Source organism: Nostoc sp. (assembly GCF_036917435.1).
Lineage (GTDB): Bacteria > Cyanobacteriota > Cyanobacteriia > Cyanobacteriales > Nostocaceae > Nostoc.
The window spans coordinates 115344-173014 of record NZ_JBALDM010000001.1; the positions used below are offsets into that span (position 1 = coordinate 115344).

Here is a 57671-nt window from a genome sequence, read left to right on the forward strand (position 1 = left end):
GATTCTCAGCGTCAAAAAGCTCTCTTAACAGCCCAAAAGCGAGATGAAGCCACTTTTCAGCTAGCATTAGTACATCGGGCACAAAATCAGCCAGAATTAGCTGTGCCATTGTTGGTTCAAATAATTAAGAGTCAAAACCCGACACGAGATTTAGGCAAGAAAGCCTATAAACAGTTGTTTGAGTTGGGTTTTGTTGATTCTCCCTATCCTAGAGAAGGTGGTAGTCCATCTTCCTCATCCCCAAAAAAATAAATTAAATTGGCGTTAGGTGTTTTTCTTGATATCCCAGCCATTTCAAATCCTTCTCAAGGAGAGCAGCACCTTGGAACGCCCCAGTGCTAGGATGTGATTATCTGCCGTAGCTTTGACCCAAGCTTCTCAAAAATCTACCTCAAAGGCGTATTTGTCTCCAGTCTTGCCAAACATCTGAAGTTGGCACAGGCTTTTGCTCTATATCTGTTAATAATAGAAAAGTAAGTTTTTTCAGGAATAGCGATGATTAGTCCGCAGCAGGTTGAGGCAATGATCAAGGCGGAACTGCCAGACGCACAAGTTCAAGTGCAAGACTTGACTGGTGGCGGCGACCACTATCAAGTAACAGTAGTTTCATCGCACTTTGCAGGTAAAGGACTAGTGCAACAGCACCAGTTAGTGTATGGTGCGTTGGGTCAAGCTATGTCAACTGAAGCGATTCATGCCTTGGCAGTAAAAACATACACTCCCGAAACTTGGCAAGCAACAGCAAGTTCCTAAGAGACGCGGTGAATCGCGTCTGTACAGGAGATCCGATAATCGCGTCTGTTAAAAATTTCTAATTCTTCACTCGTCATCGTTGGATGTAACATAGGAAACACAAATACCATGACACCAGAACTCAAAGAGAAAATTGATAATTTGCTACAAGAGAACAAAATTGTAGTTTTCATGAAGGGAAACAAGTTAATGCCCCAGTGTGGTTTCTCCAACAACGTTGTGCAGATTCTCAACACCTTGGGAGTTCCTTTTGAGACGGTTGATGTTCTATCAGACTCTGAAATCCGTCAAGGAATTAAAGAATACTCTAACTGGCCAACAATTCCCCAAGTCTATATCAATGGTGAATTTCTTGGCGGTTCTGACATCTTGATTGAACTGTACCAAAAAGGTGAATTGCAGCAAAAGGTAGAAGTAGCACTAGCTTCCTAATCTCTCTTTACGCAATCAAGGCAATATGCCGTTTTAATGTCCTTGAAAGGGGAGAGAAATAATATCTCCTCTTTCAAGGTTTTTTAATAGGCTGCTGACAAAAATAAAAATACTTTATCTATGGTTGGCTTAATTTCATACCTAATCAACAATCCCCTCAGTCGTATTGAGAAAACCAATATAAGACTGAGGGGATGCGTTTAATCAATACAATATCTCCAAAATCTCACACCACGGAAAAGTATTGACCAATACAGATAATATGCTAAGATTGTCTGCGTTAATCAACGATAATCGGGTTGTGGCTGTGGTTGCGGCACTGCAAAATTTGATCCATCGTACAAGTAGCGGCTGGCTTCCTCTTCTAGGCGATGAATCAGATAAGGTTCAATGACGTTGCTATGTCGCAGTGCGGCTAGGTATCCATCCAAATACATCCGCATATCATCCGTGCGATAACCGCGATTCCATAACTCGACGAAGGCGTCGGTGAGTCTTTGGTAATAGCGGATGGTTTGTGTGTCTTGGAGCATAACTGCTGTATTAATCTCTTGGAATGAGAATTGTAAATGATTCACGCTCAAATGTGAAGTGTAATTTCACTTTGGCATTAACTCAAAGTCAACACATCTACTTTGGGTAGTACCCTCATAGCAGCTACAAGCTACTTTAATCCTATTCCAGAAAACATTGATTCTGGTTTTTTGGTAAATTATTTTTCTGATTTTCATAGTTAATAGCCTAATTGTATTGGTGTTATGTTCTTGGATATAGGCACTAATTTTTGCGGAAAAATCTACTCCCATCAGGTTAAAAAGCTGTTGCATTAACTCTTAGCTGATTGAATTTTAGATGTTTGCCGTATTACACCATGTAGAAGCAGAATGTTAAGCCAGAAGAATTTTTGATAAGTATAACAACACTGCAGATAAATTTAATAAAAATTTAATAATATTTCTAATTGCCTTTCGGGAAGGCATAAATTAAAGATATTGCTACGCTTTTTATGAGGAAATGTAAAGCTAATAGCAATTGAAGTAACAAAGGCTACAAAACCTTAGTGACGGGCTTGTTACTTTGAAAGTCATCAGACGCTAAGGGGTCTTGCCGCTGTGGGTTCGGTTTGTATAGAAATCATTGAGGGGAATCCCCATCTGAGGTCGTTGTTGGGTTGGCACTTGCAACAGCTAGAATACCGCGTGCATCAAGCTGCTAGTATTTATCAAGCAAGGGAAGTATTTTTAAGCCATCAACCAACACTGGTAGTATTAGATGCAGACTTGCCTGATGGCGATGGCATTGAATTTTGTCGTTGGTTGCATCGTCAGGAGCAGCCTCTAATCTTAATGCTATCTGCCGGTAATAGTGAAGGTGATATTGTCGCAGGTTTAAAGGCGGGTGCAGATGATTACCTGAGCAAACCTTTTGGTATGCAAGAGTTTTTAGCACGGGTAGAGGCGCTGATTCGTCGGAAACGCACACCTACTGCACCAGCTTATTTGGATTATGGCACTTTGCAAATCGACTTAGTTCAGCGCCGTGTCCGCTTCCAGGGTGAGTTTATCGATTTAACTCCTCAAGAATTCAGTTTGTTGTACGTTTTGGCACAAGCTGGGGGAGTACCTCTGAGTAGGTCGGAATTGCTGCGTCGTGCTTGGCCTGATGCTATCGATAACCCTCGTACCATTGATACTCACGTTTTGTCGTTGCGGAAAAAGGTTGAACTTGACCCTCGTCAACCGAACTTGATTCAAACTATCCGCAATGTAGGATACCGTTTTAACATGGAAATTTTGAATACTAATATTTCACAATCACAAACAACAAAGTTAGCTAGAGAAAGATTTAGTAATCAACGTTCGACACTTACTAGTCAAGTTTGATTGGGCATTGGGCATTGGGCATTGAGCATTGGGCATTGGGCATTGGGGATTGGGCATTGGGGATTGGGCATTGGGCATTGGGAAGTAAGATAAGAACTCTTTACTTCTATCTCCTGACCAGTTCAAAATCTAAAATCCAAAATCTAAAATCTAAAATCGTCTTGAGTTTCTGCTTGAATTAGGCTTTCTCGTAATTCAAGCCAGTTTATTTGAGAGACTGTTTGATTTGCGGATAAATGACCTTGTTGTAGGTGTAATAACTTAGTACAAAACATTTGAGCAAGTTCCAGTTGGTGATTTACCATCAGAATTGTGGTTTGATGAGTTTGACTCAACTGGATTAAGACTTGCATGAGATGAGATGCTGTACCTGCATCAAGGGCAGAGGTTGGCTCGTCTAATAATAATATTTTAGGCTGGATGAGTAAGGCACGAGCGATCGCTATTAGTTGTCGTTGTCCCGCAGAAAGTTGTACCTCTGTTCGCCCTAACCATTCATTGGGAATGTGCAGTTGTTCTATCCAATAACTGATTCGTTGCTGAATTGTCTCCTTGGGCAAGCCACGCAAAACTAAAGGATAAGCCAAGGTTTGCTGAACTGTCATCCCTAACAGCTTTGACTCTTGCAATACAAGTGTCACTGTCTGGCGTAGCTGGATGACAGGTATTTGGCGATATTCTTGATTTTCTAGATAGATTTTGCCACTGCTGGGTTCAATTAGGCGGTTGATGAGGCGTAATAACGAAGTTTTACCTGCGCCTACTGGCCCTACAATGGCAATGCGATCGCTCTGAAATACCTCCAAGTCAATATCCTGCAATATGGGATATCCTTGCTGATTGCCTGGGAGTTGAGTTTTCAGCTTTGTAAATAGATTAACTTGCTCTAGCCTGAGTGTTACCTTATTCAAGGGGAATGGGGAGATGAGGGAGATGGGGGAGATGAGGGAGATGAGGGAGATGGGGGGGGAAATAACCAATGCCCAATGCCCAATGCCCCATTCCCAATTTTAAGTTAATTGTGTAGTAGTTAAGGCTGTAGCGATCGCCCAGCCATCGACCAATAGTAGCAGCAGTGTGAATCCTAGTAAAATCAGGTACATCCACGGCTGTGCTAAAGGGCGAACATCTGTAGTATCAATGCCTGTCTTGGCTTGGACAATTTGCACGAAACGGGCAAATCCAGATACACGCATGGGTAGTAAATAAGCTTTCCCATCCTGGCTGAGGAAGTAATAAACTAACCCTCCTTGACCAGTGGTGCGGGGTTTTAACTCTTTTACCTCTGACCAAGGTAAAAACCAGCCTTTACGAAAAAAGCGAGGTACCCAGGCGGGGTAAGTAACCTGAATTCCCTGGTCATCTACGATTACTTGTTCAGTTAAGACGGCGTATAAGGCAATTAAGCCGATGCCAATCGCTATCCACAAAAATTCTGGAGGTACGGGTGCGGCTGTTACCTGCGATAAAAAGGGTAATGGAACTGTGAGTGCTATGTATAGACTCAGCAAAGTTATCCGAATCAAAGGAGACAAACGAAAGATAGAAGCTGATATATTGGCTGAATTTGCTGTCACGGCTCAATTACAATGCTTTTCTTCATTGTAAGGTAGGTCTATGTCTTAGCTTGGTTGTTGCACACAATAACAATTCGTAATTCGTAATTAACGCCGTGTGCAACTTTCTCTCAGACCTAACCCCCAACCCCTTCCCTTGTAGGGAAGGGGAGCAAGAATCAAAGCCTCTCTCCCTGTGGGGGAGAGGAATGGAAGTGGGGTTCTAAGGATAAGTTGTACATCGCGTTAATTTTTTAGGGTAAATACTTTTGCACTACAATCCAACCAGTCAGTGACACCCAGGCAAATCCTATAAACAAAATAATATTCACGCCGATGTGTAAGGGTCTAGCCCAAGGTCGTCCGGCACTAATTTGGGTGGCACTGAAAGCAGAGAGCAAAACTAATGCTACTACAATCAATCCAGCTAGCAAGTGTGACGAGTGACCTAAAGAACCAAAGTGCCCTAAAGTGCCAACAATACCGATAGCTAGCAATAGTAGCACTAAACTTACCATGCTGATGCCCATTAAGTAGTGGAGCGATCGCACCTCCCTATTTCCGCCCAGAAATGGCGTAAAAGGAAATTGCTGCGAAGTTCTCGCTCGAAACATCCAAACGCCGGTAATTGCTAACATCAGATATGCCAGCAAGGACAACCCCATCGACCAGGCCGCTATTTTCCACAACCAAAGAAACGAAGGCAGATTCATAAGAATGATTGTAGATGAGAGTGGGGAGACGCGGGAGAATGCCAATGACAAATGACCAATAAAAAGGGCTGCCGAATTCAGCAACCCTTAAATTTAGCTAAATTTTTTTAATCAATCAACAGATGCTAAACCAGCCATTTGTAAAGGTTTTGTAGTATCTCCGGTTTTTGTATTAATTTGCTGCACCAATGACTTGGTATTAATAGGGTCTTTGCCAAATGATGAGTCTGTATCGAACTCATCGGTACTAGTTTCGTCGAGCATTAGGCGATCGCACGGAATCTTATCTGATAAAATTGCACTTGCCATCATCCCTGTATGAATCTCCACTTGGCCTTTTCGCGGAGCTTCAAAAACTAAACGTTGTCCAGGGAAAACAACCCTTTCAAAGTACCAGTTGGGAATATTACAGATGCGAGCTACCTGTATTTTGCTCGTGGCATTAATGTAGCAGCAGAGAATTTTTCCCGATTGCTCAGGTGGTAGAGGATCTAATATTTGAGCCATAACTGCTGAGGAGCTTTACGCCACAATTTTACATTACACTAGCCAAGCCTAGCATTCACTGATCCCCAGTTGCTGTAACTGTGAATACCAACTGAGTCCTTGTAGGTTATTTATGTCTAAAGATATATTCTTAGTTGTGAAAACTTTGTAATTTTTTATGCCTTTTTCGGAATTATACACTACACCTAAAATATTTTGATATTTTTTCCTCATATTAAAGCTTGAATTCTCTTAAGGTAGATAAGACGACGATCCCTTTGCTTTTGGCCTAGCGAGGAAGTGAATTTTGCCGTTTTATCTATCCCAGAATTAATAGACTGGGATCATCGCTTAATGAATAAAGTCAATGTTATGGTAAAGCTATATGAAAAATATCTTCATAAAGCCTATCTATAAGATTCTATGTATGTTTTATGCATAGAAATTTTAGCGTTTCCTGCAATTGCTAACATTAGTTTTTCAATACCAGCAATTAAATGAAATGTCAAGTGCGATTTTGATAAGTAAAACCAAATAAGACAAACACACACTTTAAAACTGGATGTTTTTCTCGCTTTCTCCAAAGATTGGCAAGATGGAAGTCAAAACACAGATAATGGAAAATCGAATTCTTTACGTTCGCCTTCCTTGTAACCCTATCTTTCCTATTGGGGTTGTCTACCTGAGCGATCATGTCCATAAGCAGTTTCCTAATATTGAACAGCGCATCTTTGATTTAGGAACAGTGCCACCCTTAGATTACAATTCGGCTTTGGATCGCTGTATTGATGAATTTAAACCGACACTGCTAGTATTTTCTTGGCGGGATATTCAAATTTATGCCCCAGTTGGTGGACGTGGTGGCAACCCTCTGCAAAACGCCTTTGAATTTTACTACGCCAAGAATCCTCTATTAAAACTACGTGGAGGGTTCGGCGGGTTACGAATTTTCATCGCTTACTATGTAGAGTTATGGCGAAATCAGGGCTTAATCAAACGCGGTTTAAAGCGTGCCCAAAAATATAATTCTAATGCCCGCGTAGTTGTAGGTGGCGGTGCAGTTAGCGTATTTTACGAACAATTGGGTAAAAGTTTACCCAAAGGGACAATTATTTCTGTTGGTGAGGGTGAAACCCTGCTGGAAAAACTTTTAAATGGCAAAGATTTTCGAGATGAACGCTGTTATGTTGCGGGAGAAACTCAACCACGGGAACGGCTAATTCACGAACAACCTACCCCACTAGAAAAAACAGCTTGTAACTACGACTATATCGAAACCATCTGGCCGGAATTTAACTTTTACCTGCAAGAGGAAGACTTTTATATAGGTGTACAAACTAAACGTGGTTGTCCCCATAACTGTTGTTATTGCGTGTATACGGTTGTTGAAGGTAAACAAGTACGCATCAACCCAGCAGATGAAGTAGTTGCTGAGATTCGCCAATTATACGATCGCGGCATTCGCAATTTCTGGTTTACCGATGCCCAATTCATCCCAGCCCGAAAATTTATCGACGATGCCATAGAACTATTGCAAAAAATCGTCGATTCTGGTATGACAGATATCCACTGGGCAGCATATATCAGAGCCGACAATTTGACACCAGAGTTGTGCGACTTGATGGCGAAAACCGGGATGAACTACTTTGAAATCGGCATTACCAGTGGTTCTCAAGAACTCGTGCGGAAAATGCGGATGGGGTACAACCTGCGAACCGTCTTGCAAAACTGCCGTGACTTAAAAGCAGCTGGTTTCAACGACTTAGTTTCCGTCAACTACTCCTTTAACGTCATTGACGAACGTCCCGAAACCATCCGCCAAACCATCGCTTACCACCGCGAACTAGAACGAATTTTCGGTGCTGATAAAGTTGAACCTGCTATCTTCTTTATTGGACTGCAACCCCATACACATTTAGAAGAATACGCTTTCAAAGAAGGCATCCTTAAACCAGGATACGATCCGATGAGTTTGATGCCGTGGACAGCCAAAAAACTCCTTTGGAATCCCGAACCCCTTGGTTCATTCTTCGGCGAAGTCTGCTTGCAAGCTTGGCAACAAAACCCCAACGATTTCGGACGCGAAGTCATGAAAATATTAGAAGAAAAACTAGGTTGTGCCGACTTAGAAGCAGCACTTTCCGCACCAATAGAGACGAAAGAAAAACAGTTAGCGGGTATATCCTAAAAAACTGAATTTCTCCTCCTCTCCTCCTCTGTGTCCTCTGCGCCTCTGCGGTTATTTTTCCCAAATCCCATGTTAGAAGGTTCAATCTTACAACAGCTAGAAACAGCCCATCGCCATACCACCAGGCCAATTCGATTCGGTGTTTACTATAAAAATACCCTAGTTGCCCTGTGCCACGCTCTAGAAGACCATATCTTAACCGACGACGGTAAACCCTTAGTAATCACAGCCTTTCAACAGGGGAAATGGTATCTCCAAGAAGCTGAACGATATGCAGACATCGCCCAGCACAGTCGCCAAATTGCCATCATGGCCGCCTCTGAATCCGGCTTTGATGAACATCCTACCAGTCAGCTACCCAATGTAGACTTAGTAGCATTAGATCCAGTCGATGCAGTAGCGCAGGAGTGGCACTTAATTATTTTATCGACCAAATACACAGCAATGGTAATTTGTCAAGAATTATCAGAAGCTGATTATGGTAGCACTGGCGTACCGACATCAGACTTAGAGCGGAAATTTTATGGTTTGTGGACATTTGAGCCGGAGTTAGTGCAAGAGACAGCAGAAATAGCGATCGCTCACATCAAAAAATACAACCCAGAACTGGCAGAAAAACTCACAGCCGATAAGCAGCAAATTGTACCGTCAATGGACAGATCCCAAAATTTAGGTGCAGTTGTCTCCCGTGTAGTAGATTACCTCCAGACTGGACAAGATAATTTATCCATCCCAATAGCGCTTCAGAAACAAACCTTAGATCGCAACTTGGTTTCTAATGAAATCCAAGCCTTTTTGCGAATGGCGCAACTGATGGATATGGCAGATGTCAACAATCCAATGGCGGCTGCGGAGGTAGTAGTTCTTGCCGAAGCGATCGCCCAGCTTTTGGATCTTCCCGCATGGCAAATTAAGAGATTGCGGCTAGCGGCTTTGTTACATCGCATAGATCCATTACAAAATGCCGAAAGTGTCCTGACTTCTGATAATATACCGACACGTTACCAAGAAGATGCTCCTAGTTGTCCTTTAATACCAGGGGCGCAAGTATTGCGAACCATGCCACGACTGCGAGCAGTTGCCCAAATTATCACTCACCAAACCGAGTGGTGGAATGGTTTAGGAGAACCAGCAGGTTTAGCTGGAGATGAAATTCCCCTAGAGTCGAGAATTTTGGCATTATTGGCAGACTTTCAGTGGCGAGTCAATCAGCGAAAATTGTCAAATCAGAGTCGCCAAGAAATATTTACTCAATCTTTAGACGAGTGCAAACAGCAAGAATCTATCCGTTTTGACCCTAAACTTGTAGATACCCTAGCTTTATTAGTTATGGGTTTACAACAGGGACTCGACTTGCCCTTGATGACACCCAAATTCAGCGCCGGCGTTTGGCTACTTGATTCCCAATGGGACAGTCACAGCAAGATAAGTGAGCAGATTGGTAGTTACTTTACTTGACATTCTCACCGGGCTGAAGCCACGGTGATTCCTAAAACCTCACGATTTAGGTTTCTGTTTCCTTCCCTTTCGGGTATTTTGCAACTGCCCTTTAGACTTATGTCCATCAGGTCTTATGTTCGCTCCACAGACTGCAACGGTGTGTCCCACCGCCAAAATGTTACGACTAGCGTTGATGTCCCGGTCGTGGTGTACCCCACAGTTAGGGCAATCCCACTCTCGTACACTCAATGGCAACTTATCAAGGATATGTCCACAGTTTCCACAACGCTTAGAGCTAGGAAACCATCGGTCAATCTTGACCAAATTTCGACCATACCACTTAGCTTTATACTCCAGTTGTCTCACCAACTCGCCCCAACTAGCATCACTGATAGCACGGGCAAGTTTGTGATTTTTGACCATGTTCAAAACTTGCAAATCTTCGACAGCAATCGTTTGGTTTTCACGTACCAGTCGGGTTGTCAGCTTGTGCAAATGGTCTTTTCGAGAATCAGAAATCCTAGCTTGAATCTGAGCAACTTTGAGCCGAGCTTTATCTCTATTGCGAGAGGCTTTTTGCTTACGGCTCAAAGTCTTCTGTGCTTTCCTCAGTTTTTGATAATGCTTATCAAACGCTTTGGGGTTGGCAATCTTTTCACCTGTACTCAGGGTTACAAGGCTGCTGATTCCTACATCCAAGCCCACAGAATTATCAATTGGTTGCAGTTTTTCGTCGGTCGGAGCATCAAGGCGCAAACTGACAAACCAGCGTCCAGATGGGTCAACTTTAACTGTGATAGTTGTAGGTTCACACCCGATAGGAAGTTGTCTAGACCATTTAATTGGCAAGCTTTGAGAACACTTTGCCAAGTAGACTTGTCTATCCTTCCATTTGAAAGCAGATTTGGTAAATTCTGCGCCGCCACCGTTACGCTTCTTCTTAAAATTAGGGTATTTCGCCTTACTTGCAAAGAAGTTAGTAAACGCAGTTTGCAGATGTCTCAATCCTTGCTGCAATGGCACACAACTTACCTCATTCAAAAATTGGAGGTCTTCAAGTTTTTTCCATTGCGTCAACATGGCGCTTGTTTGAACGTAATCAACTCGCTCTTGCCTCTCATACCAAGCCTCGGTTCTTGCAGCCAATGCTCGGTTAAACACCAACCGCACACAACCAATTGTTCGACGCAATAGGGATTCTTGTTCGGCAGTTGGGTAAAAACGGTAGCGGTAGGCTTTTTCCATATCTCACATTTTAACACATTCCCTGTAAAGCCGTGCTAGAAGCACGGGGTTTCTACCCACAAATTTCGATGAATATTGAAGCCATTAAATTAGGAAAACTCAAACAACTTCCAGGAGCAAATTTAGAAGACGAGGAACTCTCTCGACTAGATTTAAGCCGGATTAATCTTGCTGGTGCTAACCTTGTCGGCACTAATTTTGCTGCTTCCAAACTCCAAGGTGGGCATTTGGAAGGGGCGAATTTAATGGGGGCGAACCTCCAAGAAACTGACTTGCGGGCGAATTTGATGGGAGCAAACCTGATGCAAGCGGATTTAACCGGCGCTGACTTGCGGGGTAGCAATTTGCGTGGCGCTAACTTGATGGGAGCAAGACTCAGTGATGTATCATTGGTGGGTGCTTTCTTGAGTGGTGCCAATTTGATGAATGTGAACTTGCAAGGCGTAGACTTGCGCGGTGCTGACTTGCGTGGTGCAAACCTAACTGGGGCAAATCTCAAAGGTGCAGATTTGAGTCGCGCCGATTTGCAAGGGGCTTTGTTGAGTGAAGCAAACCTGGAAGAAGCTGACTTGCGGGGGGCGAATTTGGCGGGAGCGAATTTTTCAGGAGCGAATTTACTCTGTGCAGAGTTAGAAGGTGCAAATTTGAGCGGTGTTAATTTGAATAAGGCGTGTTTGGTGGGTACTGTGGTTGAAACCCTTGCGTAAAGATTAGCTATTGTTAAAATTTTCGCAGATGAAGCAGGTGAAAATTTGTGAGCCTAAAAGAAGTTCTCAGACTAGCAAAGCAACTTTTAACCGTGGACAAGGTACGTTTGATCCAGCAAATTGCTGCTGATATAGAATGCGAGTTAACAGATCAATCATCTATCGTTAAGAGCAAATCATTGTGGGGACTGTGTGCGGATTTGGGAAAAGTACCTTCCGCAGTGGAAATTGATACAGCCCGTAGTGAAGAGTGGGCTAGTTTTCCACGGGAGGATATTTGATGCTGCGTGCTGTAGCTGACACCCATGCAGTCATCTGGTACATTTTTGGCGATTCCCGATTATCTACAACTGCCCAGAATACCATAGCTCAAATAGCATCTTCTGGAGATCAAGTTGCTTTCTCTTCCATTAGTCAGTAATCTTATCGATGCGTTTGTTGGGGTTGCCTAGATTGTCTCAATAACCGAACCAGTAGTTTTCCTGTAATAATTGCATTTACAAAACCAAAAATAATCCCAAAAACAGGCAATGGAAGACCAAACATAAAGCTTGCTTCAGATGATGTTATAATACCGAAAAAAGAACCTATTGCATTAAAAATAGGAGAGCCTATACATACTACAGTCCAACCTAGACTCCAACTTATAGACCAACTTACAGTACTAGTGATTATCCACAAGTAATTTACAGAAAAATTCTTTCTAATTAAAAGATGTTGAATTATTCCAGTAATAATTCCTCCTACAGCACCTCCAATCGCACCTCCTATACTGCCTATTAAAAATCCCTGTGTTAGTTCATGAGTACCTTGTAAAAAATTAATAATAAATAGTAGAGTAAAACTACAAGCTACAAATGTAGAGATGAAACCTAAATACAATCCGGGTACATTCGATAGTATCCATAACCAACTTATCATGGGAATCTTTTTTAGAAGTAGTAACCACTGTGATAGTCCAATTACAACACCAGGGGAAAAAAAACTAATAAGATATATAGTATTCTTTAACCAATAGTCTAAATCTGGTTTAACATTATCCCTCACTAATCCTACAATTAACCAGATTAAAAAAGATAAAAAACAACTAACGGTATTTGTAATTATCCATTGGATTTGGAACTTTTCATGATTTTGTCTATTCAACATCTGATTTACTAGGATCAAAGTATTGTAGATATAAAAAAACAATAATAATATCGCTGCTGTTTAATTGTGTTGGATTGTGTCATTATTTTTATTCTTAAAAAATTCAGTTTCTAAATATACTTTATTGGCTTCACGAGGGCAATCTACTAAACCATTTGTATAGTATGGTCGATGGTTTAAGGGTGCATATCCTGGCCCAGTACTTTTACATACGATACTTACCACTTTTATTTCTTTAGTATCAATAATAGGAACGACAAAAACACCACCAACATAAGAACTCAAATCTATGCCCCAATTGCCACCACATGCTTCCTGTCTTGCATAAATATAAATACCGTTTACAGTTGATTTACCATTAATTTCAGGAATAGTTTTAGTGTAGTAACCATAACATTTTTCAGCTTTGAAAAAAGATGAATTTGATTTTAATGGTTTATCAAGTGGTTTCAGGAAAGTTTTATGGGTTGAAAAATAGTTTTTTTGATTCTGAATCATAGATATAATATTATCTTCTGCAATTTTCTCATATTGTGGTTCATCACCTGGTGAATATATCTCAGCACATCCAGCGACAAGCAACTTAATTAAAATAATATTAAAAAATAAAAAATTATTAAAAAGGAGAAAGCCTTCGCGTAACTTTATCACTTGGCTCATGTTACTGATCTATTGTTGTGCTTGATAATTTTAATTAAAAACACTCCTGTAATAACTCCGTTAAGCATACCAAATAATAATCCATAAGCAAGTAATCCTATAACAAAATAGACAGTAAAAAGAGTTTTGAATAATGTGATACTACCTATTAAACCACCCAAACTCCAGCCGAGAGTGTTAGCTAATATCCAACTTGTCCGCAGATGAGATAAAGAAACATATCTTCTTAACAAGAACCACTGCTGCACTCCAGTGATAAATCCCCCGAAAAATCCACTGATGGAGTAAGACAATACTGCACACATATTAGAACTATGTGTGTTGAGATAATAACACAAATCACTAAAGCTACCGTAAATTTGTAGTTTTCCACCCATGAATCCATATATGATAATACCAATAACATTAGTTAATATCCACCATCTGCTGAGTCCACTAATTTGCTTTCTTAACATTAACCATTGGGCTAGACCCGGCACTAATGAAGTAAAAAAATTAAATGGAAAAATAAATGGAAAGTAAAGAAGACCTACACAGAAGCTAATAGCATTTGCTAATACCCACTGCATCCAGAAATCACTATCTGTTTGCTGATTTCTCATAAAAAAATAGCTGATACGATTAATATTTTGATTTTCATATATGACGCGATCGCTCAGTTCGCCCTCGTATCCCCAAAGCTAGTACACTCATTAACAACACCCCCATTACTCCTTGCAGGGGATTATTATTCACACCAGTTACCCAATCAGGAACTTCACCAGAATATTTCACTAATTTACCTACATTAATAATGTAGTAACCCCAAACTAAACCACCATGCAAACCAATTGGTAAACCCAAGCGTCCCCTCCGCCAACGCTTTCCCCATACCTGCGTTAACCCCAGCAGTACTAAAGCTGGAAATTGTGGCAGTGTATGAATAATTGCCTCCAAGGGTTTAATAAAGTGCAATGTAGCAAACGCAATTGCATCTGTCCACAGTGCCACACGCGGACTGTAATCTCGTTGTAATTCATCTAGCAACCAGCCTCGGAATAACAATTCCTCAGCAAATCCAACACCTAAGCCAACAAGTGAACCCTCTAAAACAACTTTCAGCAAAAAAACTTTCGGTTGTTGCCACACCAACCAACCCAATAAACTTTCTACCCCAAAAAGTATCAGAATATTAATTACCCCTATAGCCAAGCCACGCAACAAATCGACACCATTTTGTCGAGTGAATTCTAAGCCATAATGTTGCAGAATTTGGGGCTGCTGGTAGACATATTTACCCCATAGTCTCAGGAGAAAAATAAATATCGCATATAACAATACCAATGTCAATATACTTTCTAAGTTTGAATCATGTACTAGTAAGTATATTGGTGCAGCCAATGGCAACCATAGCAGCGCTAAATTCAAAATAAAACAACCCAGCCTAATGGGGGCAGGGCGTTCAGCTAGACGGACAAGGTTTTTTTTCATATTAAATTAGGTCAATAATCAGTAGTCAATACTCCAGATTATGACTCTTGATTATTGACCAATCACTATTCGTCAGGTTCAATCGTGCTACTTAAACCGTGACTTATCAATGTTTCGCAATAGAATTCAGCGTGTTCCAGGGCGCAAGTGATGACTAAAGCTAGCCCGTTAGTATGGGCTTCCATCATGATGCTCACAGCTTGGGGTTGGGTAAGGCTAGGTACAGTGGCTATTAGTGACTGTACAACATGCTCCATCGAGTTGTACTCGTCGTTATGGAGCAAAACGCGATACCGAGGCGCTAGCTTACGGGTTGTGGAAGGCTTTTGAATAGTTTCAACTGACACGGCTCTTTGCTCTTTTCTTGTTGATTCACTACTACAAAGTGTCTGTGTAGCGATCGCTTAACAGTTATTTACCTATTCTATAGTATTTCTGTTCAGATACTATGGTAGAAAAACTGCTCTACTTAGTTTGTATAGCTACTTCTGAGGCAGATGTCTAAGATATCGTTGCCATGAGAGTGCTACTCTAATATTACATAAGCTTCCTTAAACGTAGCGCATTTTCATTTTTAAAATTAAGGAAGCTGCAAAACAATCCTTGCCCCTGCCCAAACTGCATAATAATGAACATTAGCCTAGATTTTCTTCAACCAGGACAAATTGTGTCTTTAGAGCATGGCGACAAAAATCTGTATGCAGAAGTCATTCAATTTGTAGTTTCCCGTCAGTTGTGCTGGGTGCGTCCTTTATTAATGGTTACTTTGATTCAAGAATCGCCGCTAATTACCGATTTGCGAGATGCGTCTGACTTGCTTTGGCCTGCTAATTTATTTCGGCCAGCATTAGACACAGAAGTAATTACCTTCTTGAGCCAAGTTTTAGCAAAAGAACCAAAAACTGAACCTGACTCAGCTGCAAAGCAGCAACTCAATCAATTTATTCACCAACTTTGGCAAGCGTATCAAGATCGTGCTGAGTAATGAGTGAGTGTTCAATAGTGAGTAATTGCAAGTGCTGAATTTTTTTGACTCAGTACTCAGTATTTACAATTCAGCACCAGCAGAATTTTTTCTAGGCGTTTAGCGAACTGATGGCAATTTACTAAGAATGCACAATGTAGAGGGTCTTCAGCACAGTTTACGCCACCTTAAGTTATTTAAATAATCAACCTCATGGAAAAATACAAAAAATAATATCGTCCTTGTTATCCCACCTGCCTTTACTCAAACTTGTTTTACCCACTTGAAATTTTGATGACTTCAGTATTAATCAAATTCACTTGATATACCTCTATGCACAAGCATTTAGGAATATCCGAAGCTAGGAACCAACTTAATTCTACCAGCATCCATCTCCGACATTAATAATTCCAGAGCTTCGTAGTCAACGTCAGAAATGTAACCCAGTTCTGTCAGTTCTGAGTTGATTTCATTTTCGATCTCAGGAGTTAGTTTTTTAATGTCAAGAGCTTTTTCTACCAATTTACGAATAGCGTACTTAGTTCTCATAAGTAATAATCCAACTGTAAGATGATACTAATTATCCCAGATACATCTAAGTATAAAAAGCGATCTAAATACTAACTTACTTGTGATATAGATCACATTTAATTAGTTAAATAGATAATTTGCTATAACTCTGGCGTATGCCATCAGCAACGCTAAAGTGGGAGATTTAACTTACCGTTAAGACTTGGCTAAATTAGCTTGAGTTATAGACTAAGCAAGTTTTATCAGCATAGTTACTGATGATTGGTTTGCTCTATGGCTGTCTATGTTGATTGTTTTTGAACTGAGATAAAAAAAAAGTATACATAAACACATTTTAACCTGGAATTATAACAATCTTTAAACAGAGATACTAAAGAAATAAAGATTTAGCAAAGAGAGCTAAGACATAAGGTCGATGTAACAGAATAGAGTTTATGTTCAAATAATCCTTAGCTTGACGCTTCAATAATTCTCAATAGGATATAACTATGCAAGCAGTGCTTAATTATCCCAAGATTGTAGTCATTCGTCCCCAAGGCTGTTTGAATGCTACAAACGCCTTGGAATTTGAACGAGATATGACTACAGCGTTGGCACAAAATGGTATTTCCATCTTGGTAGTAGACCTCACAGCAGTAGAATCGTTAGACAGTGCTGGGTTGATGGCATTGTTATCTATACACAAGCTGGCTCTTAGTTTAGGAAGGGGTTTCCAACTTTGCGCTGTTGCTCCGTCAATTAGAATTATTTTTGAACTCACGCAACTCGATAGAGTATTTGAAATATTGGATGCTGAAGTTGAGTTAACTCCAACATAAGTTTATGTAAAAATACAAAGGTTCAGGTAACGAATGGATTTTATGTAAAGGAGTTATAAGTTACAACGATAAATTATGTTATAAGACCTAATTTAATGCTAAGGTTAAGTCTGGGTAGCTGTAATTAAGGTAGCTAGAAGATAGCACAGTGGCTGTTGCAGTTGAAAAATTAATAACATCGGATATCTTAAAACCAGGGCGTTACCTTGGTAATGAGCGTTTAGCAGTACATAAAGATTGGGATAAGGCAGCAATACGCTGGGTCTTAACCTACCCGGAAGTATATGAAGTCGGTGCATCCAATTTAGGGCACATTATCCTATACAACATCTTGAACGCCCAACCGCGTCAGTTGTGCGATCGCGCCTACCTCCCAGGCAAAGACCTGGCAGCCAAACTACGCGAAACTAATACGCCATTGTTTGCGGTAGAGTCAAAGCGATCGCTCACAGAATTCGATATTTTAGGTTTTAGCCTCAGTTACGAACTGGGTGCAACTAATATCCTAGAAATGTTGGATTTGGCTGGAATTCCCTTGACGTGGAGAGAACGCCAACAAACAGGGGGAGAATTTACGAATCTCCAGTCTCAGTTTCCATTAATTTTTGCTGGTGGGCAAACAGCAACATCGAATCCTGAGCCTTACGCTGACTTTTTCGACTTTATCGCCCTTGGAGATGGAGAAGAACTGCTGCCAGAAATTGGTTTGGTGTTGGAAGAAGGCAAACAAACAGGATTAAGTCGGCAAGATATATTACTGGATTTGGCACAGATACCAGGCGTATATGTTCCCCAGTTTTACGACATGGCAGAGGATGGCTCAGTTCACCCTTGTCGCCCTGACGTACCAAAACGAATTCTGCGACGGGTTGCAACTCCCATACCAGCATATTCCATTGGCTTAGTTCCCTACGTAGAAACGGTGCATGACCGTTTGACTATTGAGATTCGGCGTGGTTGCACTCGTGGCTGTCGCTTCTGTCAACCAGGAATGCTGACTCGGCCAGCACGGGATGTAGAACCCGATAAAGTTGTAGAAGCAATTGAACAGGGAATGCGGGCAACTGGTTACAATGAGTTTTCCCTACTATCTCTGAGTTGTTCTGATTATTTGTCCCTACCAGCAGTGGGGATGGAAATCAAAAATCGCTTAAAAAACGAAAATATTTCTCTGACTCTACCAAGCCAACGGGTAGACAGATTTGATGAGAATATTGCCAACATCCTGGGAGGTACGCGGCAAGGTGGGCTGACTTTTGCTCCAGAAGCTGGAACTCAGCGGATGCGAGACATCGTAAATAAAGGTTTGACTAATGAAGAATTGTTGCGGGGAGTAAAAACCGCTTGGGAGCAAGGCTGGGATAAAATCAAGTTGTATTTTATGATTGGCTTGCCAGGTGAGACGGATGTTGATGTTTTGGGCATAGCGGAAACAGTTAGCTGGCTACAACGAGAATGTCGGGGCAAAAGCAGAAAACCTCTGAACTTTAACCTGACGATTTCCAACTTTACGCCCAAGCCCCATACACCATTCCAGTGGCACTCAGTCTCTACCACTGAATTTAAGCGCAAACAAAACCTGTTGCGGCAAGAATTCCGCCGAATGAAGGGAATGAAGGTAAATTTTACCGATGTCCGCATTTCGGCAATGGAAGATTTTGTGGGACGAGGCGATCGCAATTTGAGCAAAGTAGTCCGTCGCGCCTGGGAATTGGGCGCAGGAATGGATTCCTGGTATGAAAATTTAGATCGAGCTTTTAGCGCTTGGGGAGATGCGATCGCCGGGGCCGATCTAGACTGGAAATACCGCCAAGTAGAAAATGGCGAATGGAATTTGTTTCACGCACAAGAGCAGAACAGATCGGAAGATGCGGAAAATAGCCAATTCCTCACTCCCCACTCCCCACTCCCAACTCCCCACTCCCTAGACATTCCCCTACCTTGGGATCATATTGATACCGGGATTGATAAAAAGTGGCTCAAAGAAGACTTGCAACGCGCCTTAGAAGCGGCAATTGTCCCCGACTGCTCTTTTGAAGGTTGTTCTCACTGTGGCGTATGTGGAACCGATTTTGGCCATAACGTCGTGATTGAATCACCTGCTATCCCCCAATTTGCTGGTGAGTTTGTCCCCAACACAACTAAGGCGCAAAGACTAAGAGTTTGGTTTGGAAAACAGGGTAATATGGCTTTGGTAAGCCACTTAGATTTAATCCGTCTGTTTGATCGAGTTGTGCGACGAGCAGGTTTACCAATTGCTTTTACTGGTGGGTTTCATCCAATGCCGCGAATTTGTGTAGCAACGGCTTTGGCTCTAGGGGCTACTAGTAGTGGTGAAATTGCGGATTTTGAGTTAACTGTACCACTAGACATCGATAGTTTTCGAGAAAAATTGGTTCGGGAAATGCCCACAGACATACCCATATATAATGTGGAGCAGATAGATTTGAAAACTCCGGCAGCTACTCAACTGCTAGAAACCGCAGAATATTTAATTACTGTAGCAGCACTTGAAGAAACAACACCCGTACAATGGCAAGACTGGATTGACACCATCAAAGCAAAAGACGAACTTTGGTACGAGCATACAACAAAGTCAGGCAAGAGCCAGTTAATAAATCTGCGCGATCGCTTATTTGAACTGGAATTAGTAGAAACCCCCAACAGCATTGCAGAATCTATATCTGTTATCCGTTATGTAGGTAGCTATCGCCAAGATGGTTTTCTATTGCGTCCTGAACAAATCATGTTTATGCTAGGGACAGTGGCTGGTGGAGAATTTCAACTCCTGCACATCCACCGCAATCGGCTAATTTTAACGGTATAATCCCTGTAGGTCAGCTTGCTAGTAGTTGTCCTAACATGGCACATCGTCAGAATTGATTTTTAGCAAGGTTGCGTTAGAATGGGGTGAAGAGAAATTTTCTGGCGCTGCATTGAATTAGCTGGTTCACTACCCTGGTGTTCAGGGGGCGAAAGCAAAGATATTAGAGTGAAACTTCTAGGATTTTATCCCAGACAAACTGAGGCAGATTAAAGAACACACACTCTCTCTATAGCTACCTTGTGAATCAATAACTAACAGCAGGCTCGGTTAGCTTCTCTCAATCCATGCTTTTCAAACAACTGCTGAATGTCTAATTACAGTAGTGCCCAAGAACTAAGTGCATTACTCTTGTAGAGTTTTTCGCCCTTGGTGTTACCGCAGGGTAATTAACTTCTGTCGGTTACAGCAGTTTGCAGACGTTCACGAGACGCGCAAATCGGGATAAATCTGGGGATTGGAAAATAGAAATAGTTTCTTTTTTTTAACGACTTCAGTAGGTTACTCTCAAAAAAAGCTTCCTGAGTTAAAAACTCACTCAGGATTCAGAACTTTCAACTCAGAACTCTCTTTATTGAGAGTATTGCATTGCAAATCAACCACAGACGGTTGATTTAATTGCCTAAACATGCAGACGTTCTGGAATAATCCGCCGTGAAAACGCTCTTAAGAGCGCCAATAGCTATTTAACTTAGAACATCAGGTTTGCGATTTTTATCATCAGTAGCGCCTTTAGAGGGTTGCAAGGGCAACAAAGGGATAACAAACCTCCAGACCTATTGGTGCTGCCAATTTTTGAGGAAATTGAATGCCAAAACAAATTATTATCGCGGAGCAGCATCAGATTGCTGCTGTCTTTTCTGAAGATCAAATACAGGAACTCGTTGTTGCTACAGGTCATCACCAAATAGGTGATATCTACTTAGGAGTAGTAGAAAACGTATTACCTGGGATAGATGCGGCTTTTGTGAATATTGGCGACCCAGAGCGCAACGGTTTTATTCACGTCACCGACTTGGGGCCATTGAAGCTAAAGCGTACCGCCGCAGCCATTACAGAACTATTAGCACCACAGCAGAAAGTTTTGGTGCAAGTAATGAAAGAGCCAACGGGGACGAAAGGGCCCAGGCTCACAGGTAATATCACCTTACCCGGACGCTATGTAGTACTGATGCCTTATGGTAGGGGCGTAAATCTATCCCGACGAATTAAAAGTGAAAGTGAGCGTAACCGCTTGCGGGCACTAGCGATTTTGGTCAAACCGGCGGGAATGGGTTTGCTCGTGCGTACAGAAGCCGAAGGTAAACCAGAAGAAGCGATTATGGAAGATTTGGAGTTGCTGCAAAAGCAATGGGAGGCGATCCAACAGGAAGCGCATTCTACCCGTGCCCCAGCACTGCTCAACCGAGACGATGATTTCATTCAGCGCGTATTGCGGGATATGTACGGCGCGGATGTCAATCGGATTGTCGTAGATTCTAGTACTGGTTTAAAGCGCGTAAAGCAGTACTTGCAGAATTGGAGTGGAGGTCAAACACCGCAAGGATTGTTGATTGACCATCACCGCGATCGCTCCCCAATTTTAGAGTATTTCCGCATCAGTGCTGCCATTCGAGAAGCCCTGAAACCAAGAGTAGACCTACCTTCGGGAGGTTATATCGTCATCGAGCCAACGGAGGCATTAACCGTAATTGATGTTAACTCAGGTTCCTTCACGCGATCGGCAACAGCTAGAGAAACAGTATTGTGGACAAACTGCGAAGCTGCAACAGAAATTGCTCGCCAGTTGCGTCTGCGGAATATCGCCGGGGTGATCGTCGTTGATTTTATTGATATGGAATCACGACGCGACCAACTGCAAGTTCTCGAACACTTTAATAAAGGACTCAAAGCAGACAAAGCTCGTCCTCAGATTGCTCAACTTACCGAACTGGGTTTAGTAGAACTGACCCGCAAACGTCAGGGTCAAAATATTTATGAATTGTTTGGTGAAACTTGTCCCACCTGTGGCGGTTTAGGACATACTGTGCGTCTGCCTGGAGAAATCGAAAACCGATTACCAATACCAGCAGAAACACCAGAGCGTGAGCGTTTTGTATCCTTACCTCACCGAGGAGAACCCCGTCAGCCATCTGCCCGCGTCCCGGAACCACGAGAAACTTATGATGGATTTGGGGAAGCATTTGACGGCGACTCAGAATCGAGTAACTTAAATCTGCTCAATCATCCTAGTTATCAAGAACTTAATGATAATAAGCGTCGTACCCGCACTCGCCGCAGTAAAATTGGCATCAATGGGTTAAACGGGAAAGATGAATCTCGGGTTATTGCCAATCCACTAGCTTTTGCTAACGAGCCAGATTTAGACCTTGATATAGAACCAGAACTAGGAGTTGCACCAGAAATTCCCTCACCCACCCTTGGTAAACCAGGTTGGAATGAAAGAGTAGAGCGCACTGTAATAGAGCGCACTAGAGTTATCAAGGCAGACCCAGTTAAACCAGTGGTAGAACCACCGGAAATTAGAACTGTAGAAATGAGCCTCCAAGAACAAGATATGTTTGCCTTGATGGGAATATCTCCTTTGGTGAAGCTAGATCAAGAGGTAAAAAATACCAAGTCTGTGATTATTAACGTGATTCAGCCTGGTCAAGTACGAACGACTCCAACTGAATCCATTTCAGAATCACCTATTGCCCAAAAAGTAACACCTGAAGTAATTGCAACCAAGTTACCAATACCAAAAGTTATTGAGCCAGAACAAAAATCTTTGATAGAAGAGACAACTGAACCATCTGAGTTGACTGCCAATCCTTCGGAAATCTTGTCTGTGAAAGCTTCCGTCAACGCGATCGCAGATGAAACTGATGCCAACAGTGCCACCAATGCGATCGCAGATGAAACGGATGCAAGCAGTGCTACCAATGCGATCGCAGATGAAACTGATGCCAACAGTGCCGCCACTGCTAGCCGTCGTCGCCGCCGTCGCTCCTCAGCGATCGAGGATAATTAATTTGTTTTATGGTAGAAACATCGCCAACGCCCTTGGAACAATCCAATTGGCTGGAGTTTTCTACCTTGTCAGGGATTCCAGGATTGGTTGCAGGCGTTGATGAAGTAGGGCGAGGCGCTCTATTTGGCCCAGTGGTAGCAGCAGCAGTGATCCTACCAGATCGTGCTTTGCCAATATTGATGGCAGCTAAAATTAAAGACAGTAAAAAGTTGTCTAGTTCTCGCAGAACTCAGCTAGCACAGCAAATTTGTGGGCTGGCTATAGACTGGAAAATTGGGTTTGCTTCTACTGCCGAAATTGACAAGATAAATATTTTGCAAGCGACACTATTAGCAATGAAGCGGGCTGTACTGAAGTTAAAGGTACAGCCTGTACTCTGCTTGGTTGATGGCAATCAGTCAATCAAAGACTTGCTCTTGCCACAACAAACAATAGTTAAAGGGGATGAGCGATCGCTCGTTATTGCCTCTGCTAGTATTGTTGCCAAGGTTTGGCGTGACGATCTGGTAATGCGTCTAGCATTAAAATACCCTATGTACAATCTAGAGCGTAACAAGGGTTATGGTAGCCAAAAGCATTTGCTGGCTTTGCAACAATACGGGCCATCGCCCCTACATCGTCAGTCTTTCCGTCCTTGCCAAATCAAAGTACCGAACGCTGAGTGATTAAATGATTACTCAGCATTCAGGATTGGCAATTCAGTATTATCACTGTCAATTTCTCTATCTTTAGTTTGTGATATTACCCAGTGGCGATAATCTGCCAAAAGTTGATTTAATAATCGTTGCTTAACCGACAACAGCACGCTTTTGAGCAAACCATTACCAGTAGCTTCTAAAATCGGCTTAGGAGTAAAAGAAAATGGCGGTGGTAAATCCACCAGCACTTCTAAATCAGCCCTTCCTTCCAAGCGAGTACCAGTACTAAACTCTTTGGGAGACAAATGCCCTTTTAAATTGAGAGTAAAGCGCTGGTTAATATACTCGAAACCCAGAATTTCACAGCGTAGCGATCGCAAATTAATTATTCCATTTGATTCTGCCCAAACTCTCATGTCTACAGTCGGTTGAATACTCAATGACATAAAAGTGAGCGGACGCATTTTCAAGCGAAATACTTCCTCAGAAAGCTGCTGAATTCGGGTGTTGTCAGCCAAAGCCCTAACCAGACGTTGGGGCTGACGCAAGTAGTGCTGAATATGAATAGGCTGCTCTGGAACAGCGATTTCAACCGATTGAGAGGCAGTAAACCGGGTAGCCATGAGCGAATAAAAATATCTGTTTCTTAATTTTAATATTTTTTAACAACTTAAATCTGATTATTAGAAATTACAAAATTATCATTGCTTATCAGCCATACACCATCAGCAAAAATTTGGTACGCTCATTACTATCTTTAGTTCAACAAATATAGATTAAGATTAGACCTTTCAAGGTGGGTAAAAATTTTGGTAAATAAATTCCTCTTTAAGCTCTTTACTCTGTGTCCTCTGCGCCTCCGTGGTTAAAAAAAATACTTTTAAACCGCAGAGGCACAGAGAACGCTGAGAAAAGATCAGAGATTTTATGAGTCACGTTGAAAAGGCTAAGATTAACATTTAACTCTTGACAAAAAGTAAATAATATGAGTTGTTTGTTGGTTAAAAATTAACATAATTGCTCTGAAATATTCAGAGCAATTTAGTAAAAAAACTGCCAGAAAATCTATCTGCTAAAAGACTTATTTTAATAATTTGTTTTCCTCGATACATATTTCGGTCTATTGGTTTAGTGCGTAAATTGTGAGATAACAATTTTTACTAAGAGTAAATGTTGGATATATTTGCTCAACCCAAAATATTATAATCTCTGTTTACACAATTAAACTCGCAGATCAAGGCTAAAGACATGACTCTATCGATCGCACATTTAGGGCCTCCCGGCACTTACACAGAACAAGCATCTGCTCTTTATCTCAACTGGTTGACTAAAAGTACGGGAGTTGAAGCTACGTTATCTCCATATCCCACCATCCCACAATCACTGCGTGCCGTTGCTGATGGGAAAGCTCACCTAGCTGTTGTGCCAGTAGAAAATTCTATTGAAGGGAGTGTTACCACAACACTGGATACACTGTGGCAGTTAGACAGTTTGCAAATTCAGTTAGCTTTAGTATTACCGATTGTTCATACCTTAATTTCTTGTGCGTCTAACTTAGATAAAATTAAAACTGTTTACTCTCACCCGCAAGCTTTGGCACAATGTCAGGGATGGTTAGAGCGGTTTCTGCCGACTGTACAGATTATTATCAGCAATTCTACAACCGAAGCACTACAGAGATTAGAGCAAGAAACAACAACAGCTGCGATCGCTTCTAGTAGAGCCGCTCAACTTTACAAACTGCCCATACTTGCCACTGGTATAAACGACTATCCAGAAAACTGTACTCGTTTTTGGGTAGTAAGTCTGGGTGAAGCAGATGCTGGATATCAGACATCAACAACACCTACTAGTCACACATCGCTGGCTTTTAGTATGCCTGCCAACACACCTGGAGCATTAGTAAAACCTTTGCAAATCTTTGCTCAACTAGAAATTAACCTCAACCGAATCGAATCTCGTCCGACGAAGCGATCGCTAGGCGAATACTTGTTTTTCATGGATTTAGAAGCAGATGTCAAAGAAGCACAAATGCAATCTGCTTTAGCAGAATTAACTATCCACACAGAGATTTTAAAAATTCTTGGCGCTTACAATGTTTTACCTATCAGCGCTTTTAGTTGAGAAGTTAGGAGTTATCAATTAGGGAATATAAATTATAAGTTGTCAATCTTGTATTATTTGTTATTTTTCCTAACTCCTAAACTCCTAACTCCTCATTTTTCATTAAACGTGTCTTTAAGAACAGAGCGAGCTGCTAAATGATTACGAGTAGAAGTTAAAATTTCTGCTTCCCGCTCTAGACGAGTTGCAGTATCTTGCATTTCTAGCAATAATTGCTGCTCTGCGGCGACACCGTAAAGATTACTGGCTACCCAATAAGATAGTTCTGTTGGTAGCTCAGGCAAATCTTCTGGCAGTTCGATATTTTGTTCGGTTAATTTACCTGATAGACGCACAACATCTCGCAGTAGTTGTTCTACCTCAGAAGACAAAGGATGCAAATCTTTAGTTGGTGCTTGGTCTTCAATCCACTCAACTAAGCCAACCCGGTATGGCTTTTCACGAACATACTCTAATACACGAAATCTTTGCTGCCCTAAAGTCAACACCTTGATTCGATCGTCTGGCAGCCTTTGGTGATGAACGATTTCCGCACAGCAGCCAGTGTTTGCAATTGTACCTTTGACTGGATCGAACATCAAAACACCGAACCTGCGATCGCTCTCCAAAATCGTGTTCATCATGATTCGGTAGCGAAATTCAAAGATGTGTAGAGGTAATGGTCTACTAGGAAACAGAACTACTTCGGGTAACGGGAACAGAGGTAGTTCACGAACTGCAATTTTAGAAGATGATGTCATTGTTATCTTGGTATAAACTTAATCTTTAAAATTTCTTTTTCTCTGATTTTCCCGTATTTTGTCTATATTCTATCATTTGTTTTCTAGCTAAATAAAAGCCCTGAGATATATTTCTTCAGGGCTATGTAAATATTAATACTAATTTCACTAGTCAGTTGTCCTTTGTCTTTTGTTTATTAGCAAATGACCAATGACCAATGACCAATGACTAATAATTAATTAAAGTTTGACTTCGATATCTACACCTGATGGTAGATCCAATTTCATCAGGGCATCTATAGTCTTAGAAGAAGGCTGATAAATGTCAATAATCCGGCGATGAGTACGGGTTTCAAAGTGTTCCCGTGAATCTTTATCTACGTGGGGCGATCGCAGCACACAATAGATCCGGCGTTTTGTAGGTAAAGGAATTGGGCCTATAGCTGTAGCGTTGGTACGGTTAGCTGTGTCTACAATCTTCTCGCAAGATGTATCTAATAAGCGCCTATCAAAGGCTTGTAAGCGAATTCTAATCTTTTGCTGCTGTAGAGTTGCCATCTTTAATTTTCCAGGTTCTGCGTAATTAGGGGATTATTTACAGGTTAAAGGTTACAGGGCAAAGGTTACAGAAAACTATTACCTGTCCCCTGTAACCTATTACCTTATTTATAGAGGGAAGAGAAAGGAGCAGAGAGGAATTATACCATCTCTGCTCCTTTGTTATGAGCCAAAAGGTGCTATTTGAGAATTTTGGAGACGACACCAGCACCGATGGTACGTCCACCTTCGCGGATAGCGAAGCGCATTCCTTGTTCAATAGCGATCGCGTTGATCAATTCAACTGTCATCTTGATGCGATCGCCTGGCATCACCATTTCTACTTCTTTGCCTTCATCGGAGATATAGGCTTTGATAGTACCAGTTACATCGGTTGTCCGTACATAAAACTGGGGACGGTAGCCAGCGAAAAATGGAGTCTTACGACCACCTTCTTTTTCTGTTAGGACGTATACTTCACCTTCAAATTGAGTGTGAGGTGTAATTGAACCTGGTTTGGCTATTACCATACCGCGCTCGATATCTTCTTTCTTGAGACCACGCAGTAGTACACCCGCGTTATCTCCAGCCAGACCTTCGTCGAGGCTCTTCTTGAACATCTCAATCCCGGTGACGGCAGTACTACGAGTGTCTTTCAGACCAATTAGCTCGACAGTATCGCCAACCTTAACTTTCCCGCGTTCAATCCGTCCAGTAGCCACAGTACCACGACCTGTGATCGTGAACACATCTTCTACTGCCATCAAGAAGGGCTTATCAATATCCCGCTCAGGAGTGGGGATAAAAGAATCCACAGCGTCCATTAAGTCGTAGATTTTATCTACCCAAGGATTTTCACCTTTTTTGGTCTTAGGATTCTTGGTCATTGCTTCAAGAGCTTGCAGACCAGAGCCTTTGACAATGGGGATATCATCACCAGGGAAATCATAGCTGCTTAACAGTTCTCTTAGTTCTAGTTCTACTAGTTCCAAGAGTTCTGGGTCATCCATCAAGTCTTCTTTGTTCAAGAATACAACCAGACTGGGAACGCCCACCTGTTTTGCTAACAGAATGTGTTCACGGGTTTGGGGCATAGGGCCATCAGTAGCAGCTACTACGAGGATACCTCCATCCATCTGAGCAGCGCCAGTGATCATGTTCTTAACATAGTCAGCGTGGCCTGGACAGTCTACGTGAGCATAATGCCGACTTTCGGTTTCATACTCAACGTGAGCGGTATTGATGGTAATACCCCGTGCCTTTTCTTCTGGCGCGTTATCGATTTGATCGTAGCCTTTAGCTGTAGCTTGACCAAGAGCCGCCAAGGTCATAGTGATGGCTGCTGTTAACGTGGTTTTACCGTGGTCAACGTGGCCAATAGTACCGATATTGAGGTGGGGTTTATTCCTTTCAAACTTTGCGCGTGCCATGAATCCTCATTTCCTTATTTTAACTAAGCGTTCCCTTTGCTTTTTGCAATGATAGTTTCAGCTACGCTCCGAGGCACCTCTTCGTAGTGGCTGAACTCCATCGTGAAGGTACCCCGACCTTGCGTTTTTGACCGGATATCAGTGGCGTAGCCAAACATACTCGCCAGTGGAACTTTAGATGTTACCTTAGCGAGTCCCTTTTCGGTGCTTTGGCTTTCAATCTGCCCTCGGCGGGTGTTGAGGTCGCCAATGACGTTACCCATATAGTCTTCAGGTACTTCAACCTCAACTTTCATCATAGGCTCTAAGATGACAGGTGAAGCTTTCAGCACAGCCTCTTTCATCGCCATTGAACCAGCGATTTTGAAAGCCATTTCTGAAGAGTCTACATCGTGGTATGACCCATCAATTAGCGTCACTTTAACGTCAATCAACGGATATCCAGCTAGAACACCGGATTCGCAGCTTTCTTTCATTCCTTGTTCTGCTGGACCAACGTACTCTTTAGGTACTGTACCGCCAGCAATTTTGGAGACGAATTCAAAGCCAGTACCGGGTTCTCCAGGCTCCAAATTGATCACAACGTGACCGTATTGACCTTTACCACCACTCTGGCGGATGAATTTGCCGTCAACTTTATTCACAGCTTTCCGAATTGTTTCTCGGTAAGCTACTTGTGGCGCACCTACATTCGCTTCCACCTTGAATTCTCGTAACATCCGGTCTACTAGAATTTCTAGGTGTAGCTCTCCCATTCCGGCGATCACGGTTTGGTTTGTTTCGGGATCGACGCGGACGCGGAAGGTGGGGTCTTCTTCTGAGAGAGATTGCAGAGCTTTGGACAACTTGTCCATGTCGTTCTTGGTTTTGGGTTCAACCGCCACCGAGATTACAGGCTCAGGAATGAATAGGGATTCCAGAATTACTGGCGATCCTTCATCACAGATCGTGTCACCTGTCAAGGTGTCTTTCAATCCCAGAGCAGCTCCCAAATCACCCGCTCGCAGTTCATCGACATCTTGCCGATCGTCTGCTTTCATTAGAACTAAGCGGGAAATCCGTTCTTTTTTATTCTTACTAGCGTTGAGAACGTAGCTGCCCTTTTTCAGGACACCAGAATAAACGCGAACAAATGTTAGGCGACCGTAAGGATCAGCCATAATTTTGAACGCCAGAGCCGCTAGGGGTTCGTTGTCATCAGCCCGCCGCTCAATAGTATCGCCATTGGGCAGTAAGCCTTGAATTGGTGGTACTTCACTTGGCGCTGGCAGGTAATCGACAACGGCATCCAGCATCAACTGCACGCCTTTGTTTTTGAATGCTGAACCGCAAAGTACTGGTACAATCGTCCCCGCAATTGTGCCTTTACGCAGAGCAGTGCGAATTTCCTGTTCTGTAAGTTCTACCCCCTCGAAGTACTTAGCCATCAGAGCATCATCAGTTTCCGCCGCCGCTTCTATGAGCTTGGTGCGGAATTCGTCTACCTGTGCTTGCAATTCTTCCGGGATATCGGTTTCCTGGATATCGGTTCCTTGGTCGTTGGCGTAAATATACGCACGTTGGCCTACTAGGTCAACGATTCCTTGGAAGTCGTTTTCACTGCCGATTGGTAGTTGAATAGCGATCGCATTCGCCCGCAAGCGATCGCGAATTTGCTCGTGAACTTTATAAAAGTTCGCTCCGGTGCGATCCATTTTATTGACAAAGGCGATCCGAGGTACTTTGTAGCGCTCTGCTTGTCGCCACACTGTCTCAGACTGCGGTTGCACGCCGCCCACAGAACAAAATACTGCGATTACGCCATCTAAAACGCGCATGGAACGCTCAACTTCAATTGTGAAGTCTACGTGACCCGGAGTATCGATAATGTTAATTTGATGATCTTTCCAACTGGTACTAATAGCAGCCGCAGTAATGGTAATTCCCCGCTCCCGCTCCTGCTCCATCCAGTCTGTGACGGCAGTTCCTTCATGAACTTCGCCAATTTTATGAATTATCCCAGAGTAAAATAATATTCTCTCTGTGGTTGTTGTTTTGCCCGCATCTATATGCGCCGCAATACCAATGTTGCGTACTTTATCTAGCGGGATCGTGCGTGCCACAGCTACCTCCTATAGTTTTTGCCTCATGATATCTTGTATATTACTCTTTGTTAAGATTCTATACTTTTACGGAAAACCGTCTTTTTGTGTAAATCCACGATATACCGCTTCAGCAATACGATATATCGCTTTTCTACTTAATAACGATAGTGGGCAAATGCTTTGTTAGCTTCTGCCATCCGGTGCGTTTCTTCGCGTTTCCGAATCGCATTGCCAGTTTCATTGGCAGCATCCATTAACTCATTTGCCAATTTGCTTGCCATTGTCCGCCCTGGTCTAGACCGGGAATATTGGACTAACCAACGCAGTGCTAGGGTAGTGCCCCGTTCTGTACGCACTTCCATTGGTACTTGGTAGGTTGCTCCACCTACTCGCCGAGCTTTTACTTCTACTAGAGGCGTTGCATTTCGCACTGCTCTTTCAAAGGTTTCTAAAGCACCGTTACCAGTGCGTTCCTCAATAGTTTTCAATGCTTCATAAACAATTCGGGCGGCAAGTGATTTCTTGCCATGACGCATGATCCGTCTGATAATCATGCTCACAAGGCGACTGTTATATACAGAGTCAGACGGGACTGGGCGCCTTTGAATAACACCACGACGAGACATACTTCACCTTTAATTCGGAATTTGGCAACGAAATTATATGCTATCAGACACCGGAAACTAAAAGCTGTGGAACCCAACCCTCAGACTTTTTCAATTTTGTTTTCGACTGTTGCAGCAAGGCTGACGTATTGACTGCCAATTTTGGATTAGAGTTTTTGGTAGACGTTCCGACCACAAGGATTGGAAAAATCAAAATTCTGTAAGTGTCATCCCCTTGTGGGTTCGACCAATCCAAAATTGCAACCAGTTCGACTGAGCCTAGTCGAAGTCTAAAAATCTAAAATTCATTGACTTGCTACCTGCAATTAAATACTTAAGGTGACAAGATTCTAAACCTTAATGTCAAGATGAGAATTCTGCTGTGGGTTACAGCCTTCTCTTCAGAACACCTACACTTGCTCGCTTAGTGTAGGTGTAGCTTGCTTGATTTTTTTAAACAGACTTGAGCAGCTTTCATAACTACTGTTAGAACACAGACCCTGATAGTTTTTTGTCCTTGGGCGCTTCTTAAGATAGACGATTAACCGTGTTGGGTGCGATTAATCGCCTAATCCTATTTTTTCGCTCCTGCTTTAGGACGCTTGGTTCCATACTTGGAACGCCCTTGTTTACGGTCTTTGACTCCGGCTGTATCTAGGGTGCCACGGATAATGTGGTATCTCACGCCTGGTAGATCCTTAACCCGACCGCCACGAATCATCACAACTGAGTGTTCTTGTAAGTTGTGACCGATACCTGGAATGTAAGCTGTGACTTCAAATCCAGATGTAAGTCTAACTCTTGCTACTTTCCGTAAAGCTGAGTTAGGCTTCTTTGGTGTGGTCGTGTATACTCTGGTACAAACTCCCCGACGTTGAGGGCATTGTTTCAGAGCCGGGGACTTGGTTTTCTGACGCGCTTGTTCGCGCTCGGTACGTATTAGCTGCTGTATTGTTGGCATGAGTTACAGCGCGTAAAGCTGCTTATATGTCTAAGTTTTAACAAATCCTGATTATATCGTTTTTTAGTGTTTTATGTCAATTGTAATTTTTCCTTAGTTATTAGCAAACGATCGCTATTTAAGGACTTATTGATTAGTTGTCAAGAATGAATTACCACAGCCACAGGTTGCGATCGCCTGGGGATTGTGGAAGCGAAAACCACCACCCATTAAGTCTTCTGAATAATCAACCCTCAAGCCGTTGAGGTAATTTAAGCTTGTAGCATCTATGACTACTTGAACCTCTTCCAAGTCAAAAACCTGGTCGCCAACTTTTATTGCTTCATCGAAGGACATATCATAAAAAAAACCGGAACAACCACCTGGTTTTACTGCCAATCGAAACAAGACATTTGGCTGTTGCTTGGACTTTATTCGCCCAATTTCACTCGCGGCTGCTTGACTCAGATGAATCATGGAACTCGTTTTTTGCAATTAAACACCCCATCTTCATATTACAGACAGATAGGTTAACTCTTGCTTCTCAAAAATTCCAAATTCATAAGCGCGATCGCTATTACTACATTTATAGCACAACATGATTTAGTCCCCACCTTAACTAGGTAGGGACTTCTGGGGTGCAGTGGTTCGCAAATACGGTTTGCACAACAATATATTCAGTTTTTAGATTAGAGTTTTAATCCTTAGTACGGGCATAGTCATCTTGGTAGCGAATAATGTCATCCTCTCCCAAGTATTCGCCATTTTGCACTTCAATCAATACCAAGGGAATTACGCCAGGATTCTCTAAACGATGAGATGTACATTGGGGTACATAAGTTGACTCATTATTGCTCAGTAGTACTTCTTGCTCGCCACAAGTTACCCTGGCTGTACCAGAGACGACAATCCAATGTTCACTGCGGTGGTGGTGCATTTGTAAACTGAGGCGGTGTCCGGGCTTAACTTCAATGCGCTTGATTTTGTATCCGCGCCCTTCTTCTAAAACTGTAAAAGCACCCCAAGGACGTAACTCAGTTGCAGCAACGCCTCTGGAAGTGATACTTGAAGGTAGGTGTAGAGTCTCAGTCTGTGTAGTTTCTTGATATCTAGCCATAGTTACCTCATTTGAAGACATAACAAACCGTTGGTACTCTTAACTATTGATAAAAAATCTGGCGCTATCTTGCAATGTTGAAAATCAGCAATTTTGTCGCACCTTGATAAACATAGCAAAATCAGACGTTATGGTGTAAATCATCACTACTAAAAACCTTGTATCTACACCAATTCTTCATCAAGCAAAATGATAGCTTGTTCTGAGCTTTAAAAAAAGATTGGGCATTGGGCATTGGGCATTGGGCATTGGGCATTGGGCATTGGGAAAGAAACTTCTTAAATAATTCTCCCTCATCTCCCTGATTATCTTGGTTTCAGGAAAATCCCAATTCCATTATGAACACGAGCGGCGGTACTAGGCGATCGGTTAAGTAGTTGCCCTCCTAAGTAAAGGCTGGTAGAACTACCGCCGTCCAAATTTAAGGCATCTACACAGCCCATCTTTTGCATTAGTTGGGCATGTTCTGCCAATGTAGGGCCGTAACCTCCGCCACCATTATGTACAGCAGCAATCATTAGTGTGCCTGTTGCAGTTGTACAAATACCGCTACGAATAGCCTTTTCTGCAATAAAGGCATTGCTGAATTTTTCAGCTTTGGCATCAAGGACAATTTGACGATTTTGGATTAATAGCGGCCCGGCCCCGATAATGTGGGGATAACGACTAAAATCAGTGGGAGTAGTGTTGCTGGAAATACTTACTGTGCTTCCAATAGGTAACTGTGAGGCAGTGTTGGCAGCGTTAGCGCGTAAAGTTAGTAGGTAGCCATCCTGGGGAATGGGAACCGCGATCCCACCAACTTTGCCGCCTGGTAACTGTTGAGTAATTTGGTCTTTTTGTACCACTAGGATAATTTCGTTATCCGTTAGGGGTGTGTAAGTTGCTCCCCAAGCTGGGGTGTAACGGGCAATGCCACTCTGGACGTAGCCGCTATTAAGAAACAGAATTGGTAAGCGCTGGTTATTTGCCGCGATTAAAGTTTCTTCTAAGGTGAGACGACCGAAGTAAAATTGGCCTGAATCATTCCAAGCGATCGCACCTCGGTTAAGAATAGGGCCTGATAACCACTGATTATCCCGGCGAATCGCACCTAATGGCAATCTGTTATTGCGGTTAAAATAACCACCGTTAATTCCAGCTACTGCTAAGTAACGTTGGGCTGTTTGAATTAAGGGAGCAGTACCCGCAAGCCCATCAGGACTAGCCCACATAGGTTTCAACGTTAGCCCAAATTTGCGGGGATTTACTTCTAACCAGACTACTGGAAAGCGTTGAGTGCCTAATTTGACATAATTTTGTCGCCAGCGTAATCCTGGGGCCCAAGTAATATCTCGTTCTTCTAAAGGATCGGGTCGAATATCGATAATGAGGCGATTGGGGTTAGCTAGAGTGCTAACTTGAGGCGATAAACCAAAGGGAACGCTCAAACTAATAACTGTTTGGTTTTTCACCACCTCTACTTTTTGAATAAGTGGTTCAGGAACTGGTGCTGCTGGTATTGGTTGTGTTGGTGTAGCTGGTAATAATTGCTTGAGTAGGTTTGGTAATAATGTTGGTGGTGCGACTGGTGGCTGGGGGGTATAGCGTTCTATTAAAATGGGATCGGCTATTCCATCTAGGGTAATTGTCCACTCTCGATTTGGCGGTGTAGTGGGTTTGAGGGTTGGCGTGTCTGGATCGGAAGATGGAGTTTGTGGTTTTGCGATCGCTGATCCTTGTGCGACTTGCCAAGGAGTTGGACGATCTAAATCCACAAAAATCCGAGCCTGTTGTAAAGAATTAATACTCGCGTCTGAAAGTTGCTGACTCTGAACAATATTTGTGACTTGCGTTTTTGGGGTAGCAATCACCAAGGTGTTGCCATTGGTTCGGATTTCCCATCCAGATGTTTGAGCAAAATTGCTAATATCAAGGTAGCGATATGCTCCTAGTAGTCTGGTGGATAAAACCAGTGGCTTTGTCACCGATGAAAACCACTGTATTGGTTGCTTCGCTGAATTACTAGTGTTTAAGAAATTTACTCCGATTAATTGTCTGAATACCCCATCGCTGAGATGAGTTGTCACTTGACCAGATTTTCCAGGTTGCTGCAACCAAGTTCCTGGTAAAGTACGACCATTAAGGGAAATTTGATTACCAGAGGATGCCACCCCTGTTAAAGGTGATACAGGTGACTGGGAAATCAGTATTTGTTGTTTGGTATTTTTCAGTAACTCCTGGGCGTTGGTAGCACAGGTACTCGTTAAGCACAGTACTGTTAAAAGTATTGGTGAGACAGTAGCCCGAAAAAATCTGCGATGCCTGCGGCGAGCGCAGCGATCGCTAATCCCTAATTGGCAACAACTCGGCATTTTTACCATAATTTACTAGTTACTTTTGAAAACTATCACCCCAAGGTATAAACTAATTAACTAATTATTTGGAAATATAAAGATTACATGACTTTATTTCTTAAAAACTATGTTAGTCTATACATTGCCTACTTTTGTCTTTTATAAATAAACAAATTTAGATACTAAAGCCACTGCAAGCAAGTGTTTTAACTGGCACTAATTCTAACCAGACTATACACGGTAGTATTGGTTATTAAACTAGATTAAGATGTTCGATCCTGACTGAATGTTGTATTTCAGTGAGGTCTAGTTAATAGTAATACATGTGTCAACTGGTAAGGGCTTTCCAAGAAATAAATTATCCATTTGTGGGATGGGCATCTTGCCCGTCCTAACATTGGGTACGGGCAAGATGCCCATCCCACAAGAAAATTTGGGATATTTTTTTATTTGGAAGTCCCTAAGCAGAAAAACTCCAGACAACAACAAAAATATTTGGGAATTGTCAAATGGGTATATATTGTAATACGCTGATTTTATTGCCGGATCGGGATGAGTTCGGCTTTAAAACATAAGGACAGCTTTCAATTTTAGTTTTGTTTTAGGTGAGCCGAAATAGTCTCTGTGAGAAGCTACCGTGCATCTGGAAAAAGGGAATTGGGAAAATACTTAGCTTCACAATATAAAAAAGAAACTGTCAGGGCAAAAATCATGTCTTGGCGGAGGTAAATTGTCTAACACCGCATAAATACATAAAAAATACGCAGCTATTTTAACACGGGGGAACTAAGAAAGTAAAACCGAAGTTAAAATTTTTTTTCCCTAAATTTCGGTGCTTATATATTTCTCCATCGCGGAATTTATAAATTTTTTCCGTAAGTAGTGGCAAAATTGGTAACTCAATACTTCAGGAACAGGGTATGAATAATCAACCGATGAATCAAGACCAGAAAATCACAGCGAATATAAACTCAAGAGATACCTATCAAGGGCAAAAGTGGTTAGTAGAAGAACGAGATGCCTGTGGTGTGGGTTTTATTGCTCATCGTGAGAATCATACCAGCCACGAAATTGTTGAAAAAGCCTTAGCTGCTTTAACCTGCTTAGAACATCGGGGAGGTTGTAGCGCCGATCGAGACTCTGGTGATGGTGCTGGAGTTTTGACAGCTATCCCTTGGGATTTGTTCCAACAAGACTTTGCCGAAAGGGGGAAGGAATTTCCATCCATTAATAATATAGCTGTGGGGATGATATTTCTACCACAAGACCAGGAAGCAGCACAAAAAGCTAGGATGGCTGTTGAGCAAGTAGCAACCGAAGAAAAATTGATTGTAGTGGGCTGGCGAGTAGTGCCAGTACAATCTGATTTACTGGGTGTACAAGCAAGAGAAAATCAACCCCAGATTGAACAAGTTTTGTTAGCTTCTGTTGACAAAAGTGGCGATGAATTAGAACGACAGTTGTATATTACCCGCCGCCGAATTAGTAAAGTTGCAACCAATATCTCAGAAGAATTTTATATCTGCTCTTTGTCAAGCCGGACAATTGTTTATAAAGGCATGGTGCGTTCTGCCGTATTGGGAGAATTTTATCAAGATTTAAAAAATCCGGTTTACAAAAGCGCCTTCGCTGTGTATCATCGCCGCTTTAGTACCAACACAATGCCCAAGTGGCCCCTAGCTCAACCAATGCGGCTTTTGGGTCACAATGGCGAAATAAATACCTTATTGGGTAACATCAACTGGATGATGGCACGAGAAGCTAGCCTGAATCATCCTGTATGGAGCGTACAGCCCTCCACGCATGAAAACGGCGCAGCCTCTTTGCAGGAGACTCGCATCAACGAACTGAAACCATTAGTTCATATTGATAACAGCGACTCCGCAACGCTAGATAACGTACTGGAATTACTGGTGTGTTCTGGACGCACCCCCTTGGAAGCTTTAATGATTATGGTTCCAGAAGCTTACCAAAATCAACCTTCTTTAAATAACTCTCCAGAAATTGTTGATTTCTACGAATATTACAGTGGTTTGCAAGAAGCATGGGACGGGCCAGCCCTTTTAGTATTCAGTGATGGCAAAAAAGTTGGTGCAACACTAGATCGTAATGGTTTAAGACCAGCCCGTTATGTAATCACCAAAGATAACTACATTGTTGTTGCTTCCGAAGCTGGTGTAGTGAACTTTCCAGAAGCTGATATTGTCGAAAAAGGTAGACTTGGCCCAGGGCAAATGATTGCCGTGGATTTAGTCAACCATGAAGTGCTAAAGAATTGGGAGATTAAGCAGCGCATTGCCAAGCAGCACCCTTATGGAGAATGGCTGCAACAGTATCGTCAAGAATTAAAGTCATTAGTCATTGATCATGCGTCATCAGCAAATGGCAATGGACAAATGACAAATGACCAAGCACAAGTAACAATTGACAAGCAAACCTTGCTTCAACTGCAAACCGCCTTTGGCTACACCACAGAAGATGTAGAAATGGTGATTCATGAAATGGCAAAAGCCGGTTCAGAGCCGACTTTCTGCATGGGGGATGATATTCCGTTAGCGGTGCTGTCAACAAAACCCCACCTGCTTTATGACTATTTCAAACAGCGCTTTGCTCAGGTGACAAACCCGGCGATTGATCCCCTGCGGGAAAAGCTAGTGATGTCTTTGAAAGTCGAACTAGGGGAACGGGGTAACTTATTAGAACCTAAGCCAGAATATGCTCGGAGATTGAAACTCGAATCGCCAGTGTTAACAGATGGTGAATTAGAGGCGATTAAGCTGTCAGGATTTGCCACAGCCGAGTTGTCAACCCTATTTGCGATCGCCACCGGTCGAGAAGGATTGAAAGCCGCAGTCCAGGCTTTACAAGCACAAGCAGCTGAATCAGTCCGGGCGGGTGCAAGGATTTTAATCTTAAGCGATAGGGTAAATGACGGTATTAGCCCAGAAAATACCTACATTCCTCCCTTATTAGCGGTGGGTGCTGTACATCATCACCTGATTCGGGAAGGGTTGCGGATGAAAACATCCCTAATTGTCAATACTGCCCAATGCTGGAGTACTCATCACTTTGCTTGTTTAATTGGCTACGGGGCTGGCGCAGTTTGCCCGTATATGGCTTTAGATACGGTGCGTGATTGGTGCGTTGATCCCAAAACCCAAAGGTTAATGGAGGTGAAAAAACTTCCAACCCTCAACGTAAAACAAGCTTTAGATAACTATCGCAAAGCAGTAGAGTCAGGCTTGCTGAAAATTCTCTCCAAAATGGGAATTTCTCTACTTTCCAGCTATCAAGCAGCCCAAATATTTGAAGCAATTGGCATTGGTGGAGATTTAATTGAACTAGGATTCCGTGGTACGACTTCCCGCATCGGTGGTTTGAGTGTTAGCGAACTTGCTGATGAAGTACTTTCTTTCCACGTCAAGGCTTTCCCAGAACTGACGACTAAGAAGTTAGAAAACCTGGGCTTTGTACAGTACCGTCCTGGCGGCGAGTACCACATGAATAGCCCCGAAATGGTTAAGGCGCTGCATAAAGCTCTAGATGGCAAAAACTACGACCACTACGAAGTTTACAAAAAGCACCTCCAAGGCAGACCAGTAACAGCTTTGCGAGACTTGCTAGATTTCCAAGGCGAACGCACCCCAATTTCTCTAGAAGAAGTAGAGTCGGTAGCTGAAATTGTCAAACGTTTCTGCACTGGAGGCATGTCTTTAGGCGCTTTGTCAAGAGAAGCCCATGAAACTTTAGCGATCGCCATGAATCGCATCGGCGGTAAATCTAACTCTGGGGAAGGCGGCGAAGATCCAGTGCGCTATAAAGTTCTAGATGATGTAGACGAGTCCGGCCATTCGCCAACCCTGCCCCATCTAAAAGGATTGCGGAATGGGGATAAAGCCTATAGTGCCATTAAGCAAGTTGCATCGGGACGCTTTGGTGTCACGCCAGCGTACCTAGTCAACGCCCAACAAATTGAAATCAAAATTGCCCAAGGTGCTAAACCTGGGGAAGGTGGACAGCTACCAGGGCCAAAGGTGAGCCAATACATTGCAATGTTAAGGCGCTCGAAGCCAGGTGTGACACTGATTTCGCCACCACCGCACCACGATATCTATTCAATTGAAGACCTAGCACAACTGATTTTCGATCTGCACCAAATTAATCCCAAGGCAAAGGTGTCGGTGAAGCTAGTTTCAGAAGTTGGCATTGGCACGATCGCGGCTGGTGTGGCTAAGGCAAACGCTGATATTATCCAGATTTCTGGACATGATGGTGGTACAGGTGCATCTCCGCTTAGTTCGATTAAACATGCTGGTTCACCGTGGGAATTAGGTTTAAGCGAAGTGCATCGGGTTTTGATGGAAAATAGTTTGCGCGATCGCGTGATTTTACGTGTAGATGGCGGACTAAAGAGTGGCTGGGATGTGGTAATAGGTGCATTGATGGGTGCTGAAGAATTCGGTTTCGGTTCCATCGCCATGATTGCTGAAGGCTGTATCATGGCGCGAGTTTGCCATAAGAATACCTGCCCTGTAGGTGTTGCCACTCAGCAAGAAGAACTCCGCAAACGGTTTACCGGAATACCAGAAAAGGTTGTTAACTTCTTCTACTTCATCGCCGAAGAAGTGCGGAGTTTGTTAGCACGACTTGGCTACCGTTCTTTGTCAGAAATCATTGGACGTGCAGATTTGTTGAAACTGCGCGAGGAGGCAAAACTTAGCAAAACGCGATCGCTAAACCTAGACTGCTTACTTAATCTGCCAGATACCAGAGACAATCGTAGCTGGTTAGTGCATGAAGAAGTCCATAGCAACGGCGTGGTTTTGGATGATAAGTTCCTTGCCGATCCCGATATTCAGGCTGCCATTCGCAACCAATCCACTGTCACCAAGAATTATCCTATTGTCAATACTGACAGAACAGTGGGTACAAGATTAGCAGGTGCGATCGCTTCTCAATACGGTGACAGTGACTTTGAAGGGCAAATTAATCTCAACTTCACAGGTAGCGTAGGGCAAAGCTTTGGTGCATTCAACCTTCCCGGCATAATTCTGACTCTGGAAGGAGAAGCAAACGACTACGTAGGGAAAGGGATGCATGGTGGTGAAATCATCATCAAACCTCCTACTGATGCTACCTATAACGCATCACAAAACGTCATAGTTGGCAACACCTGCCTCTATGGTGCGACGGGTGGAATGTTATTTGCCAATGGACTAGCCGGAGAGCGATTTGCTGTGAGAAACTCCAAAGGCATAGCAGTGATTGAAGGTGCTGGGGATCACTGCTGTGAATACATGACTGGTGGTGTGATTGTCGTCCTCGGCAAAGTAGGACGTAACGTAGCAGCTGGCATGACTGGTGGACTGGCATACTTCTTGGATGAAAATGTCTCATTTGATGAGTTAGTCAACCCGGAAATAGTTACAATCCAACGGGTGATTACAGAAGCAGGTGCAAAGCAACTGCAAGAGTTAATCCAAACTCATGCAGAACGCACTGGTTCACCAAAGGCGAAGAAAATTCTGCAAAACTGGCAAGAATTTTTACCGAAATTCTGGCAGTTGGTTCCACCTTCTGAAGCTGATAGTCCAGAAGCTAATCCTGAAAAAAAAACAACTGAGTTCAGTTTAGTGACTAGTCATTAGAATCGGAGTGAAAAGGACGTAGGCACAATTCATGAATTGTGCCTACTAAGGATTTACCGCAACTCATAATTAATTTCTGGAAATGTCTATTGTTTTAAATTAGAGATAGAAAAAGGCTATATTTATAGTTTAGAAATTTATGAAGGCCAGCGAAATACCTTTCTCATCATAAATATAGCTATACTTGCACCTATTGCCCCTAACATACCCAGAATTAATAATCTCAAATCAATTTGAGGAAAATTAATAATTACTTTAAGCATTGCATAATGAAAATCAATAATTAGTTTAAGTATTTTATTTGGATTTTTAAATGAATCTTTATTAAGAATAATAAACCCGATTAATAGACCTTCATACCCTCCGATAGCACCAATTAATAGTCTAAATATTTTAATGAAAAAATTGGTTTTCCTTGTGATAAGTAGAGTAGCTATTCCAGCAAATGCTCCTCCAAAAAAAGTTAGCCCAAATATTATTGCGAGAAGTATTAATGACTCTCGATTGCTTGGTGGTTCAGGAAAAGGTGATCCAAAAAATATTGGGAAAAGTATTGATAATCTTAGATCGTCTGGCTCCCACATAATCTAAATTATTCATGACGATGAATTTTAGTTTTTAGCCAATTACTATTGACAAATTAACCATAATTAATAATTATTGCTTTTTCTTAGCAACCAACTTTTGGTCTGCATCTTCCATTTCTAAAAGTTCTGGAATAGTCACAAAGCGATAGCCTTGTTTTCTAAAATTGCTAATAATTTCTGGTAAAGCTTGTACAGTTCTAGAACGGTTGCCACCACCATCATGCATCAGCACAATCCCACCAGGTTTTGAATCTTTAATTACGTTATCGATTAACTTTGGTACAGGTGGTAATTTGTAGTCTGTAGAGTCAGCCGACCACATGATTACAGCATACTTCTGTCCTTTCGCATAAGCAGATAATCCGTTGTGCAACATACCACCAGGCGGTCGGAACAGATTTGTTTTAGCACCTGTAATTTGATAAATTAGGTCTGTTGTGCGGTCAATTTCATAAGCTGCCGCTTGTTGATTAAAGAAGTGATACCAGTGATGCCAAGTATGGTTAGCAATGACGTGACCTTCAGTTACAATTTTCTTTCCTATCTCTGGAAAATTTTTTAGGTTTTGCCCGACAACAAAAAATGTTCCTTTGATATTATTTGATTTCAGAATATCTAATACTTGTTCTGTAGTCTCAGGCCAAGGGCCATCATCAAAGGTTAAAGCAATCACTTTTTGACCCTGAGTGAGTTTTGCCTCTTCGATTATTGCCCCTTGAAAACGTGACGGTAGAGCGTAAGATAGTCCTTTTGTTTGTGCTTCTTGTTGCCAACTTGCAAGCATTGCTGCTTTTAATTTCTCAATGCGCTGCTGAGTTCCTACGTTTGCAACTACATCCTTGATATCTATATTTTGTCTAATCTGAGCTTCCGAAGCATTTGGTCTTAGAAGCATCATAAAAGCAAGGCTAAAAACACCACCTAAAGCAAGCAGTGCAATTAATATTCCTTCTGGCCACAGAAACGACTTATTGTTTTCCACCTCATAGCTCCTTCAAATATCGAACCATCAACTACAGTTATGACGGTACGTCATAGCACATTTTTTAGATATCTTAGATACCAGTTACTTTCTGGTAATCCTGAAAATTGGAATTGGGGCTAACGAAGATTTACCATTAAGAAGATAGACTATAGTGCTTTAACTGAATCTACATACTTTAGATTTGGATGAGTGCTTACACAATACTTAGTAATGTTTAATATCAACCCATTCATCAAAGGCAAAGTCTGTACTTCCAAATTCTTAACGCTAGCTCTAAGAAGGAGCAAAATTTAGATAATTAGCCACACCCCAATATCCTCTTAAATAGGAATTCTGAATTAGTTTCTGTCTTTCATTTCACAGCTAAGGCAACACGATCCTTTCAAGTTTTATAGCTTTATAAATAAGATGAGCTAGACTGTTGCGCCTAGAATTTGGAGTTTTCGCAAGCTGAAATTTTTATCTTCAGACCTTCTGACAGCAAAATTGTAAGTTATACAACTTTGTGAATTATTTGATTAACATCCAAAACTACTTACAAGGGAAAGGGTATCTTTCAAAAAAGAGTATAGAAAACTATTAGTTTTATTCTTGATAAGATATATTCTACTGCCTGCTGCCATTACTTCCTTTTTAAGAAAAAGTTAAGTTTTCGACTCACAGAATATTACCTTGCACTTTCTATGAAATAGACCAGACGAAAATTGATTAAATATAGTTTCTCATTGCCAAGGGGCACTTATGCGTTAATCTAGATACCTTTGACTCATTTAGCAAAAATAATTTTATCGGCAGTTTCGTCCTATTTTTAATGCTGATACTTTTAGCCTAAATTGCTAGTGACTTTTGTCTGTTAATCTTGTTCTCGATAATCTAGGAGATTTATATCTTATTAATAGTACAATCTAACATGTAGTGTCACCGTGTAATTACGTAAAAAATCGAATACATATAGGCAAGTTTTTTAAATCAATATTGAGTCCTATGTGGCATTTATGCTATTGAACTATTAAATTCTACACGTAAGTGCAAAATGTATTTTTTTACTATATACCTTGATAAAGCTAAGATTTTGTATTTAAAAGTACATTTAAATAGCAATGAATTTTATGTAATATCACTTAACAATACATATCAAAATATATTTTACTTCAGCCGATATCAAATCTGCTCAATGATCGATAATAAAACTAGACGTAATAACGGTATTATTTAATATCTGTATGGGTTGATGCAAGACCTAAATTGTTTACAAGTATAAGTAAGTAGGCGAGAAAAAATCAAGGTATATTAAGTAATGTAAATTAAATTTGAATTAGCTTCTAGTGTTCGCGTAGCGTCTCGTAGAGAGGGCTTGATCTCTCAAATTAGGGCTGAAGCACTCACTACAAACCTTTAATTATTTACGGCGCTCTACTTACCTTTTGAGTCAAAATAATCAAGGTATTTGTCCCACTTCTGAAACTGGCTACAAATTTTTATGATTCCTCACGAAAGTGATGTAAAAGAAGAACATGCGTCGTTAAAAGTATGGCGTAGTTGGCAAGAAAATCTGATTTTAGTTGCGATCGCATTATTTTTAGCACTTATGATCAGGACTTTTATTGCCGAACCCCGCTATATCCCTTCTGATTCGATGCTGCCAACCTTGCATACTGGCGATCGCTTGGTAGTTGAAAAAGTATCCTACCATTTTCACCCTCCCATAACTAGGGATATTATTGTTTTTCAGCCACCCGCAGAACTACAACGTCGAGGATATCCCAAAGACCAAGCTTTTATCAAGCGGGTTATTGGTCAACCTGGTGAGGTAATTAGTGTTGATTCTGGCAAAGTCTATCTCAACGGTCAACCATTGGCAGAAGATTACATCGCTGAACCACCAAATCAGCCATATCAACCAGTGAAAGTCCCAGAAGACGAATTTTTTGTCATGGGAGATAACCGCAATGATAGTAATGACTCTCGCTATTGGGGCTTTTTACCTAGAAAAAATGTTATCGGTCGGGCAACATTTCGTTTTTGGCCACTCGATCGCATTGGGTTTATTTAATTAATTTTGGATTTTGGATTTTAGATTTTTCCTTCAATCCAAGTTGCGCTGTCAGCGCACCAAAAATGCGACTCAAAATCTAAAATTAGCAGAGTTAGGAGTTATTTTAAAACTTCTATAGCGGTTCCCATTTAGATGCAAAGTGCAAGGGCACGGCACTGCCGTGCCCCTACGGGTGTATCTCACTCAACCGAGAACCGCCATAACTTAAAACTTTAAATAATACATCAGTTGGGCGATCGCATCACCACTTAGCTCTAGCCGTCGTTGAAAATCAGCTAGGTTACGGTAAGGCCCTACTAATTGCCGATTTTGAACTACTGCTTCTGCTAAAGACAAATCTATAAATGGAATTTGGGCTAACTTTTCGACTGTTGCGGTATTCGGATTGACTAAATGGGTGGGATTGTCTAGAGATTCGCGATCGTAGTAAATAAAATTTAGCAGAGGCTTTAATGGTTCCAGGCGCGGCGCTGGTATAGCCAAAGCCGCAGCAATATCTTCAATACAATAAAATTTAACACCAGAATGCGAAAGTTCTACAAGCGATCGCGCTTGGTGAATTGACAAACCAGGTAAACGTAACCAATCATCCACAGTGGCTTGATTAGCATCAATGCGAATACCTAATTTGGCCGCTATCTGAATTTCTTCGCCAGATTGTAAACGGTAGTAGGGATCGTTGAGAAGCTTGGCGCGGAGTTTTTGCAGCCTGGGATTCAAAGGTAGCCAGTTATTCATGTTGTCGCTTACCTCAAGAAATCTGGTCTAGCAATTGGCGGCGCTTTTGCTCAAACTCATACTCTGAAATAAGTCCATCCTGTCGCAGAGCATCCAATTGTCGCATTCCCTCAGCCATCGCCCCTACCTGATTACTTACCTTTTGTGAGTTTCTTGTCGCTGACTTGCCAAGATTAAAATTACGATCGAAAGCTTCTTCGTCTTGGGCTAAATACCAAACTCCCTCAATAGCACTAGCTACCTTGGGAATGGGTGTCCACGAAAGCAGCACATACAAAATACCCCACAACGGCTGTCCCAAATAGAATTTATGCAATCCTGGAATTGTCAGCGTGCCAGAAAAAGCTAAAACAGCAGCAATACTTCGACTTTTGTGCTTAGTCAACATATTTCTAATAAATCTATCAATACCACAATTCCTGTCTTCCCCTTTGGACTTTTTGGTGGTAAATGCCACTATTTAGGGACTTCCAAATTAAAAAACAGCCAAAAATCTCATCCCAAAATCCTCTCTCTTCTTGATTTCTCCGTGTCCTCTGCACCTCTGTGGTTCGTTTTCTGGAATATATTCCTTAGAAATCCCTTAGTATTTAAATAAATTTGAGTAAGTTTCACATGACTGTGCATTGAGCTTTGATGCTAATTTTAAGTTTTTAACAGCTTTATTACTACTATGTCACAGACCTTACTACCGCCGGGATGGGTTGAAAAGCTTTGCGATCCTTACGCTGTGCTAGGAATTTCTGTGATTGCTGACGATCGCCAGATTTTCAAACGCTATCACACTTTAGCGAAACTCCTACATCCCGATCGCCATGCCAAAAACTGTAATTCAGACCAAAAATTAGCAACGGCAATATTTAGCTATTTAATCAATCCAGCTTACGCAAAACTTAAAAATCGACAGAAGCGCTTAATTGCGATCGCTATGCTGCGATCGGATGCAAGGGTTTTGGAGCAGAAGCCTTTGTCTTCTCAAAGTGCCATAGCTCAGGAAATGATGGAAATGCCTACACCGGAAGCAGAATTGTTTTACGAAGAAGCGATCGCTTGTTATGCAGAAGCTCAATACAAATCACTAGATCAGTTTTATCAGGTGACGCAACAAATTACTATACTAAATTTAGTATACTTACGGCTGCATAAACCAGACCTATTCCTGCCGCAAAAAGCTGTTACCATCATCCCTGAAGTAGAAAAAAAGCCAGTTGAATTGACATTAACTGAAGTCAAACCAGTTTTAACAAACTACGCTCAACGTCATTACCAGCGAGCTATTGAGTACGTCAGGCTGGAAAAATGGCCCTTAGCAGTGCAAGAACTGCGCGATGCCATCAAGTTAGAGCCAAATAACAGCGACTATTATGCCTTATTAGGTTTAGTACATCTCAAACAGAAATTTATCGGGATGGCTAGGATTTATATCTGTCAAGCATTAAAACTTAACCCGCAAAATTCACTAGCCTTGAAACACGCTTCCGAACTGAAAATTAAACTGGGCGAAAACACCAATCCTAAATCAATGGCTAAAGCTATGAGTATTGCGGCTTTATTAAGCCGGTTTACACAGAAAAAAAGTTCTCAAGTCAAGTGTTGAAATTTCGGTAACAAACCGTACTAAAACCGAAGCTTTGTCACTAGATTACCCACCTAGACTAAAATAATAAGTAGAAGTAAAACTATTAAGCTACTGAGTCTGGGCGCTCAGTTTAATATAAGCAATATGGGATTCTTCGATTCTGAGATAATTCAGCAAGAAGCAAAACAGCTATTTGAAGATTATCAAGCGCTAATTAAGCTTGGTAACAACTACGGCAAATTTGACCGTGATGGCAAGAAGCTGTTTATTGAGCAAATGGAAGCCATGATGGATCGGTATCGCATCTTTATGAAGCGTTTCGAGCTATCAGAAGATTTCATGGCACAAATGACCGTAGAACAACTCAAAACGCAATTAGGTCAATTCGGTGTCACACCACAACAAATGTTTGACCAAATGAACCTTACTTTAGAGCGGATGAAAACCGAGCTAGAAAAACAGGCTTAGTAAATTTTGAATTTTGGATTTTGGATTAAGTAAGTAGGTGAGAATAAATCAAACTAGATTAAGTAATGTAAAACTCTTGAGATTTAGTTTGTAGTGAGGGCTTTAGCCCTCATTTGAGGACTAAAGTCCTCACTACAAACCTTTAATTATTTACGCCGCTCTTACTTAATTGCTAATCCAAAATCTAAAATCTAAAATTATTGTGACTTAGGGCGAGAAAACTGGGAAGGTGGCTTGAAGTTTTCTACTGGTGTGTTCTTAAGTGCCTTCTCCATAAAATCTTTCCAGATGGGAGCGACCATAACACCACCTGTTGCATGGTCAGCTAATTGTCTGTTGTCGTCTCTCCCTACCCAAACCGCAGTTGTTAACTGTGGCACAGTGCCAACAAACCAAATATCTTTTTCTGATGATGTTGTTCCCGTTTTACCGGCGGCTGGACGACCGATCGCAGCACCTTTACCAGTACCTTCAGAAATTACCGATCGCATCACATCAAGAATTGCTGCTGATGCCCAAGGATCGAGAACTAGCTGAGGCTTGGGAGTGTTATCTAGCAACACGTTACCACTACTATCAGTGACACGGGCAATTACAGTTGGTGGTGACTGCCAGCCATAATTAGCAAAGGTGGCATAAGCACTAGCCATTTCCAGAGGTGTAACACCAATTGCACCCAAAGGCAACGAAGTAACAGGTTCCATCGGACTCATAATACCCAAGGTACGACAAGTTTCGATCACTCTATTCATCCCCACAGCCTTACCAATCTTGATTACGGGAATGTTACGTGACTGGGCTAAAGCTGTTCTAATTGGCATCGATCCCCTAAAACTGTTATCGTAATTTCTGGGTGAGTACCAACCGTTACCATCTCGATAGCTGACTGGAGAATCTTCCACACTTGAGTCTGGCGTATATTTACCAGTAGCAAAAGCAGTATAATATACAAAGGGTTTAAAAGAAGATCCGGGCTGGCGTTGAGCTTGAGTTGCCCGATTGAATTCACTGGTCTTAGGATCTATACCGCCCACCAATGCTTTGATAAAATGTGTGCGTGGATCAATTGACACCAGCGCCATTTGGTTCTTAGATAATCCCTGATCTAAAAGTGTTTTATGCCACTTAGTGACAGTTTCCTCTGCCATTATTTGGAACTTGGCATCAACTGTAGTTTGCACCCTCATCCCACCTTTGAGTAGTGTGTCACGCCCAAACTTTTTAGCCAATTCCTGGGCTACGGTGTTGGTTACATAAGGTAGGGCACTACCTTGAAAGGATTTGATTTTACCAAGTTTGATTTCCTGCTTCAGGGCATCGTCATAGTCTGACTGGTTGATCCAGTTTAATTCCAGCATCCGCCCCAGCACTTCTTTTTGTTTCTGTTTTGCTAGCTTCATGCTCACAAAGGGGCTGAATTCTTCTGGTGCTTGGATCAAACCCGCCATCATTGCTGACTCGCCCAAGGTTAAATATTCTGATGACTTATTAAAGTAACTGCGGGCTGCCGTTTGTACACCATAATTGTTATGACCCCAATAAACTTGATTGAGGTACATTTCTAAAATTTGGTCTTTGGTAAGAATTTGCTCTAACCTGATTGCCAGTACTGCCTCCGCTAACTTGCGGGTAAAGGCACGCTTTTGAGATAAAAACAGGTTTTTTACCAACTGCATAGTAACAGTAGAGCCACCCTCTTTGACTCCACCTGCTACAGCATTAACTACTATAGCCCTGCCAACACCAGTAGGGTTAATACCGTGGTGATCGTAAAAGTGACTATCTTCACTTGCTAATACCGCCCGTTTTAAATTCGGGGAAATTCTATCCAGGGGTACGACTTCCCGGTTGGCTTCCCCGTGGATACTCGTTAAAAGTTTACCCTTAACGTCATAGATGTAAGTTGTTTCTGAGGGAAAGAAGTTACGTAGCTGTCTTACATCTGGCAAATTACGGAAACTGATGGCTAAACCGACCAGTCCTCCGGCTACAATGGAACTTGCCAACATGGTAATTGAGAGCAGAGTACCGCCAGTTACCTGACCAACTCCTTTTAAAAACTCAAAACCTGATGAAGCCCGACGTTGTGGCTGTTTATCTTCAAAAGTCCTAGAAGACGACACGGCGATTTCACTTCCTCACTTATAAATTTAACTGTAATTGATTGGACGAAGCAAGGCGGTTAATTTTTTGCAATTATAGTAGTTTGGCAGATGAGAAAGTGGATAAATTGCCAGTGAATATAACCAACTTAACTTCTAGCGTGCAAAATATAGCTAACAGTGGATTTTCTAGTATGACGCAAGATTTTGCTTGGCTGCGTCGTGGTGTTGTAGAAGTTTTTCCACAACCAGTTGATGTTAACAGTGAAAGTCTAGAAAAGCGTTTGGCAACTACAAACAAACCTTTGAGGATCAAGTTGGGGATTGACCCTACTGGTACTGATATTCATCTAGGTCATAGCATACCAGTACGGAAACTGCGAGGGTTTCAAGATGCAGGCCATATAGCAGTTCTAATTATTGGCGATTTTACAGCACGTATTGGCGATCCGACTGGAAAATCTGAGGTGCGTCGTCAGCTTACTGAAGCAGATGTCGCCCAAAATGCCCAGACTTATCTTGACCAAGTACGTCCTATCTTGGATTTTGACACACCAGGAAGGTTAGAGGTGCGTTATAACTCCGAATGGCTTTCTGGGCTTAACTTAGAGAAAATTTTGGAGTTACTCTCGACGATGACGGTGGGGCAGATGTTGGCTAAGGAAGGATTTGCCGATCGCTATAAGAAAGAGAATCCGATTTTTATCCATGAGTTCCTATACCCGTTAATGCAAGGTTTTGATTCCGTTGCTGTTGAAGCAGATGTGGAATTAGGAGGAACCGATCAGAAATTTAACATCGCTGTGGGCAGAGATTTGCAACGCCATTTTGGTCAAAAACCCCAGTTTGGGATGCTGCTGCCAATTTTGATTGGTACAGATGGGGTGCAAAAAATGTCTAAGTCTTTAGGTAATTATATTGGGTTGTCAGAACATCCGGGACAAAAATATCAGAAGTTACAAGGGGTTCCCGATAATCTGCTGGAACAGTATTTTGAACTGCTGACAGATTTACCTTTGGATAATCTGCCAGAAAATCCGCGCGATCGCCAAACACTTTTAGCTTATGAAGTTGTCAAGCAGTACCACGGCGAAACCGCCGCCCAAGAAGCGAAAGAAGCAGCCCAAAGCGGCGGAAAGGAAGGTGCAGTTCCCGAATTTTCTCTCGCTGAGGTATCGCAGTTTCCCGCTAAATTAGCGTATATTCTCAATGTCACTGGCTTATGCAAAAGTACAGGGGAAGGTAAACGGAAAATTCAAGAAGGTGGAGTGCGCTTAGATGGCGATCGCATTACCGATGTTGATACTACTTTTGCCGATTCTGCCCAGTTGCAAGGTAAGGTTTTACAAGTTGGGAAAAATAAGTTTGTGCGTTTAGTACCTTAAATTGGGAGTGGGGAGTAGAGAATGGGGAATGGGGAACAGGCTGAACGACGAATTATAGTGCCTTTGGATGTGCCGGATGAAGAAAGTGCGATCGCTCTTATAGATCAACTCCCCCAAGTGGTTTGGTGGAAAGTCGGCTTAGAGTTGTTTACTAGCACTGGCCCAAAAATTCTGCAAGTGCTGAAATCTAAGGAAAAGCGCATCTTCCTAGATTTAAAGTTTCACGATATCCCTAACACAGTTGCTGGCGCTTGTCGTAGTGCGGCTCGTTACGGGGTAGATTTGTTGACAATTCATGCTACATCTGGTAATGAAGCCTTGAAAGCTGCAACAGAAGCGGCACAAGAAGGGGCTGCCCAAGCGGGTGTAAAACCGCCTAAGTTAATTGCTATTACCTTGTTAACGAGCATTTCTGCTAGACAGTTGGCGTTTGATTTAAAGATTCCCCTAGAGTTACCAGAATACGCCCTAGAAATGGCATTGCTGGCTCAAGAGGCGGGATTAGATGGGGCAGTTTGTTCGCCCCAAGAGGCGGCACAGTTACGACAAACTTGTGGAGATGACTTTTTGCTAGTTTGTCCCGGCGTTAGACCAAATTGGGCTGATATTGGCGATCAAAAGCGATCGCTTACTCCAGCCCAAGCAATTATTGCTGGTGCAGATTATCTCGTAATTGGCCGTCCCATCACTACTGCTACCGAGCCGGAATTAGCCTGGAAGAGAATCTCTGAGGAGTTAACCACAGTGGCATGAAGCTAAGAGTCAGTGAGAAACTGGGGGATAGAGTGCAGGGTGTAAGAGAGAAAAATTTTGTCTCTTCGCTCAAGAAAAATTATAGTTGGCTTTTAGCTTGTGGCTTTTGGGTTTTAGTCTCAAATAGCTTTACTTATCCAGCGTTCTCCATAAACCTTACCCCTAAACCCTCTCTTTTAGCAGAAAGGGAAAATATCAACGACGGGGCGAAATCTTTCTGTTCCGATCAAAATTTAGAAACATTAACTATACAGCTACTCCAAGATTTACCTAGTTATACTAATCGCGCTAGTCAACGCGCCCGTCGCCTCAGCAGAAAAAGTGATATTTTCAGTTATATGTTAGTGGCAGGAAGACCTGAGTTTACTCCTTTGCCTCTTAACCTTGAAGAATATAGTGCAGATACGTTTAAAAGCTTTGCATCAGGAGTTGATCAAGTTTTCTTTACTACCTTGGAGCGGCAATATATAGGAAAAAAAGCGATCGAATTGCAGGAGTTCCACTGGCTCTTGTTGACTAGAACTACAACTGGTTGGCGTTTAGTGATGATGTTTTCTCAGAGTGGTTCATATTCAAAAGAGCAGCCGTTATCCCCACCACGCGATAGTAGTAATGGCACTGTTGCCCAAGGGGTTAATACTTGGTTACGCGATTGTCAAGCTGGAAGTGTGCGTAAATAAAACCTAATTCAAAATCTTCTTAAATTAGGACAATATTAAACAATGTCTAAAATACTTACTCAAATTCTCTATGAACAAGATTATCACTTGTGGTTAGAAACTACCTTAAAACAATTGCAAGAACGGGATTTAGAACATCTTGATTGGGAGCATTTGATTGAGGAGATTGAAAGATTGGGTAATGAACAGAAACACAAGCTCGAAAGTTATCTTTTGCAACTTCTTAAACATCTCCTTTTGTATCAACATTGGAGTCTTCCTGAATGTAAGAATCATTGGGAAGTAGAAATTGATAATTTTCGGGTGGAACTTAGAAAATTAACCAAATCTAAAAACCTCTACAACTATCTGCTGACAGTGCTTAAAGAAGTCTACATTGATGCGCTACGGCAAGCAAAAAAGAAAAGTGGATTGAATTGTTTTCCGCAAAATTGCCCTTATAGCATTGAGCAAATTTTAGATGTGGATTATTTACCACCATTTATCTATTGATCGATTCCATAAATATACATCATCTAATCAGCCTGTCTCAGTATAATTACGCCTATGCCTTTGGGAAGATTTTCAGCAAGTTTAGCTGATAAACAGCCAAAGAAAGCATAGATTATTTAAAAACTAAGGCGGGCTTGAATTTAAGCGTTGTAACTCCCATTTTTTGGCGATAACATAGAAATAAGTTTATTTAAAGCTTCTCAAACCGCTTTTAGCGTGAGTTTTTTTATGGAGATTCAATTAATCAACATCGGCTTTGGTAACATTGTGTCTGCTAACCGAGTAGTTGCGATTGTTAGTCCAGAGTCTGCCCCGATTAAGCGGATTATTACGGATGCACGGGACAGGGGTCAACTTATTGATGCAACTTACGGCCGTCGGACTAGGGCTGTAATTATCACCGATTCTAGCCATGTAATTCTGTCAGCAATTCAGCCGGAAACGGTAGCAAATCGCTTTGTAATTTCCCGCGATCATCAAACTGTAGATAATTGACTCAGGAACGTGGATTAAATAAAATACAAAACTTCATCTTGTCTCACGATCCCTCTCCTTTATAAGGAGAGGGATTGAGGGTGAGGTAAGGCCCGGACATAAACTGTATGTTATTTAATTCTTATTCCTACTCCTCTTTGCACCGTATCAGCAGTAGTGTGTGAATTAGATAAGTTTTCTGTCATCCTTGCTACAAATTCTTTAGTCACTAGTAGACTTGGCCGGGAACACAAAACTAATGAATAATAAATATCTATTTATTGATTCACAGGTTAAGGGGATAATGCCAGTTTTACCCATCCAGAGTAGTTCTACTACTGAAGAATGCTTACATTTAGGCAGATTGATTGTTTTAACTGGCCCCAGTGGGGTTGGTAAAGGTACTTTAATGCGATCGCTGCTACAACGTCATCCAGAACTTTATTTTTCCGTATCCGCAACGACTCGTTCTCCCCGTTCAGGGGAAATAAATGGCAAAAATTATTACTTTGTCAGCCGTAGTAAATTTGAACAGTTACTCGCTGAAGGTGAATTTTTAGAATGGGCAGAATTTGCTGGTAACTATTACGGCACTCCCCGCGAAGCTGTACTTAAGCAAATTCATTCTGGCAAGTTGGTAGTGCTAGAAATTGAACTAGAAGGCGCAAGACAAATTCGTGCTTCCTTCCCTAGTGCCCTCAGCATTTTTATTTTACCGCCTTCTTTTGAGGAATTGGAGAAACGGATACGCGATCGCGCCCAAGACTCTGAAGAAGCGATCGCCAATCGTCTACTCCGCGCCCAAGAAGAAATTCAAGCCGCAAATGAATTTGATATTCAAATCGTTAATGACGATTTTGGAACTGCTTTAAATGACATTGAAACGGTTTTGTTTAAATAAGTTAGGAGTTAAAAACTAGAGTTAAGAGTTAATAGTTAGAAATTTTAACTTCTAACTTCTAACTCCTAACTCCTAACTCCTAACTCCTAGTAATTAACCAAATAAACCTTGAATTAGCCCCAGGTTGCTAGTCAAGAAGTAAGCAACTACTGCACCACCAATACCACCAATTAAGAAAGAACTGGCAAAGTTGTTCCAGCTTTCTTTAGAGTTAAAAGCATCTACCGGAGGATTGGGTACGGTAACACTAGAAAGTGCTTTGTCGGGATTGCTATTGGAATACAAGGATAGACAAGCGGTGAGCAAAACCACCAAGCCGATAGCTCCCAATAAACCAGCCAAGTTAGCGTTAGCTGTATCGCGCAGTGGGCCTAATTTGGCGAAGGGGCCAAATAGCAAGTAACCATGAGCCTGGCCAACTTCTAAACCGCGTCTGGCAGGAGACAGCCCTGGGCGATAGGCAGGTAAGTTATTAATGAACCACTTAACCAAGGGAAAAGAATTAACCGGGGTTTCTAGGTTGCCCAGTTGAGGATCGCGGAATGCAGGGAAAACGACTTCCCGATTTCTGGGATCGCTGGGAAGATTTTTTGATGCATCTACAGCTTGTGCCATATTTTATGTTCGCCTCTAAATTTAGAATGGTGGCATTTTTATATTAATAATAATTGTAGCCAAAGATGTCTTTTGGCTAAGAAGTTTAGAAAAATTAATTTAGCTACTTTTAAAAGTGTGAAACTCGCGATCCTGTTTACAGAGCGCGAGTTTCAAAAAACTCTTTGTGCTACCTATTTTGGTGATAATTCTGCTTAAGTAAGCTGAATAGATCAACTACATAATTTTAGGAAAAACACAAGAGATTCAACTGTGCTAAATCCCTTTTTCCACTTATGGCAGTGGGTGGAAAAGTAAGTCTGGGAAAAAGCGGTTGAATTCAATCAAGATACCTGCTGTGATTGTCAACCAGATGGTAGCTGCCACAGGCGCTGTGGAAATAAATTTAATCAAATAAGCTGATTGATCGCCTTTGTCTGCCATGAATTTAGTCTCCAAAACGAATGAATTAGTTAAGCTGATTTAGCGTGGAGAAATAGGGATTTCTGAATCCTTGGCTGCTAATTGTCCAGAGAGTAATTCTTGGACTGCTGCTGCTGGCCAAGCAAAACCGGTGAGGATGATGGGTAGTGCCAAACCAAGATCGATTTGGATTTCTTTTAGTTCAGTGTCAGATTCCTTTTTGATTGCTTGCAGATAGGCACGACCTACCCAGCCAATCCAACCAGCAATATATAGAAACAGAATGCTGGGGATCAAAAAGTCACCAGCCCGATCTAGACGACCATCAACAATTAAGTGGGGGTAGCCTTCAGGGCCGCACAGCGCCTGAGAATAACGCTCAAACCGCTTTTTCCCAGATTCGGGATCGGCGGTGGTATTGCGGGCATTAGCTGCTAGCTCTTGAAAAGCGGGATTGTCCTTGCAGGGTGTCAAATTAGCCCCTAAAGCTTGTGCTGGGGAGGCAAAATTGAACCAAAGACAAATCGCTAACATCAAAGCAAACAATCGTGGCATAGAGTTGTTTCCTTTTATTACAAAACAAGAAGTTTTTTGTACAAAACGAAGCGGCTTGTACAGTTAGTTTATTTGCATAACTAGGAAGTCATCATACTCTTGGGTGGGAACCGAGTAAAGTTTAAGTAAATAAAAGTTAAAGCTTCTCAACCAAAATTAGAGTGCTGAGTGCTGAGTAACGAGTGCTGAGTAAAGGAATTGTTGTTGTAGGGTAGTAAAGAAGCAAGATTTTCTCTCGAATTACTCAGGACTCAGCACGGGCTGAACGCCCCGCTAACAGGACTCAGCACTCAGCACTCATTACTCTCAATGACAACCGTTTTAGCAATAGAAACCAGCTGTGATGAAACTGCCGTCGCAATTGTTAACAATCGTAAAGTTTGCAGTAGTATCGTAGCCTCGCAAATTCCAATCCATCAACAGTATGGCGGGGTAGTGCCGGAAGTAGCGTCTCGCCAGCACTTGGAAACGATAAATGTTGCGATCGCACAAGCCCTAGAGCAAGCCCAACTAGACTGGGGACAAATTGACGCAATTGCCGCCACTTGTGCCCCTGGACTCGTAGGAGCGCTATTAGTGGGGTTAACTGCTGCCAAAACCCTAGCGATGGTACACAACAAACCATTTTTGGGAGTTCATCACCTCGAAGGTCACATTTACGCAACTTACTTGAGCGAATCAACTTTAAATCCCCCTTTCTTGAGTTTATTAGTTTCTGGCGGACATACAAGCTTGATTTCCGTCAAAGATTGTGGTATTTACGAAACATTAGGACAAACCCGTGATGATGCAGCCGGTGAAGCCTTTGATAAAGTAGCGCGATTATTAAAGTTGGGTTATCCCGGTGGCCCAGTCATTGACAAGTTAGCGCAACAAGGAAATCCCCAAGCCTTCGCCTTACCAGAAGGAAAAGTTTCTTTACCGGGTGGGGGGTTTCATCGTTATGATGCAAGTTTTAGTGGTTTAAAAACAGCTGTATTGCGTTTAGTGCAGCAATTAGAGAAAGATGGTGGACAAGTGCCAGTAGCAGATGTAGCGGCTAGCTTTCAGGAAACCGTAGCGCGATCGCTAACCAAAAGAGCGATCGCCTGTGCATTAGACTATGGTCTAGATACAATTGCCATTGGTGGCGGTGTAGCAGCCAATAGCGGATTGAGAAAAAACCTCCAAGCCGCCGCCATTCAACATAACCTCCGCGTCCTATTCCCACCTCTCAAATTCTGTACCGATAACGCCGCCATGATCGGCTGTGCCGCCGCAGATCATCTGTCTCATGGTCATACATCGCCCCTCACACTAGGCGTTGAGTCTAGGTTAGCGCTGACCCAGGTAATGAAGCTATATCAACCTGTTTAGTAGTCATTAGTCATTAGTCATTTGTAACCACCAATGCCCAATGCCCAATGCCCAATGCCCAATGCCCAATGCCCAATTCCCAATGCCCAATTCCCAATTCCCAATAATTAATGACTAATAACTATCGACCGAATGCGATCGGCCACTTCATCCGGTTGTTCCAACATAGCCAAATGTCCGCAATTAGGAATTTCCAAAACATTGTCACCACAATATTGGAACAGTCTATGAAAGCTAGCTAAATGGCGCACATACTTGGGTTCCATAACCTTATCTTCCGCACCAGCTAAAAAATAAACTGGCTGCTTCAGTTGGGATACTAGCTCAGGTAAACGATTTATTTCTTCCTCCGTTGTGGAATCTAACAGAGTTCCTAGCGCTGCTTCTGGGTCAGCCACAACGAAATCAATCAGCCTCTGACGTGCCCAATGGCGGTCTAAAGGACGAACTACACTCGCTCTAGTAAACAGCAAATCAATCAAAGGCACTTGGGAGAGCCAACGCGGGCGGACTTGCAAAAATTTTTGACCCGC

Annotated in this window: 58 protein-coding genes (2 of these 58 cut by a window edge); 26 read left to right on the forward strand and 32 right to left on the reverse strand. The window is 42.1% G+C overall.

Translation table 11 applies throughout. The features are described from left to right. The 3 genes from V7K98_RS00520 to grxD form a co-directional block, all read left to right on the forward strand. Positions 1 to 252: the 3' end of a hypothetical protein gene (locus V7K98_RS00520; protein WP_335018544.1), read on the forward strand. 357 nt of this gene lie to the left of the window's left edge; the window shows 252 of its 609 coding nt (coding positions 358-609); its start codon lies off the left edge, out of view; it ends in the stop codon at positions 250 to 252. Between the two features lie 243 nt (positions 253 to 495). Further along, complete coding sequence (locus tag V7K98_RS00525; protein WP_094346138.1) at positions 496 to 753, forward strand: BolA family protein; 258 nt, start codon at positions 496 to 498, stop codon at positions 751 to 753. Positions 754 to 861: 108 nt separating this feature from the next. Further along, positions 862 to 1185, forward strand: a complete 324-nt coding sequence (gene grxD / locus V7K98_RS00530) for a Grx4 family monothiol glutaredoxin (protein WP_335018546.1) — start codon at positions 862 to 864, stop codon at positions 1183 to 1185. A gap of 284 nt (positions 1186 to 1469) precedes the next feature. Here grxD and V7K98_RS00535 read toward each other — a convergent pair whose 3' ends face one another. Beyond that, positions 1470 to 1718 (reverse strand): DUF6761 family protein, encoded by a 249-nt coding sequence (locus V7K98_RS00535; RefSeq protein WP_335018548.1) that lies wholly within the window; start codon positions 1716 to 1718, stop codon positions 1470 to 1472. A 579-nt stretch (positions 1719 to 2297) separates the two neighbouring features. Between V7K98_RS00535 and V7K98_RS00540 the strand changes: the two genes are divergently transcribed. Next, positions 2298 to 3068: a response regulator transcription factor gene (locus tag V7K98_RS00540; protein WP_335018550.1), complete on the forward strand. Its 771-nt coding sequence runs from the start codon at positions 2298 to 2300 to the stop codon at positions 3066 to 3068. Here the strand turns inward: V7K98_RS00540 and V7K98_RS00545 are convergent. The 5 genes from V7K98_RS00545 to V7K98_RS00565 all read right to left on the reverse strand — a co-directional run bounded on the left by V7K98_RS00545 (position 3015) and on the right by V7K98_RS00565 (position 5844). Beyond that, a complete protein-coding gene (locus V7K98_RS00545; RefSeq protein WP_335018552.1) occupies positions 3015 to 3194 on the reverse strand; it encodes a histidine kinase in 180 nt (59 codons plus the stop codon). The two genes, V7K98_RS00540 and V7K98_RS00545, sit on opposite strands and share 54 nt — an antisense overlap. 17 nt (positions 3195 to 3211) lie before the next feature. Next, positions 3212 to 3979: an ABC transporter ATP-binding protein gene (locus V7K98_RS00550; protein ID WP_335018554.1), complete on the reverse strand. Its 768-nt coding sequence runs from the start codon at positions 3977 to 3979 to the stop codon at positions 3212 to 3214. A gap of 99 nt (positions 3980 to 4078) precedes the next feature. After that, positions 4079 to 4645: a hypothetical protein gene (locus V7K98_RS00555; RefSeq protein ID WP_335018556.1), complete on the reverse strand. Its 567-nt coding sequence runs from the start codon at positions 4643 to 4645 to the stop codon at positions 4079 to 4081. A 233-nt stretch (positions 4646 to 4878) separates the two neighbouring features. After that, on the reverse strand, positions 4879 to 5337 hold the full coding sequence (locus V7K98_RS00560) for a DUF4079 domain-containing protein (protein WP_335018558.1): 459 nt from the start codon (positions 5335 to 5337) through the stop codon (positions 4879 to 4881). Between the two features lie 111 nt (positions 5338 to 5448). Next, positions 5449 to 5844 carry a DUF1830 domain-containing protein gene (locus tag V7K98_RS00565; RefSeq protein WP_335018560.1) on the reverse strand — a complete coding sequence of 132 codons (396 nt, stop codon included), beginning with the start codon at positions 5842 to 5844 and terminating at the stop codon, positions 5449 to 5451. A gap of 574 nt (positions 5845 to 6418) precedes the next feature. Between V7K98_RS00565 and V7K98_RS00570 the strand changes: the two genes are divergently transcribed. Both V7K98_RS00570 and V7K98_RS00575 read left to right on the forward strand, forming a co-directional pair. After that, the gene (locus tag V7K98_RS00570; protein ID WP_335018562.1) at positions 6419 to 8011 is read left to right on the forward strand and encodes a photosystem II high light acclimation radical SAM protein; all 1593 of its coding nucleotides are present in this window, start codon (positions 6419 to 6421) and stop codon (positions 8009 to 8011) included. Positions 8012 to 8080: 69 nt separating this feature from the next. Continuing rightward, entirely contained in the window at positions 8081 to 9469 is a 1389-nt protein-coding gene (locus V7K98_RS00575) for a DICT sensory domain-containing protein (RefSeq protein ID WP_335018564.1), read from the forward strand. A 39-nt stretch (positions 9470 to 9508) separates the two neighbouring features. Here V7K98_RS00575 and V7K98_RS00580 read toward each other — a convergent pair whose 3' ends face one another. After that, positions 9509 to 10696, reverse strand: a complete 1188-nt coding sequence (locus tag V7K98_RS00580) for an RNA-guided endonuclease InsQ/TnpB family protein (protein ID WP_335018566.1) — start codon at positions 10694 to 10696, stop codon at positions 9509 to 9511. A 68-nt stretch (positions 10697 to 10764) separates the two neighbouring features. On the opposite strand from V7K98_RS00580, the gene V7K98_RS00585 reads away from it, so the two are divergent. From V7K98_RS00585 to V7K98_RS00595, 3 genes are read left to right on the forward strand one after another with little or no spacing between them, the layout of a single operon-like run. Then, entirely contained in the window at positions 10765 to 11403 is a 639-nt protein-coding gene (locus V7K98_RS00585; RefSeq protein WP_335018849.1) for a pentapeptide repeat-containing protein, read from the forward strand. A 47-nt stretch (positions 11404 to 11450) separates the two neighbouring features. Continuing rightward, positions 11451 to 11684, forward strand: a complete 234-nt coding sequence (locus V7K98_RS00590) for a hypothetical protein (RefSeq protein WP_335018568.1) — start codon at positions 11451 to 11453, stop codon at positions 11682 to 11684. Then, a complete protein-coding gene (locus V7K98_RS00595) occupies positions 11684 to 11824 on the forward strand; it encodes a hypothetical protein (RefSeq protein ID WP_335018570.1) in 141 nt (46 codons plus the stop codon). The genes V7K98_RS00590 and V7K98_RS00595 overlap by 1 nt, the downstream gene beginning before the upstream one ends. Before the next feature lie 2 nt (positions 11825 to 11826). On the opposite strand, the gene V7K98_RS00600 is transcribed toward V7K98_RS00595, so the two are convergent. The 5 genes from V7K98_RS00600 to clpS form a co-directional block, all read right to left on the reverse strand. After that, the gene (locus V7K98_RS00600) at positions 11827 to 12552 is read right to left on the reverse strand and encodes a hypothetical protein (RefSeq protein ID WP_335018572.1); all 726 of its coding nucleotides are present in this window, start codon (positions 12550 to 12552) and stop codon (positions 11827 to 11829) included. A gap of 60 nt (positions 12553 to 12612) precedes the next feature. Beyond that, positions 12613 to 13212 (reverse strand): type IV pilin-like G/H family protein, encoded by a 600-nt coding sequence (locus tag V7K98_RS00605; RefSeq protein WP_335018574.1) that lies wholly within the window; start codon positions 13210 to 13212, stop codon positions 12613 to 12615. Then, a complete protein-coding gene (locus V7K98_RS00610) occupies positions 13209 to 13814 on the reverse strand; it encodes a hypothetical protein (protein ID WP_335018576.1) in 606 nt (201 codons plus the stop codon). The genes V7K98_RS00605 and V7K98_RS00610 overlap by 4 nt, the downstream gene beginning before the upstream one ends. 34 nt (positions 13815 to 13848) lie before the next feature. After that, the gene (locus tag V7K98_RS00615) at positions 13849 to 14682 is read right to left on the reverse strand and encodes a CPBP family intramembrane glutamic endopeptidase (RefSeq protein ID WP_335018578.1); all 834 of its coding nucleotides are present in this window, start codon (positions 14680 to 14682) and stop codon (positions 13849 to 13851) included. A gap of 65 nt (positions 14683 to 14747) precedes the next feature. Then, the gene (clpS, locus tag V7K98_RS00620; RefSeq protein WP_335018580.1) at positions 14748 to 15029 is read right to left on the reverse strand and encodes an ATP-dependent Clp protease adapter ClpS; all 282 of its coding nucleotides are present in this window, start codon (positions 15027 to 15029) and stop codon (positions 14748 to 14750) included. 281 nt (positions 15030 to 15310) lie between these two features. On the opposite strand from clpS, the gene V7K98_RS00625 reads away from it, so the two are divergent. Beyond that, complete coding sequence (locus tag V7K98_RS00625) at positions 15311 to 15667, forward strand: hypothetical protein (RefSeq protein ID WP_335018582.1); 357 nt, start codon at positions 15311 to 15313, stop codon at positions 15665 to 15667. Between the two features lie 324 nt (positions 15668 to 15991). Here V7K98_RS00625 and V7K98_RS00630 read toward each other — a convergent pair whose 3' ends face one another. Further along, positions 15992 to 16195: a hypothetical protein gene (locus V7K98_RS00630; RefSeq protein ID WP_094331166.1), complete on the reverse strand. Its 204-nt coding sequence runs from the start codon at positions 16193 to 16195 to the stop codon at positions 15992 to 15994. A 470-nt stretch (positions 16196 to 16665) separates the two neighbouring features. On the opposite strand from V7K98_RS00630, the gene V7K98_RS00635 reads away from it, so the two are divergent. From V7K98_RS00635 to V7K98_RS00650, 4 genes are all read left to right on the forward strand, one after another. After that, complete coding sequence (locus V7K98_RS00635; protein WP_335018583.1) at positions 16666 to 16995, forward strand: STAS domain-containing protein; 330 nt, start codon at positions 16666 to 16668, stop codon at positions 16993 to 16995. Positions 16996 to 17143: 148 nt separating this feature from the next. Continuing rightward, positions 17144 to 19822 (forward strand): TIGR03960 family B12-binding radical SAM protein, encoded by a 2679-nt coding sequence (locus V7K98_RS00640; protein WP_335018585.1) that lies wholly within the window; start codon positions 17144 to 17146, stop codon positions 19820 to 19822. Between the two features lie 805 nt (positions 19823 to 20627). Then, entirely contained in the window at positions 20628 to 22832 is a 2205-nt protein-coding gene (locus V7K98_RS00645) for an Rne/Rng family ribonuclease (RefSeq protein WP_335018587.1), read from the forward strand. Positions 22833 to 22840: 8 nt separating this feature from the next. Then, positions 22841 to 23497 carry a ribonuclease HII gene (locus tag V7K98_RS00650; RefSeq protein ID WP_335018589.1) on the forward strand — a complete coding sequence of 219 codons (657 nt, stop codon included), beginning with the start codon at positions 22841 to 22843 and terminating at the stop codon, positions 23495 to 23497. An 8-nt stretch (positions 23498 to 23505) separates the two neighbouring features. Here V7K98_RS00650 and V7K98_RS00655 read toward each other — a convergent pair whose 3' ends face one another. Further along, entirely contained in the window at positions 23506 to 24093 is a 588-nt protein-coding gene (locus V7K98_RS00655) for a DUF1997 domain-containing protein (protein ID WP_335018591.1), read from the reverse strand. Between the two features lie 625 nt (positions 24094 to 24718). On the opposite strand from V7K98_RS00655, the gene pheA reads away from it, so the two are divergent. Continuing rightward, on the forward strand, positions 24719 to 25594 hold the full coding sequence (gene pheA, locus V7K98_RS00660; RefSeq protein ID WP_335018593.1) for a prephenate dehydratase: 876 nt from the start codon (positions 24719 to 24721) through the stop codon (positions 25592 to 25594). A 92-nt stretch (positions 25595 to 25686) separates the two neighbouring features. On the opposite strand, the gene V7K98_RS00665 is transcribed toward pheA, so the two are convergent. The 9 genes from V7K98_RS00665 to V7K98_RS00705 all read right to left on the reverse strand — a co-directional run bounded on the left by V7K98_RS00665 (position 25687) and on the right by V7K98_RS00705 (position 35389). Beyond that, positions 25687 to 26334, reverse strand: a complete 648-nt coding sequence (locus V7K98_RS00665) for an LON peptidase substrate-binding domain-containing protein (RefSeq protein WP_335018595.1) — start codon at positions 26332 to 26334, stop codon at positions 25687 to 25689. 219 nt (positions 26335 to 26553) lie between these two features. Further along, positions 26554 to 26871, reverse strand: a complete 318-nt coding sequence (gene rpsJ, locus V7K98_RS00670; protein WP_008232935.1) for a 30S ribosomal protein S10 — start codon at positions 26869 to 26871, stop codon at positions 26554 to 26556. A 179-nt stretch (positions 26872 to 27050) separates the two neighbouring features. After that, a complete protein-coding gene (gene tuf, locus V7K98_RS00675; protein ID WP_335018597.1) occupies positions 27051 to 28280 on the reverse strand; it encodes an elongation factor Tu in 1230 nt (409 codons plus the stop codon). A 23-nt stretch (positions 28281 to 28303) separates the two neighbouring features. After that, positions 28304 to 30382: an elongation factor G gene (gene fusA / locus V7K98_RS00680; RefSeq protein WP_335018599.1), complete on the reverse strand. Its 2079-nt coding sequence runs from the start codon at positions 30380 to 30382 to the stop codon at positions 28304 to 28306. A gap of 137 nt (positions 30383 to 30519) precedes the next feature. Then, positions 30520 to 30990, reverse strand: coding sequence for a 30S ribosomal protein S7 (rpsG, locus tag V7K98_RS00685; protein WP_094331156.1), 471 nt, complete (start codon positions 30988 to 30990; stop codon positions 30520 to 30522). Positions 30991 to 31543: 553 nt separating this feature from the next. Beyond that, the gene (gene rpsL, locus V7K98_RS00690; RefSeq protein ID WP_335018601.1) at positions 31544 to 31930 is read right to left on the reverse strand and encodes a 30S ribosomal protein S12; all 387 of its coding nucleotides are present in this window, start codon (positions 31928 to 31930) and stop codon (positions 31544 to 31546) included. Positions 31931 to 32056: 126 nt separating this feature from the next. Next, positions 32057 to 32386, reverse strand: coding sequence for a HesB/IscA family protein (locus V7K98_RS00695; protein WP_335018603.1), 330 nt, complete (start codon positions 32384 to 32386; stop codon positions 32057 to 32059). Positions 32387 to 32606: 220 nt separating this feature from the next. After that, on the reverse strand, positions 32607 to 33026 hold the full coding sequence (locus V7K98_RS00700; protein ID WP_335018605.1) for a cupin domain-containing protein: 420 nt from the start codon (positions 33024 to 33026) through the stop codon (positions 32607 to 32609). 305 nt (positions 33027 to 33331) lie between these two features. After that, positions 33332 to 35389 (reverse strand): phosphodiester glycosidase family protein, encoded by a 2058-nt coding sequence (locus V7K98_RS00705; RefSeq protein WP_442940381.1) that lies wholly within the window; start codon positions 35387 to 35389, stop codon positions 33332 to 33334. Between the two features lie 893 nt (positions 35390 to 36282). Between V7K98_RS00705 and gltB the strand changes: the two genes are divergently transcribed. Then, complete coding sequence (gene gltB, locus V7K98_RS00710; protein WP_335018607.1) at positions 36283 to 41010, forward strand: glutamate synthase large subunit; 4728 nt, start codon at positions 36283 to 36285, stop codon at positions 41008 to 41010. 137 nt (positions 41011 to 41147) lie between these two features. Here the strand turns inward: gltB and V7K98_RS00715 are convergent, their stop codons facing one another. Together V7K98_RS00715 and V7K98_RS00720 are read right to left on the reverse strand one after the other, a co-directional pair. Next, positions 41148 to 41594 (reverse strand): hypothetical protein, encoded by a 447-nt coding sequence (locus V7K98_RS00715; protein WP_335018609.1) that lies wholly within the window; start codon positions 41592 to 41594, stop codon positions 41148 to 41150. A gap of 73 nt (positions 41595 to 41667) precedes the next feature. After that, positions 41668 to 42579 carry a polysaccharide deacetylase family protein gene (locus V7K98_RS00720; protein WP_335018611.1) on the reverse strand — a complete coding sequence of 304 codons (912 nt, stop codon included), beginning with the start codon at positions 42577 to 42579 and terminating at the stop codon, positions 41668 to 41670. A gap of 1483 nt (positions 42580 to 44062) precedes the next feature. Here V7K98_RS00720 and lepB point away from each other — a divergent pair. Beyond that, positions 44063 to 44635, forward strand: coding sequence for a signal peptidase I (lepB, locus tag V7K98_RS00725; protein WP_335018613.1), 573 nt, complete (start codon positions 44063 to 44065; stop codon positions 44633 to 44635). 207 nt (positions 44636 to 44842) lie between these two features. On the opposite strand, the gene V7K98_RS00730 is transcribed toward lepB, so the two are convergent. Continuing rightward, entirely contained in the window at positions 44843 to 45376 is a 534-nt protein-coding gene (locus V7K98_RS00730) for a ComEA family DNA-binding protein (RefSeq protein ID WP_335018615.1), read from the reverse strand. A 13-nt stretch (positions 45377 to 45389) separates the two neighbouring features. Continuing rightward, a complete protein-coding gene (locus V7K98_RS00735) occupies positions 45390 to 45764 on the reverse strand; it encodes an NINE protein (protein ID WP_335018617.1) in 375 nt (124 codons plus the stop codon). A 285-nt stretch (positions 45765 to 46049) separates the two neighbouring features. Here V7K98_RS00735 and V7K98_RS00740 point away from each other — a divergent pair, with 285 nt between their 5' ends. After that, the gene (locus V7K98_RS00740) at positions 46050 to 46973 is read left to right on the forward strand and encodes a J domain-containing protein (RefSeq protein WP_335018619.1); all 924 of its coding nucleotides are present in this window, start codon (positions 46050 to 46052) and stop codon (positions 46971 to 46973) included. Between the two features lie 126 nt (positions 46974 to 47099). Beyond that, positions 47100 to 47423, forward strand: coding sequence for a DUF1825 family protein (locus V7K98_RS00745; RefSeq protein WP_335018621.1), 324 nt, complete (start codon positions 47100 to 47102; stop codon positions 47421 to 47423). A 197-nt stretch (positions 47424 to 47620) separates the two neighbouring features. Here V7K98_RS00745 and V7K98_RS00750 read toward each other — a convergent pair whose 3' ends face one another. Further along, positions 47621 to 49546, reverse strand: a complete 1926-nt coding sequence (locus V7K98_RS00750) for a transglycosylase domain-containing protein (RefSeq protein WP_335018623.1) — start codon at positions 49544 to 49546, stop codon at positions 47621 to 47623. A 173-nt stretch (positions 49547 to 49719) separates the two neighbouring features. Between V7K98_RS00750 and tyrS the strand changes: the two genes are divergently transcribed. The 6 genes from tyrS (at position 49720) to gmk (ending at position 54210) form a co-directional block, all read left to right on the forward strand. Next, positions 49720 to 50910, forward strand: coding sequence for a tyrosine--tRNA ligase (gene tyrS / locus V7K98_RS00755; RefSeq protein WP_335018853.1), 1191 nt, complete (start codon positions 49720 to 49722; stop codon positions 50908 to 50910). Between the two features lie 21 nt (positions 50911 to 50931). After that, positions 50932 to 51663: an orotidine-5'-phosphate decarboxylase gene (gene pyrF / locus V7K98_RS00760; protein ID WP_335018625.1), complete on the forward strand. Its 732-nt coding sequence runs from the start codon at positions 50932 to 50934 to the stop codon at positions 51661 to 51663. Next, positions 51660 to 52343, forward strand: coding sequence for a hypothetical protein (locus V7K98_RS00765; protein WP_335018627.1), 684 nt, complete (start codon positions 51660 to 51662; stop codon positions 52341 to 52343). The genes pyrF and V7K98_RS00765 overlap by 4 nt, the downstream gene beginning before the upstream one ends. A 42-nt stretch (positions 52344 to 52385) precedes the next feature. After that, positions 52386 to 52835 (forward strand): DUF29 domain-containing protein, encoded by a 450-nt coding sequence (locus V7K98_RS00770; protein WP_335018629.1) that lies wholly within the window; start codon positions 52386 to 52388, stop codon positions 52833 to 52835. A gap of 228 nt (positions 52836 to 53063) precedes the next feature. After that, entirely contained in the window at positions 53064 to 53330 is a 267-nt protein-coding gene (gene remA / locus V7K98_RS00775) for an extracellular matrix/biofilm regulator RemA (RefSeq protein ID WP_012410221.1), read from the forward strand. 283 nt (positions 53331 to 53613) lie between these two features. Next, a complete protein-coding gene (gene gmk, locus V7K98_RS00780; protein ID WP_335018855.1) occupies positions 53614 to 54210 on the forward strand; it encodes a guanylate kinase in 597 nt (198 codons plus the stop codon). A 93-nt stretch (positions 54211 to 54303) separates the two neighbouring features. Here gmk and V7K98_RS00785 read toward each other — a convergent pair whose 3' ends face one another. The 3 genes from V7K98_RS00785 to V7K98_RS00795 form a co-directional block, all read right to left on the reverse strand. Next, on the reverse strand, positions 54304 to 54825 hold the full coding sequence (locus tag V7K98_RS00785; RefSeq protein WP_334834459.1) for a photosystem I reaction center protein subunit XI: 522 nt from the start codon (positions 54823 to 54825) through the stop codon (positions 54304 to 54306). A 273-nt stretch (positions 54826 to 55098) separates the two neighbouring features. Further along, positions 55099 to 55248, reverse strand: a complete 150-nt coding sequence (gene psaJ / locus V7K98_RS00790) for a photosystem I reaction center subunit IX (protein WP_094339707.1) — start codon at positions 55246 to 55248, stop codon at positions 55099 to 55101. Between the two features lie 39 nt (positions 55249 to 55287). After that, complete coding sequence (locus tag V7K98_RS00795; protein ID WP_335018632.1) at positions 55288 to 55782, reverse strand: Photosystem I reaction center subunit III; 495 nt, start codon at positions 55780 to 55782, stop codon at positions 55288 to 55290. A 309-nt stretch (positions 55783 to 56091) separates the two neighbouring features. Between V7K98_RS00795 and tsaD the strand changes: the two genes are divergently transcribed. Further along, positions 56092 to 57138 carry a tRNA (adenosine(37)-N6)-threonylcarbamoyltransferase complex transferase subunit TsaD gene (tsaD, locus tag V7K98_RS00800; protein ID WP_335018634.1) on the forward strand — a complete coding sequence of 349 codons (1047 nt, stop codon included), beginning with the start codon at positions 56092 to 56094 and terminating at the stop codon, positions 57136 to 57138. 107 nt (positions 57139 to 57245) lie between these two features. On the opposite strand, the gene V7K98_RS00805 is transcribed toward tsaD, so the two are convergent. Beyond that, positions 57246 to 57671: the end of an alpha/beta fold hydrolase gene (locus V7K98_RS00805; RefSeq protein WP_335018636.1), read on the reverse strand. It continues 486 nt past the right edge of the window; only the last 426 of its 912 coding nucleotides appear in the window; its start codon lies beyond the right edge, outside the window — the gene reads right to left on this strand; the stop codon is at positions 57246 to 57248.

Bases quoted from the DNA above. Each gene is read 5' to 3' on its own strand.
- V7K98_RS00525 (WP_094346138.1), top strand. From the start codon at position 496: ATGATTAGTCCGCAGCAGGTTGAGGCAATGATCAAGGCGGAACTGCCA.
- grxD (WP_335018546.1), top strand. From the start codon at position 862: ATGACACCAGAACTCAAAGAGAAAATTGATAATTTGCTACAAGAGAAC.
- V7K98_RS00535 (WP_335018548.1), bottom strand. From the start codon at position 1,718: ATGCTCCAAGACACACAAACCATCCGCTATTACCAAAGACTCACCGAC.
- V7K98_RS00560 (WP_335018558.1), bottom strand. From the start codon at position 5,337: ATGAATCTGCCTTCGTTTCTTTGGTTGTGGAAAATAGCGGCCTGGTCG.
- V7K98_RS00565 (WP_335018560.1), bottom strand. From the start codon at position 5,844: ATGGCTCAAATATTAGATCCTCTACCACCTGAGCAATCGGGAAAAATT.
- V7K98_RS00570 (WP_335018562.1), top strand. From the start codon at position 6,419: ATGGAAGTCAAAACACAGATAATGGAAAATCGAATTCTTTACGTTCGC.
- V7K98_RS00575 (WP_335018564.1), top strand. From the start codon at position 8,081: ATGTTAGAAGGTTCAATCTTACAACAGCTAGAAACAGCCCATCGCCAT.
- V7K98_RS00580 (WP_335018566.1), bottom strand. From the start codon at position 10,696: ATGGAAAAAGCCTACCGCTACCGTTTTTACCCAACTGCCGAACAAGAA.
- V7K98_RS00585 (WP_335018849.1), top strand. From the start codon at position 10,765: ATGAATATTGAAGCCATTAAATTAGGAAAACTCAAACAACTTCCAGGA.
- V7K98_RS00595 (WP_335018570.1), top strand. From the start codon at position 11,684: ATGCTGCGTGCTGTAGCTGACACCCATGCAGTCATCTGGTACATTTTT.
- V7K98_RS00600 (WP_335018572.1), bottom strand. From the start codon at position 12,552: ATGTTGAATAGACAAAATCATGAAAAGTTCCAAATCCAATGGATAATT.
- V7K98_RS00605 (WP_335018574.1), bottom strand. From the start codon at position 13,212: ATGAGCCAAGTGATAAAGTTACGCGAAGGCTTTCTCCTTTTTAATAAT.
- V7K98_RS00610 (WP_335018576.1), bottom strand. From the start codon at position 13,814: ATGAGAAATCAGCAAACAGATAGTGATTTCTGGATGCAGTGGGTATTA.
- V7K98_RS00615 (WP_335018578.1), bottom strand. From the start codon at position 14,682: ATGAAAAAAAACCTTGTCCGTCTAGCTGAACGCCCTGCCCCCATTAGG.
- V7K98_RS00625 (WP_335018582.1), top strand. From the start codon at position 15,311: ATGAACATTAGCCTAGATTTTCTTCAACCAGGACAAATTGTGTCTTTA.
- V7K98_RS00630 (WP_094331166.1), bottom strand. From the start codon at position 16,195: ATGAGAACTAAGTACGCTATTCGTAAATTGGTAGAAAAAGCTCTTGAC.
- V7K98_RS00635 (WP_335018583.1), top strand. From the start codon at position 16,666: ATGCAAGCAGTGCTTAATTATCCCAAGATTGTAGTCATTCGTCCCCAA.
- V7K98_RS00645 (WP_335018587.1), top strand. From the start codon at position 20,628: ATGCCAAAACAAATTATTATCGCGGAGCAGCATCAGATTGCTGCTGTC.
- V7K98_RS00650 (WP_335018589.1), top strand. From the start codon at position 22,841: ATGGTAGAAACATCGCCAACGCCCTTGGAACAATCCAATTGGCTGGAG.
- V7K98_RS00655 (WP_335018591.1), bottom strand. From the start codon at position 24,093: ATGGCTACCCGGTTTACTGCCTCTCAATCGGTTGAAATCGCTGTTCCA.
- pheA (WP_335018593.1), top strand. From the start codon at position 24,719: ATGACTCTATCGATCGCACATTTAGGGCCTCCCGGCACTTACACAGAA.
- V7K98_RS00665 (WP_335018595.1), bottom strand. From the start codon at position 26,334: ATGACATCATCTTCTAAAATTGCAGTTCGTGAACTACCTCTGTTCCCG.
- rpsJ (WP_008232935.1), bottom strand. From the start codon at position 26,871: ATGGCAACTCTACAGCAGCAAAAGATTAGAATTCGCTTACAAGCCTTT.
- tuf (WP_335018597.1), bottom strand. From the start codon at position 28,280: ATGGCACGCGCAAAGTTTGAAAGGAATAAACCCCACCTCAATATCGGT.
- rpsG (WP_094331156.1), bottom strand. From the start codon at position 30,990: ATGTCTCGTCGTGGTGTTATTCAAAGGCGCCCAGTCCCGTCTGACTCT.
- rpsL (WP_335018601.1), bottom strand. From the start codon at position 31,930: ATGCCAACAATACAGCAGCTAATACGTACCGAGCGCGAACAAGCGCGT.
- V7K98_RS00695 (WP_335018603.1), bottom strand. From the start codon at position 32,386: ATGATTCATCTGAGTCAAGCAGCCGCGAGTGAAATTGGGCGAATAAAG.
- V7K98_RS00700 (WP_335018605.1), bottom strand. From the start codon at position 33,026: ATGGCTAGATATCAAGAAACTACACAGACTGAGACTCTACACCTACCT.
- V7K98_RS00705 (WP_442940381.1), bottom strand. From the start codon at position 35,389: ATGGTAAAAATGCCGAGTTGTTGCCAATTAGGGATTAGCGATCGCTGC.
- gltB (WP_335018607.1), top strand. From the start codon at position 36,283: ATGAATAATCAACCGATGAATCAAGACCAGAAAATCACAGCGAATATA.
- V7K98_RS00715 (WP_335018609.1), bottom strand. From the start codon at position 41,594: ATGTGGGAGCCAGACGATCTAAGATTATCAATACTTTTCCCAATATTT.
- lepB (WP_335018613.1), top strand. From the start codon at position 44,063: ATGATTCCTCACGAAAGTGATGTAAAAGAAGAACATGCGTCGTTAAAA.
- V7K98_RS00730 (WP_335018615.1), bottom strand. From the start codon at position 45,376: ATGAATAACTGGCTACCTTTGAATCCCAGGCTGCAAAAACTCCGCGCC.
- V7K98_RS00735 (WP_335018617.1), bottom strand. From the start codon at position 45,764: ATGTTGACTAAGCACAAAAGTCGAAGTATTGCTGCTGTTTTAGCTTTT.
- V7K98_RS00740 (WP_335018619.1), top strand. From the start codon at position 46,050: ATGTCACAGACCTTACTACCGCCGGGATGGGTTGAAAAGCTTTGCGAT.
- V7K98_RS00745 (WP_335018621.1), top strand. From the start codon at position 47,100: ATGGGATTCTTCGATTCTGAGATAATTCAGCAAGAAGCAAAACAGCTA.
- tyrS (WP_335018853.1), top strand. From the start codon at position 49,720: ATGACGCAAGATTTTGCTTGGCTGCGTCGTGGTGTTGTAGAAGTTTTT.
- pyrF (WP_335018625.1), top strand. From the start codon at position 50,932: ATGGGGAATGGGGAACAGGCTGAACGACGAATTATAGTGCCTTTGGAT.
- V7K98_RS00765 (WP_335018627.1), top strand. From the start codon at position 51,660: ATGAAGCTAAGAGTCAGTGAGAAACTGGGGGATAGAGTGCAGGGTGTA.
- V7K98_RS00770 (WP_335018629.1), top strand. From the start codon at position 52,386: ATGTCTAAAATACTTACTCAAATTCTCTATGAACAAGATTATCACTTG.
- remA (WP_012410221.1), top strand. From the start codon at position 53,064: ATGGAGATTCAATTAATCAACATCGGCTTTGGTAACATTGTGTCTGCT.
- gmk (WP_335018855.1), top strand. From the start codon at position 53,614: ATGCCAGTTTTACCCATCCAGAGTAGTTCTACTACTGAAGAATGCTTA.
- V7K98_RS00785 (WP_334834459.1), bottom strand. From the start codon at position 54,825: ATGGCACAAGCTGTAGATGCATCAAAAAATCTTCCCAGCGATCCCAGA.
- psaJ (WP_094339707.1), bottom strand. From the start codon at position 55,248: ATGGCAGACAAAGGCGATCAATCAGCTTATTTGATTAAATTTATTTCC.
- V7K98_RS00795 (WP_335018632.1), bottom strand. From the start codon at position 55,782: ATGCCACGATTGTTTGCTTTGATGTTAGCGATTTGTCTTTGGTTCAAT.
- tsaD (WP_335018634.1), top strand. From the start codon at position 56,092: ATGACAACCGTTTTAGCAATAGAAACCAGCTGTGATGAAACTGCCGTC.